Here is a 57,671-nt window from a genome sequence, read left to right as displayed (position 1 = left end):
TCGCGTCGACGCCGTCGGCGACGAGCCTCCACAGGTCCTCGGGGCTGCGGACGCCACCGGGGAAGCGGCAGCTCATGCCGATGATGGCGAGGGGTTCGTCGGTGGCTCCGCCGCCGGTGACGGGGGCGGGCAGGGCGGTCGCGGTCTCGTCGCCGAGCAGCTCGGTCCGCAGGTGGGCGGCGAGCGCGGCGGGCGTGGGGTAGTCGAAGACCAGCGTGGTGGGCAGCTTGAGGCCGGTGGCCGCGCCGATGAGGTTGCGCAGCTCGACCGCCGTGAGGGAGTCGAAGCCCAGCTCGCGGAAGGCACGGTTGACCTGGATGTCGTCGACGCCCGGATAGCCGAGGACGTCGGCGGCCCGCCGGCGCACCAGGTCGAGGACGGCGGCTTCGCGGTCCTCGGGGGCGAGGACGGCGAGGTGGTCGGCGAGCGCGTTCGCGGGGGCGGCGCCGGTCGCCGCGCCCGGGGCGCCGGTGGGCTCGGCGGGCGGCGTGAGGGCCGCGCGCGCCTCCGGGACGTCCGCGAAGAGACGGCTGGGCCGCGTGGCGGTGAAGCCGGGCGCGTACTGCGCCCAGTCGATGTCCACGACGGAGGTCAGCGTCTGGCCGTGGCTCAGCGCCTGGTGCAGCGCGGCGATGGCGAGGCCTGGGTCCATGGGCGGCATCACGCCGTGCTTGAGGCGTTCGGCGGCCGCGCCCTCGGCGGCCATGCCGGTGCCGCCCCAGGGGCCCCAGGCCACGGACGTCGCGGTGCGCCCGGCGGCGCGCCGGGTCTCGGCGAGGGCGTCCAGGGCGGCGTTGGCGGCGGCGTATGTGCCCTGGCCCGAGCCGCCGACGACACCGGCGAAGGACGCGAAGAGCACGAACGCCGACAGGTCGAGGCCGGACGTCAGCTCGTCCAGGTGGCGGGCCGACTCCACCTTCGCCCGGAAGACGCCCGCGACGCGGTCCTCGGTGAGGCCGTCGAGCACGCCGTCGTCGAGGACGCCCGCGGTGTGGAACACACCGGTCAGCGGCGTGCCCTCGGAGATCTCCGCGAGGAGCCGGGCCAGCGCGTCCCGGTCGGCGACGTCGCAGGCGGCGACGGTGACGGCCGCGCCCAAGTCCTCCAGCTCCGCCTTCAGTTCGGCGGCGCCGGGCGCGTCCGGGCCGCGGCGGCTGGTGAGCACGAGGTGCTCGACGCCCTCGCGGGCCAGCCAACGGGCCACGTGCGCGCCGAGCGCACCCGTACCACCGGTGATCAGAGCGGTGCCCCGCGGCGACCACTGCCCCGCCGGGGCCTCGCCGAGGGAGGCCCGCACGAGGCGGCGGACGAGCACGCCGGAGCCGCGCACGGCGACCTGGTCCTCGCCCTCCAGGGCACCGAGGGCCTGGGTGAGTCCGGTGACGGCACCGGCGTCGGCGGTCTCGGGCAGGTCGACGAGGCCGCCCCAGGTCTGCGGGTATTCGAGGGCGGCGACGCGGCCGAGCCCCCACATGGCGGCCTGCGCCGGGTCGGCGGGGGCCTCGGCTGGTGTGGTCGACACCGCGCCGCGGGTCGCGGCCCAGACGGTGGCGGTGCTGCCCGCGTCGCCGAGGGCCTGGAGGAGCACGGCCGTGCGCAGCGCGGCGAGCGGCGTCTCCCCGCCGGTGTCGGGCCGCTCGGGCCCGGTCAGGGCGAGGAGCGACAGGACGCCGTTCCACTCCGCCGCCTCATGCTGCCGCAGCAGTTCGGTGGCGGCGGCGCGGTCGGTGCTCGCGCCCTGCGGTACGCGCACCACGACGACGCGGGTGCCGCCCGCGGCGAGGGCGCGCTCGGCGGCGGCGCTCCAGGGCTGGTCGGCGGGGCTGTCGGGGACGAGCAGCGCCCAGGTGCCGGTCAGCGCGGGGCCGTACGTCGAGGCCTGCGGCGGCAGCGGGTTCCAGGTGACGCGGTAGCGCCAGGAGTCGAGCGCGGAGGTGGTGCGCTGCTTGCGCCGCCAGGCCGTCAGGGCGGGCAGGACGTCGCTGAGCGGGGCGTCGCCGGGTACGTCGAGGGCGCCGGTGAGCTCGCCGAGGTCCTCGTGCTCCACGGCCTCCCAGAAGCGCGCCTCGGCGCTGTCGGCGGGGGCCGCGCCCACGGCCTGCCCCGGCGTGGCGGGGGCGGCCGTGTCCAGCCAGTAACTCTGGTGCTGGAAGGCGTACGTGGGCAGCGCGACGCGGCGGCGCGCGCCGAGGGGCGCGTACCGCGGGGTCCAGTCGACGGTGGCGCCGCGCACGTGCAGGCGGGCGAGCGCGGTCAGGAAGGTGTCGGGCTCGGGCCGGTCGCGGCGCAGCGCCGGGACGAGTCCGGCCTGCGCCTCGGGGCCGGTGAGGGTGTCGTGGGCCATCGCGGTGAGGATCGCGTCGGGGCCCAGTTCGAGGAGGGTGGTCGCACCGAAGCCGGTGAGGGCGCCGAGGCCGTCGTGGAAGCGGACCGCCTCGCGCACGTGCCGCACCCAGTACTCGGGGTCCTTCAGCTCGTCGGCGGCGGCGAGGCGTCCGGTGACGTTGGAGACGACGGGCAGCGTCGGGTCCTGGTACGTCAGTCCCTGCGCGACCTGCCGGAACTCGTCGAGCATGGGCGCCATCAGGGGCGAGTGGAAGGCGTGGCTGACCTTGAGCCAGCGGGTCTTGCGGCCGTCGGCGCGCAGCTGTACCGCGAGGTCCTCCAGGACGCCGCGGTCGCCGGAGAGCACCACCTGGGCGGGGCCGTTGACGGCGGCGAGGCCCGCCCACTCGGCGACCTCCTCCAGGAGCGGGGCGACGTCGGCCTCCGCGGCCTGGACGGCGAGCATGGCGCCGCCGCGGGGCAGGGCCTGCATCAGCCGGCCGCGTGCGGCGACCAGTCGGGCCGCGTCCTCCAGCGACCAGAGCCCCGCCACGTGGGCGGCGGCCAGCTCGCCGATCGAGTGGCCGCCGACGACCTCGGGGCGCACGCCGAAGGACTCGGCGAGCCGGAAGAGGGCGACCTCGACGGCGAAGAGGGCGGGCTGGGTGTAGCCGGTCTGCTCAAGGAGCTCGGCGTCCGTACCGAACATGACGCTCTGGAGCGAACGTTCTATCCACGGATCTATATGAGCACACACCTCGTCGAGCGCGGCTGCGAAGACCGGGAAGGCCTCGTACAACTCACGGCCCATCCCGGTCCGTTGGCTGCCCTGGCCGGTGAAGACGATGCCCAGGCGGCCCTCGGCGACCGAGCCGGTCACCGTGCCGGGGGCGGCGGGCCCTTCGGCGGTGAGGGACTCCAGGGCGGCCAGGAGCCGGTCGCGGTCCTCGCCGATGAGCAGGGCCCGGTGCTCGAAGGCGGAGCGGCCGGTGGCGAGGGACCAGCCGAGGTCGGCGCGCGCGTCGGCGTCGGCGGCGAGGGCGGGGTCGTCGAGGAGCCGCTCGCGCAGCCGGGCGGCCTGGGCGCGCAGGGCCTTCGCGGTGCGGCCGGACAGCGGCCAGACCGTGGGGCCGACGGCAGGGCGCGCGTCCGGGGCGGCGTCGGCCGGGGCGGGGCCTTCGTCCGGCTGGCCCTGCGGCTCGGCGGCGGGGGCCTCCTCGATGATCACGTGGGCGTTGGTGCCGCTGACGCCGAAGGAGGAGACGCCCGCGCGGCGCGGCGCGTCCTCCTGCTCCGGCCACGCACGGCGCTCGGTGAGCAGTTCGACGGCGCCCGCGGACCAGTCCACGTGCGTGCTCGGCCGGTCCACGTGCAGCGTCTGCGGCAGGACCCCGTCGCGCATCGCCATGACCATCTTGATGACGCCCGCCGCGCCCGCGGCGGCCTGGGTGTGCCCGATGTTCGACTTCACGGAGCCGAGCCACAGCGGCCGGGTGCGGGGCCGTCCCTGCCCGTACGTGGCGAGCAGGGCCTGCGCTTCGATGGGGTCGCCGAGGGTGGTGCCGGTGCCGTGGGCCTCGACGGCGTCGACGTCGGCGGCCGTCAGGCGGGCGTTGGCGAGGGCGGCACGGATGACGCGCTGCTGCGCGGGACCGTTCGGGGCGGTCAGGCCGTTGCTCGCGCCGTCCTGGTTGACGGCGGAGCCCCGGAGCACCGCGAGGACCTCGTGGCCGTTGCGCCGCGCGTCCGAGAGGCGCTCGAGCAGGAGCAGGCCGACGCCCTCGCCCCAGCCGGTGCCGTCCGCCGCCTCCGCGAAGGCCTTGCAGCGGCCGTCCTCGGCCATGCCGCGCTGGCGGCTGAACTCCACGAACGCGGTGGGCGTCGACATCAGGGACACGCCGCCCGCGAGGGCGAGGCCGCACTCGCCCTGCCGCAGCGCCTGCGCCGCCAGGTGCAGCGCGACGAGCGAGGACGAGCAGGCCGTGTCGACGGTCACCGCCGGGCCCTCCAGGCCCAGGGTGTAGGAGAGGCGGCCGGAGACGACAGCCGCGGTGTTGCCCGTGCCGGAGTATCCCTCGACGCTGTCGGCGGCCTCGGCGACGACGGCCGTGTAGTCCTGGCCGTTGGTGCCGGTGAACACGCCGGTGCGGCTGCCGCGCAGGCCCTGCGGGTCGATGCCCGCGCGCTCGACGGCCTCCCACGCGGTCTCCAGGAGCAGCCGCTGCTGCGGGTCCATGGCGCGCGCCTCACGCGGCGAGATCCCGAAGAAGCCCGCGTCGAACGCGTCGGCGTCGTACACGAACCCGCCCTCGCGGGTGTACGTGGTGCCCTGGTGGTCGGGGTCGGGGTGGTAGAGCCCGGCCACGTCCCAGCCGCGGTTGCCGGGGAACGCGGACACGGTGTCCACGCCGTCCCGCACCAGCTCCCACAGCGCTTCGGGAGTGCTCGCGCCGCCGGGGAAGCGGCAGCTCATCGCGATGATCGCGACCGGCTCCGCGTCTTTCGACTCGAGTTCGCGCACTCTCCGACGAGTCGTGTGCAGATCCGCCGTCACCTGCTTGAGAAGGCGGCGGATTTTGTCGTCGTTCACCATCTGGCCTAGCTCCTAGAGACAAGGGGGGAGAGTGCGGTGCGCCGCCCCCGCGCCGGGGCGGGGGCGGGGGCGGCACATCAGGGGATTGCGGGGTGCCGCGTCAGGGGAAGGCGGGGCGGCACATCAGGAGATCCCGAACTCCTTGCTGATGAAGTCGAACATCTCGTCGTCCGTCGCGGACTCCAGCTCCTCCGCGACCTGCGCGTCCTCGTCGTCGTCCGCGCCACGGGTGCACCGGTCGAGCAGCACCCGCAGCCGCTCGGCGATCGTGGCCAGCTCGTCGTCCGACGGCGCGCTCTCGGTGAGCCCCAGCTCCAGCGTGTCGAGCTGGGACAGGAGCGCCGCCGACTCGCCGTCGCCCGGGGCCAGTTCGTCCTTGAGGTAGGCGGCGAGCGCCACGGGCGTGGGGTGGTCGAAGACGAGGGTGGTGGGCAGGGGCAGGCCGGTGGCCGCGCCGAGCGCGTTGCGCAGTTCGACGGCGGTGAGGGAGTCGAAGCCCAGCTCCCGGAAGGCACGGCCGGGTTCGACCCGCTCGGGCCCCGGGTAGCCGAGGACGTCCGCCGCGTGCGTGCGGACCAGGTCCTCCAGGAACCGGTCCCGCTCGGGCCCGGAGAGCGCCGCGAGCTGCCGCGCGAGGTCGGGTTCCGTGCCGCCCGCCGCCCCGCCGTCCGTGCGGGCCGTGCGCTCCTGGAGGGCACGGGCCTCGGGCAGGTCGGCGAAGAGCGGGTTGGGCGCGAGCGCCGGGCCGCCTGCCAGGTACTGCTCCCAGTCGACGTCGGCGATGACCGTGACGGCCAGGTCCTGGCCGAGGGCCCCGCCGAGCGCGGCGACCGCGAGCCCCGGCTCCATGGGCGGCACGGCGCCGCCCCGCGCCCGGTCGGCGGCCATGCCGCCACCGCCCCACGCGCCCCAGGCGACGGAGGTCGCCGTGAGGCCGCGCGCCCTGCGGTGCTCGGCGAGCGCGTCGAGCGCGGCGTTGGCGGCGGCGTAACTCCCCTGTCCGGGACCGCCGGAGAGCCCGGCGAAGGACGAGAAGAGCACGAACGCCGACAGGTCGAGGCCGGACGTCAGCTCGTCCAGGTGGCGAGCCGACTCCACCTTCGCCCGGAAGACGGTGGCGATCCGCTCCGCCGTCACTCCGTCGAGCACGCCGTCGTCCAGGACGCCCGCCGTGTGGAAGACGGCGGTCAGCGGGGCGGTGTCGGGCATCGCGTCGAGCAGCTCCGCCAGCGCGTCGCGGTCGGCCACGTCACAAGCGGCGATCGTGACCCGGGCACCCAACTCCTCAAGCTCCGCCCGGAGTTCGGCGGCACCCGGCGCGTCCGCGCCCCGGCGGCTCGTCAGGACGAGGTGCCGGGCGCCCCGCTCCGCGAGCCAGTGGGCGACGTGTCCGCCGATGGCGCCCGTGCCGCCGGTCACCAGGACGGTGCCGTCCGGCGTCCACTCCCCCACCGCGGCGGGGTCGAGCGGTGCCCGCTCCAAGCGGCGCGCGAACACCCCGGAGCCTCGTACGGCCACGTGGTCCTCACCGGCCCACGCGCCGCCGACGACACCGGCGAGCCCGGCGGTGGCCCGCCCGTCGACGGTCTCCGGCAGGTCGACCAGGCCGCCCCACATCCGCGGGTACTCCACGGCCACCACGCGGCCCAGGCCCCACAGGGCCGCCTGGGCGTGCCGGGGCGCGGGGTCCGCGCCGCCGATGGCCGACGCGGACCGGCTGGCAAGCCAGAGCGGGGCGCCCAGGTCCGCGGTGTGCAGGGCCCGCACCAGGGTCACGGTCGCGGCGAGCCCGCGGCTCACCCCGCCGCGCACGGCGTGCGGCTCCTCGTCCGCGGCCAGCAGCGAGAGCACGCCGGTCAGCGCGCCGTCGCCGGCCGCCGCCTCCTTACGCAGCCGCTCCGCGAGTTCGTCGCGGTCGGCGCCTTCGGCGTCCGGTACGACGACCGTGCGCACCTCGGCGCCGAGTCCGCCGAGCGCGTGCCCGACCGAGGCCGCCCAGTCGGCGACGTCCGCGCCGCCGTCCGGCACGACGAGCAGCCACGTGCCGTCGAGCCGCGCGGCGGGCGCGTGGCCCAGCGGCTTCCAGGCCACGCGATAGCGCAGGGCGTCCAGCGTCGAGGCCGTACGCCGCTGCCGCCGCCACGACGACAGGACCGGAAGCACCTCGCCCAGCGCCCCACCGTCGGCACCGCCGCCCAGCTCGGCACTCAGCGACTCCAGGTCCTCCCGCTCCACGGCCTCCCAGAACCGCGCCTCCACCTCGTCGGCGGCGACCCCGCCCGTACGCGTGGCGGCCGGTCCCGACGTCAGCCAGTAGCGGTCGTGCTGGAAGGCGTACGTGGGCAGATCGACGCGGCGCCGGGACTCGACCGGGGCGTACAGCGGCGCCCAGTCGACCTCGACTCCGCGTACGTGCAGCTGGGCGAGGGCCGCGAGGAACGCGTCGGCCTCGGGGCGGTCCTTGCGAACGGCCGCGACCAGGCCCGCCTGGGCGGCGGGCTCGGTGAGCGTGTCGTGCGCCATCGCGGTGAGCACCGCGTCGGGGCCCAACTCCAGGAAGGTCGAAACGCCGTGCCCTGCCAGTGCCTTCAGACCGTCGTGGAAGCGGACCGACTCTCGGATGTGACGGACCCAGTACTCCGGGTCCTTCAGCTCGGCAGGATCCGCCAGCTCACCGGTGAGGTTGGAGACCACCGGCAACGTCGGGTCCTGGTACGTCAGCTTGGCCGCGACCTTACGGAAATCGTCCAGCGCCGGGTCCATCAACGGCGAGTGGAAGGCGTGGCTGACCTTCAGCCACTTCACCTTCCGGCCCTGGCCGCGCAGGGTCTGCTCCAGGCCTTCGAGAGCCGCCCGGTCACCGGAGAGCACCAGCTGCGCCGGGCCGTTGACGGCGGCCACTCCCACACGCTCCGACAGGAGCGGCAGCACATCAGCTTCCGTGGCCTGCACCGCCAGCATCGCCCCGCCCTCGGGCAGGGCCTGCATCAACCGGCCACGCGCAGCGACCAGTTGAGCCGCATCCTCCAGCGACCACAATCCAGCCACGTACGCGGCGGCCAGCTCACCGATCGAGTGACCGCCCACGATCTCGGGGCGTACGCCGAAGGACTCCGCCAGACGGAACAGGGCAACCTCGACAGCAAACAGGGCGGGCTGCGCGTAACCGGTCTGCTCAAGCAGGTCCGCGTCCGCACCGAACATCACGCTCTGGAGCGAACGTTCTATCCACGGATCTATATGAGCACACACCTCGTCCAACGCATCCGCGAACACCGGGAACGTCTCGTACAACTCACGGCCCATGCCCAGGCGCTGGCTGCCCTGGCCGGTGAAGACCACGCCGAGGCGGCCCTCGACCACCGAGCCCGTGACGGCCCCGCGCCCGCCGGACGCCAGCGACTCCAGGCCCGTCAGGAGTTCGTCCCTGCCCTCGCCCAGGACCACGGCCCGGTGCTCCAGCGGCGAACGGCCCGACAGGAGCGACCAGCCCAGGTCCACGGCGTCCAGGGCGGTGTCGGCCGCGATGTGGCCCAGGAGCCGCTCGGCCTGCGCCCGGAGCGCGTCCGCGCTGCGCGCCGACACCAGCCACGGCACGGCCGTCACCGGCGCGACCGGCACCACGGCCTCCACCGGCTCCTCGACCGGCGCCTGCTCCACGATCACGTGCGCGTTGGTGCCGCTCACGCCGAACGACGAGACACCGGCGCGGCGCGGCGCGTCCCCGCGCTCGGCCCACTCCCGGGCCTCCGTCAGAAGCTCGACGGCACCTTCCGACCAGTCCACGTGCGTGCTCGGCCGGTCCACGTGCAGCGTCTGCGGCAGGACGCCCTCGCGCATGGCGAGGACCATCTTGATGACACCGGCGACGCCCGAAGCGGCCTGGGTGTGACCGATGTTGGACTTCACCGAACCCAGCCACAGCGGCTGGTCCTCCGGCCGGTCCTGGCCGTACGTGGCGAGCAGGGCCTGGGCCTCGATCGGATCGCCCAAGGTGGTGCCGGTGCCGTGGGCCTCGACCGCGTCCACGTCACCGGCGGACAGCCCGGCGTTGGCGAGGGCGGCACGGATCACGCGCTGCTGAGAAGGCCCGTTCGGGGCGGTCAGGCCGTTGCTCGCGCCGTCCTGGTTCACGGCGGAGCCCTTGACCACCGCGAGGACTTCGTGTCCGTTGCGGCGGGCATCGGACAGGCGCTCCAGGAGGAGCAGGCCGACGCCCTCGCCCCAGCCCGTGCCGTCCGCCGCCTCCGCGAACGGCTTGCACCGGCCGTCGGCGGCGAGGCCCTGCTGCTTGCTGAACTCGTCGAAGGCGGTGGGCGTCGACATCACGGTGACGCCGCCCGCGAGGGCCATGTCGCACTCGCCCTGCCGCAGGGCCTGCGCCGCGAGGTGCAGGGCCACGAGCGAGGACGAGCAGGCCGTGTCGACCGTGACCGCCGGGCCTTCGAGCCCGAACGCGTACGAGAGACGGCCGGAGACCACGGCTCCGGCGCTGCCGGTGAGCAGGTAGCCCTCGACGCCCTCGGGCAGGTCCTGGACGCCCTCGCCGTAGCCCTGGTAGCCGGAGCCGATGAAGACGCCGGTCTGGTGGCCGCGTACGGAGGCGGGGGCGATGCCCGCGCGCTCGAACAGCTCCCACGACGCCTCCAGGAGGAGGCGCTGCTGGGGGTCGATGGAGAGGGCCTCGCGCGGCGAGATGCCGAAGAACGCGGCGTCGAACCCGGCGGCGTCGTAGAGGAACCCGCCCTCCGCGCGGTACGCCGCCGCGCCGGTGGTCTCCCAGCCCCGGTCGGCGGGGAACGCCGAGATCGCGTCCGTGCCCTCGGACACGAGCCGCCACAGGGCGTCCGGGCTGGTGGCGCCGCCCGGGTAGCGGCAGCTCATCGACACGATGGCGATCGGGTCGTCGGCGGGCGCGGGCGCGACGGCCCGCGTCTCCGTGGTGCCCGGCACGTCGCCGAGCGCCTCGCGGCGCAGATGGGCGGCGAGCAGACGGGCGTTGGGGTAGTCGAAGACGAGGGTCGTGGGCAGCTTCAGGCCGGTCGCGGCCGTGAGCCGGTTGCGGACCTCTACCGCCGTCAGGGAGTCGAAGCCCAGCTCGCGGAAGGCGCGGTCGGGCTCGACGGCCTCCGCACCCGCGTAGCCGAGCACGGCCGCGGCGTGCGCCCGTACCAGGTCGAGGGCCACCCGCTCACGCTCCGGCACCGGCAGGGCGGCGAGCCGCTCGGCCCACTCGGAACCCGCCGCCGCGTGCGCTGCGGTGGGCGCGGCGGCCGTCTCCGGCCCTTCGAGGGCACGCCGCACCTCGGGCAGTTCGCCGATGAACGGGCTGGGCCGCACCGACGTGAAGGCGGGCGCGAACCGCTCCCAGTCCACGTCCGCGACGGCCACGAACGTCTCGTCGTACGCCACCGCCCGGGCGAGCGCGGCGACCGCGAGCCCCGGCTCCATGGCCGTGACGCCGACGCGCCGCAGCGCTTCCTCGGCCTCGGCACCGGCCATGCCGCTGCCGCCGCCCCACAGGCCCCACGCGACGGAGGTCGCGGTCAGGCCGCGGGCGCGGCGCCACTCGGCGAGGGCGTCGAGGTGGGCGTTGGCGGCCGCGTAGGCGCCCTGGCTGCCGCTGCCCCACACTCCGGCGTTGGAGGAGAACAGCACGAACGCGTCGAGCGAACCGGTGTCGAGGAGTTCGTCGAGGTGCGTGGCGCCCGCGACCTTCGCCTCCAGGACGGCGGCGATGTCCGCCGTGGTCATCGTGTGCAGCGGCTGCTCCTGACCGGCGCCCGCCGCGTGGAAGACGGAGCGCAGGGTGCGCCCGTCCGCCGCCAGCTCGTCGAGGAGCCCCGCGACGGCGTCCCAGTCGGCGACGTCGCAGGCGGCGACGGTGACCTCGGCGCCCAGCTCCTCCAGTTCGGCCTTCAGTTCGGCCGCGCCCGGGGCCTCGGGGCCGCGGCGGCTGGTGAGGACGAGGTGCTCGGCGCCCTCGCGGGCCAGCCAGCGCGCCACGTGCCCCCCGATCGCGCCCGTACCGCCGGTGATGAGGGCGGTGCCGCGCGGCGACCACTGGGGCTCCGCGCCCCGGTCCTCGGGCAGCGGGGCGTGGGCGAAGCGGCGCACGAAGACGCCCGTGTCCCGCACCGCGAGCTGGTCCTCGCCGCCGGGCCCCGCGAGGGCGGCGGCGAAGCGCGCGCCGGAGCGGGTGTCGTACGACGGCGGCAGGTCGACCAGACCGCCCCAGCGGTCAGGGTGTTCCAGGGCCACGACCCGGCCGAGGCCCCACAGCTGGGCCTGGTCGGGGCTGACGGCCCGGTCGCCGCGGCCGGTGACCACGGCGCCGTGCGATGCCGTCCACAGGCGCGCGCCGATCCCGGCGTCACCGAGGGCCTGCACCAGCGCGACGGTCCCCGCGAGCCCGGCGAACACGGCCTCGTGCCCGTCGACGGCGGTCTCGTCGAGACCGAGGAGCGAGACCACACCGGCGAGCTCCCCGCCGGGGAGGTCTCGCAGCCGCCCGGCCAGCGCCTCACGCGTCAACTCGTCCGAGGTGATCCGCAGTTCGGCCACCTCCGCACCGGCCCGCGCCAGGGCCGCGACGGAGCCCGTGGCCCACGGGTGCTTCGCGGCGTTCTCGGGCAGCACCACCAGCCACCGGCCGGTGGGCCCGGACGTCGGCAGGGCGCTGTTCGCCAGCGGCTTCCAGGTCACGCGGTAGCGCAAGGCGTCCAGCGCCGACCGCTCGCGCCGCTGCCGCCGCCACGACGACAGGGCGGGCAGGACGGATCCGAGGCCCGCGGCCGAGTCCTCCGCGATCTCCAGCTCCGCCGTCAGCCCCGCCAGGTCCTCGCGCTCCACGGCCTCCCAGAAGCGCGCCTCGACCTCGTCCACGGCGAGTACGGGCTCCGCGCCCGGCGCCTCGTCCTCGGTCAGCCAGTAGTGCTGGCGCTGGAAGGCGTACGTGGGCAGGTCGACGACGGTTCCGGCGCCCGGGTAGAACGCCTTCCAGTCCAGCTCGGCGCCGCGCGCGTGCGCCTCGGCGACCGAGGCGAGCAGCCGCGCTGCCCCGCCTTCGTCACGGCGCAGCGAACCCAGGGCGACGGCCGCCCCTTCGCGCCCGACGGCCTCGATGGTGGCCTGAACCGGGACGGTGAGCACCGGGTGCGGGCTCATCTCCAGGAACAGACCGTGCCCCTCGGCCAGCAGGCCACGGGTGGCGTGCTCGAACAGGACGGTCTGGCGCAGGTTGCGATACCAGTAACCCGCGTCCATCAGGGTGCCGTCGGACAACCAGGAGCCCGTCAGCGTCGAATACAGCGGGACCTCGGCAGCCTGGGGGCTGACACCCTCCAGCGCCTCCAGGATCTGGGCCTCGATCTGCTCCACGTACGAGGAGTGCGAGGCGTAGTCCACCGGGATCGTACGAGCGCGGACGTCCTGGCCGACGCACTGCGCGACCAGCTCCTCCAGAGCCTCCGGCTCACCAGAGACCACCACCTGGGCGGGGCCGTTGACGGCCGCGACCTCGATCCGGCCCTCCCAACCCACGATCAGCCCGCGGACCTCGGCCTCGGGCAACGGCACCGACACCATGCCGCCCTTACCGGACAGCTCACGAATCGCCAGGCTCCGCAGCGCGACGACACGAGCCGCATCCCGCAGCGAGAGCGCGCCTGCCACGCACGCGGCGGCGATCTCGCCCTGGCTGTGACCGACGACGGCGGCGGGCTTCACCCCGGCCGCCTGCCAGACGGCAGCCAGCGACACCATCACGGCGAAGAGCACCGGCTGGACCACGTCGACCTGGTCGAACCGGTCGCCGCCCAACTCCTCAAGGAGGTCCCAGTCCACGAACTCGGCGAGCGCGTCCGCGCACTCCCGCATCCGCTCCGCGAACACCGGCGACCCGTCGAGCAGTTCGCGAGCCATCCCGGCCCACTGCGAACCCTGACCCGGAAACACGAACACCGCACGACCCGCACCGCTCACCGCACGGCCCGTGACCACACCGCCCGCCGTGGCATCACCCTCGGCAAGGCGCTCAAGAGCCGCGAGGAGGTCCTCGCGGTCGCGGCCGAGGACGACGCCCCGGTGCTCGAACCGGGAGCGGGTCATCGTCAGGGACCAGCCCAGGTCCGTCAGGCCGATCTTCTCGGTGTCGTCGTGGTCCGCTTCGGCGAGCAAGCGCTCCCGGAGCCGGTCCGCTTGTGCGCGCAGCGCGTTCTCGCTCTTCGCCGACAGGGCCAGCGGGACGAGGCCGGGGACCACCGACGGTGCGGGGGTCGGTGCGGGCCCGTCGCCGGCGTCGGCGGGAAGGGCTTCCTCCACCGGTGCCTGCTCCACGATCACGTGCGCGTTGGTGCCGCTCATGCCGAAGGAGGAGACGCCCGCGCGCCGCGGCCGTCCCGTCTCCGGCGCGGTCCACTCGCGCTCCTCGGTCAACAGCTCGACGGCCCCTTCGGACCAGTCGACCTCGGTCGTCGGCGTCTCGGCGTGCAGCGTCTTCGGCAGGACGCCGTGCCGCATCGCCATGACCATCTTGATGACGCCCGCGACGCCCGCGGCCGCCTGGGCGTGCCCGATGTTGGACTTGACGGAGCCGAGCCACAGGGGCTCCCGGTCGCCGGGCCGGTCCTTTCCGTACGTGGCCATGAGGGCCTGGGCCTCGATGGGGTCACCGAGCGACGTGCCCGTGCCGTGCGCCTCGACCGCGTCCACGTCGGCCGCGCCGAGGCGGGCGTTGGTGAGGGCGGCGCGGATGACGCGCTGCTGGGAGGGCCCGTTCGGGGCGGTGAGGCCGTTGCTCGCGCCGTCCTGGTTGACGGCGGAGCCACGGACGACCGCGAGGACCTTGTGGCCGTTGCGCCGGGCGTCGGAGAGCCGCTCTAGGACGAGCATGCCGATGCCCTCGCCGACGCCGAAGCCGTCGGCGCCCTCGGCGAACGGCTTGCAGCGGCCGTCCGCAGCCAGGCCGCGCTGGCGGCTGAACGCGACGAGGGTGTCGGGCGTCGACATGACCGTGGCGCCGCCCGCGAGGGCCAGGGAGCACTCGCCCTGGCGCAGCGCCTGCGCCGCGAGGTGCAGGGCGACGAGCGAGGACGAGCAGGCCGTGTCGACGGTCACGGCCGGGCCTTCGAGGCCGAAGGAGTAGGCGAGCCGGCCGGAGATGACGCTGGTGGAGTTGCCGGTCATCAGGTGGCCTTCGAGGCCGTCGGGGACCTCCCGCAGGCTTTCGCCGTATCCCTGCGACGAGGCGCCGACGAAGACGCCGCCCGCGCTGCCGCGCAGTGTCGCCGGGTCGATCCCGGCGCGCTCGAAGGCCTCCCACGCCGTCTCCAGGAGCAGCCGCTGCTGCGGGTCCATCGCCAGGGCCTCGCGCGGCGAGATCCCGAAGAACGAGGCGTCGAACTCGCCCGCCTCGTGCAGGAAGCCGCCGCCGCGCGAGTACGTGGTGCCCTGGTGGTCGGGGTCGGGGTCGTACAGGTTGGCGGTGTCCCAGCCGCGGCCCTCGGGCAGTCCGGAGGTGGCGTCGGCGCCCGCGCCGACGAGCCGCCACAGGTCCTCGGGGTTCGCCACGCCGCCGGGGAAGCGGCAGCTCATGGCGACGATGGCGACCGGTTCGTCGGTGTGCCCGTGGGCGGGCGCGGCGAACGCGCCGCCCGGCGTCGTGCCCGCCGTCGCCTCGCTGTCGCTGTCGCCGTCGGTCAGTTCGGAGGCGAGGTGGCGGGCGAGGGCGAGGGGGGTGGCGTAGTCGAAGACGAGGGTCGCGGGCAGCCGCAGGCCGCTCGTCTCCTTCAGACGGTTGCGCAGCTCGACGGCCGTCAGGGAGTCGAAGCCCAGGTCGCGGAAGGCGCGCTCGGCGTCCACGTCGTCGCCGGTGGCGTAGCCGAGGACGGCGGCGGCCTGGCCGCGCACGTGGTCGAGGAGCGCACGCCCGCGCTCGTCGGCAGCGAGGCCGCGCAGGCCACGGACCAGTGCGGGCGTGTCGCCGTCCGCGCCACCCCGGTCGGCGACGGCGCGCCGGGCGGGGCCGTGGACGAGGCCGCCGAGCAGCGGCGGCAGGTGCGGGCCGTGCGCGGTGCGCAGCGCGGCGGTGTCGAGGCGCACCGGCACGAGGGCGGCGGCGCGGAGCCCGAGCGCGGCGTCGAGCAGGCCGAGGCCCTGCTCGGTGGCGAGCGGGGCGACGCCGGAGCGGGTCATCCGGTCCAGGTCGTCGGCGCTGATCTGCCCGGCCATGCCGCCGCGTTCGGCCCACAGGCCCCAGGCGAGGGAGGTCGCGGGCACGCCCTGGCCGCGCAGGGCGTGCGCGTAGGCGTCGAGGAAGGTGTTGCCCGCCGCGTAGTTGCCTTGTCCGGCGCCGCCGAGGACGCCCGCGACGGAGGAGAAGAGGACGAACGCGTCGAGGTCGGCGGCCGCGGTGAGCGCGCGCAGGTTGACGGCGGCGTCGGCCTTGGGCCGCAGGACGCGGTCCAGCTGCTCGGCGGTGAGCGAGGAGGTGATGCCGTCGTCGAAGACGCCCGCGGTGTGGACGACCGCGGTGAGCGGGTGCTCGTCGGGTACGCGGGCCAGGGCCGCGGCGAGGGCGTCCCGGTCCGCGGCGTCGCAGGCGACGATGTCGATGCCGACACCCAACTCCGCCATGTGCGAGGCGAGTTCGGTGGCGCCGGGCGCTTCGGGGCCGCGGCGTCCGAGGAACAGCAGATGCCGTACGCCGTGCGCGGTGGCGAGGTGCCGGGCGACGAGGCCGCCGAGACCGCCGGGGGCGCCGGTCACCAGGGCGGTGCCGGACGCGTTCAGGGCGGCGGGGGCCTCGGCGGGTTCGCCGAGGTCGCGGGTGAGCCGGGGGACGAGCACGGCACCGGCGCGCACGGCGCACTCCGGCTCGCCGTGCGCGTACGCGGCGGGCAGCGCCCGCAGCGACTCGGGCGCGTCGTCCACGTCGGCGAGGACGAACCTGCCGGGCTCCTCGGACTGCGCGGAGCGCAGCAGACCGAGCACGGCGGTGTGGGCGAGTCCAGGCACCGGCTCGTCGGGGGTGACGGCGGCGGCGCCACGCGTCAGGACGACCAGGCGCGCGTCGGCGAGGTGTTCGTCGGCGAGCCACGCCTGGACGAGGGCGAGCGCGTCACGGGTGGTGGCGTGCACGGCGGCCGCGAGGCCGTCGGCAGCCGTGGCCGTGGGGCCCGGGGCCGCCGTGAGGTCCGGGGCCGCGACCACGACGCCGGGCGCGGGCGTGCTGCCGTCGGCGACCGCCGCGGTCAGGTCGGCGAGGGCGGGGTACGCGGTGACGTCGACGCCGTCCTCGCCCAGGGCGCGGGCCACACGCTCGGCGCCCGCGCCGAAGACGGCCCACGAGTCGGCCCGGACCGTGCCGTCGGCCTGCGCCGCCGCCACCCAGTTCACGCGGTACAGGTGCGGGACGCGGGTGCGCTGCGCGGCGAGACTCCGGCGCGCGTCGACGGTGCGGGACACCAGCGCGCCGATCGACGCGACGGGCGCGCCCGATTCGTCGGCCAGCAGCACGGAGAGGGTGTCCCCACCGCTTCCGGACCGGGTCAGGCGTACGCGCAGGGACTTCGCCCCGGTCGCGTACAGGGAGACGTCGCTCCAGGAGAACGGCAGCCGGGGCGCACCGCCTTCGTCGCCGTCCGAGCCGTCCGGCCCGTCCGCACCGTCCTGTGCCAGGTGCGCCGCCTGGAGCGCCGCGTCGAGGAGCACGGGGTGCAGGCCGAAGCGGCCCGCCTCGTCGCGCCGGTCCTCGGGGACGCTCACCTCGGCGAACACCTCGTCGCCGCGCCGCCAGGCGCCGCGCAGCCCCTGGAAGGCGGGGCCGTACTGGACGTCCGCCGCCGCGAACTCCTCGTAGAGGCCCTCGACGCCGACGGGCTCCGCGCCGCGCGGCGGCCACTGGGCCAGGTCGGATGTGCCGGGCGTGGTGTCCGCCGTGCTCAGGGCCAGTACGCCGGTGGCGTGCCGGGCCCACGGCTCGGCCTCCGCGCCGCCCGCGTCGGGCCCGGCCTCGGGCCGGGAGTGGAAGGCCAGCGACCGCCGCCCGGAGGCGTCGGCGGAGCCCACGATCAACTGGAGCTGTACGCCGCCCGTTTCGGGGACGACGAGCGGTATCTCCATGGTGAGTTCTTCGACCAGGTCGCAGCCGACCTGGTCGCCCGCGCGCGTCGCCAGCTCCACGAACGCCGTCGCGGGCAGCAGCACGGCCCCCGCCACGGCGTGGTCGGCCAGCCAGGGGTGTGTGCGCAGCGAGAGCCGCCCGGTGAGCAGGTGCCCGTCGCCGTCGGCCAGCGGCACCGCCGCGCCCAGCAGCGGGTGCCCCGCGTCATCGAGCCCGGCCGCGGTGACGTCACCGGCACCGGAGTCGGCACGCAGCCAGTAGTGCTGCCGCTGGAAGGGGTACGTGGGCAGGTCGACGGTCGCGCGCGTGCCGGGGAGGAGGGCCTGCCAGTCGAGTTCGGCACCGTACGCGTGGGCTTCGGCGAGAGAGGCCGCGAGGCGGTCGGCGCCGCCCTCGTCGCGCCGGAGGGAACCGAGAGTGGCGGCGGGGCTGTCGGTCGCGTCGATGGTGGCCTGCACCGGGACCGTCAGGACCGGGTGGGGGCTCATCTCCAGGAACAGACCGTGGCCCTCGGCCAGCAGGCCACGGGTGGCGTGCTCGAAGAGAACCGTCTGGCGCAGGTTGCGATACCAGTAACCCGCGTCCATCAGGGTGCCGTCGGACAGCCACGCGCCGGTCAGCGTCGAATACAGCGGGACCTCAGCGGCCTGCGGGCTGACACCCTCCAGCGCCTGGCCGATCTGGGCCTCGATCTCCTCCACGTACGAGGAGTGCGAGGCGTAGTCCACCGGGATCGTACGAGCACGGACATCGCGGGCCACGCACTGCGCGACCAGCTCCTCCAAAGCCTCCGGCTCACCAGACACCACCACCTGAGCGGGTCCATTGACGGCCGCGACCTCAATACGGCCCTCCCAACCCACGATCAGCTCACGCACCTCGGCCTCGGGCAACGGCACCGACACCATGCCGCCCTTGCCCGACAGCTCACGAATCGCCAGGCTCCGCAGAGCCACCACCCGAGCGGCATCCCGCAGCGAGAGCGCGCCCGCCACACACGCGGCCGCGATCTCACCCTGACTGTGGCCCACCACAGCGGCGGGCTTCACCCCGGCCGCCTGCCAGACGGCAGCCAGCGACACCATCACCGCGAACAACACCGGCTGGACCACGTCGACCTGGTCGAACCGGTCGCCACCCAGCTCCTCCAGCAAGTCCCAGTCCACGAACTCGGCGAGCGCGTCCGCGCACTCCCGCATCCGCTCCGCGAACACCGGGCTGGACTCCAGCAGCTCCACGGCCATCCCGGCCCACTGCGAACCCTGACCCGGAAACACGAACACCGGGCGGACCGTCCCGCCCAGCGCGCGCCCGGTGACCACGCCCTGGGCGGCGCCCTCGCCCTCGGCAAGGCGCTCAAGCCCCGCGAGGAGTTCGTCCCGGTCACGCCCGAGGACGACGCCCCGCTGCTCGAACCGCGAACGGGCCGAGGCGAGCGTCCAGGCCACGTCGTCCGCGTCCGCCTCGGCGTTAGCCAGCAGGTGCACGTGCAGTCGGGCGGCCTGGGCCGCCAGTGCGTCGGACGTCTTCCCGGACAGGGCAAGGGGCACCACGCCCGGGATCACGGGGGCCGCGGAGGCCTCCTCGGCCGTCGGCTCCTCGGCGGGTGGGGCCTGCTCCACGATGACGTGGGCGTTGGTGCCGCTCATGCCGAAGGAGGAGACGCCCGCGCGGCGGGGCTGTCCGGCCTCGCGCTCGGTCCACTCGCGGGCCTCGGTCAAGAGCTCGACCGCGCCCGCCGACCAGTCCACTTCGGAGGTCGGCGCGTCCACGTGCAGCGTCTTGGGCAGGACGCCGTGGCGCAGCGCCATGACCGTCTTGATGACGCCCGCGACTCCGGCGGCGGCCTGGGTGTGGCCGATGTTGGACTTCAGCGAGCCCAGCCACAGCGGACGGTCCGCCGAGTGCTCCTTGCCGTACGTGGCGAGCAGCGCCTGCGCCTCGATCGGGTCGCCGAGGGTGGTGCCGGTGCCGTGGGCCTCCACGACGTCCACGTCGGCGGCGGTCACGCCCGCGTTGGCGAGGGCCGCGCGGATGACGCGGCGCTGGGACGGGCCGTTGGGGGCGGTCAGGCCGTTCGACGCGCCATCCTGGTTGACGGCGGAGCCGCGTACGACGGCGAGGACCTTGTGGCCGTTGCGGCGCGCGTCGGACAGGCGCTCGACGAGGAGCATGCCGACGCCCTCGCCCCAGCCGGTGCCGTCCGCGCCCTCGGCGAACGCCTTGCAGCGGCCGTCCACCGCGAGGCCGCGCTGACGGCTGAACTCCACGAACGTCTCGGGGGACGACATGACGGTCACGCCGCCCGCCAGGGCCATGGTGCACTCGCCCTGGCGCAGTGCCTGCGCCGCGAGGTGGAGGGCCACGAGCGAGGACGAGCAGGCCGTGTCGACCGTGACCGCCGGGCCCTGGAGGCCGAGGACGTAGGACAGGCGACCGGACATGACGCTGGTGGTGTTGCCGGTCAGCAGGTGGCCCTCGACGCCTTCGGGGGCCTGCCGGACACCTTCGCCGTAGCCCTGGTAGCCGGAGCCGACGAAGACCCCGGCGCGGGTGCCGCGCAGCGCGGCCGGGTCGATCCCGGCGCGCTCGAAGGCCTCCCACGCGGTCTCCAGGAGGAGCCGCTGCTGCGGGTCCATCGCCAGGGCCTCGCGCGGCGAGATCCCGAAGAACGCGGCGTCGAACTCCCCCGCCTCGTGCAGGAAGCCGCCCTGGCGGGCGTAGAAGGTGCCGCGCTTGTCGGGGTCGGGGTCGTAGAGCGCGTCGACGTCCCAGCCCCGGTCGTCGGGCAGGTCGCCGATGGCGTCGGCGCCGTCGGCGACGAGCCGCCACAGGTCCTCGGGGCTCGCCACGCCGCCGGGGAAGCGGCAGCTCATGCCGACGATCGCGATCGGCTCCCGGGAAGCCGCCGCCAGCTGCTGGTTCTGCCGTCGCAGCCGCTCGGTCTCCTTCAGAGACGCGCGCAGCGCATCGACGACCGTGTCCGAAGGCCTCGTCATGTCCGGCTCCACATTTCGTGCTGCGTCAGGAATCGCTGCATCAGGAATCACTGTTGTCCAAGGCCATCTGGATCAGGTTGGCCACGTCCATGGCGTCGATCGAGGCGTCCGCGTCGTCGTCATCCGGCGCGGCGGTGGCCGGGGCCGCCGCCGGGTCCGGTGCGGCGAGCCGCAGCAGGGCGTCGAGCAGGCCCGCCTCGCGGATGCGGGCGACCGGGACGGCCGCCAGGGCCCTGCGGACTTCGGCGTCCGCGGGGTGGTCCGCCGCGCCGTCGGCGGCGTGGACGGCGTAGGCGTCGTCCGCGTCGCCGGGTGCGGCGTCCGGCAGGAGTTCGGCGAGGAGTTCGCGGGCGAGCTCCCCGGGGGTCGGGTGGTCGAAGACGAGCGTGCTGGGCAGGCTCAGACCGGTCGCGGCATTCAGCCGGGTGCGCAGCTCGACGGCGGTCAGCGAGTCGAAGCCGAACTCCTTGAACGCGCGGTCCTCGCGCACCGCCGCCGTGCCGGCGTGTCCGAGGACGGCGGCGACCTCGGTGCGCACCAGCTCCAGGACGATCCGCTCGCGGTCGGCGGGTGACGCGGCGTCGAGCCGGTCGCGCAGCGCGGTCGCGGCGTCGCCCTCGGCGGCCCCGCCGCCGGTGGCGTCCGGCGCGGCGGTGAGCGCGCGGCGCACCTCCGGCAGGCCGTCGAGCAGTGGGCTCGGGCGGCGCACGGTGAAGGCCGGGGCGAACCGCTCCCAGTCGACGTCGGCGACGGTCACCAGCGGCCCCGGCCCGTCGAGCGCGCGCCGCAGGGCCGCGACGGCCACGTCGGGCCGCATGACGGGCAGGCCCCGCTTGCGCAGGTGCGCGGCCGCCTCGTCGTCCCCGGCCATGCCGGAGCCCGCCCACGGGCCCCAGGCGATCGACGTCACGGCCCGCCCGCGGGCCGCGCGCCGCTCGGCGAGGCCGTCGAGGAAGGCGTTGGCGGCGGCGTAGGCGGCCTGGCCGCCGCTGCCCCACACTCCGGCGATGGACGAGAAGAGCACGAAGGCGTCCAGCGGCGTGTCGCCGAGCAGGTCGTCCAGGTGTGCGGCGCCCGCGGTCTTGGCCGTCACGATGGCGGCGAAGTCCCGGGGCCCGGTCTCGGCGACCATCAGGTCCTGTCCCACGCCCGCCGCGTGCACGACGGCGCTCAGCGGCGCGTCCGCGGGGATCGCGCCGAGGAGCCGTGCGACCGCGTCCCGGTCGGCCACGTCACAGGCGGCGACGGTGACCTCGGCCCCCAACTCCTCCAGTTCTGCGCGGAGTTCGGCGGCGCCGGGCGCGTCGGGGCCGCGTCGGCTCGTCAGGACGAGGTGGGCGGCGCCGTGGCCCGCGAGCCACCGGGCCACGTGTGCGCCGAGGGCGCCGGTGCCGCCGGTGACGAGCACGGTGCCGCGCGGCTGCCAGCCCTCGCCGGCCGCGGGGCCGCCGGGGGCCCGCGTGAGGCGGCGTACGAGGACGCCGGACGCGCGGAGGGCGAGCTGGTCCTCGGTGAAGTCCTCGGCACCGGCGCGGGAGAGGAGCGCGGCGAGCCGGGTCCGCACGGAATCCGGGCCGCTGGTGTCCCGGTCGGCCTCGGTGGCCTCCGGCAGGTCGATGAGGCCGCCCCACACCTCCGGGTGCTCCAGGCCCACGACCCGGCCGAAGCCCCACACCTGCGACTGTGCCGCGGCGCGCACCGGGTCGGTGGCCCCGACGGACACCGCGCCGGACGTCGCGACCCACAGCCGCCCGCCGGCCCCGGCGTCCACGACGGCCTGCGTGAGCGCGAGGGTCGCGGCCATGCCCCGGGTCAGAGCGGGGTCAGGGGTGTCGGTCTCCGGGTGGCGGTACGGGCGCTCGTCCAGGGCGAGGAGCGACAGCACGCCCGCGACGGCGGTCGGCTCGCCGATCTCCCGCAGGATCCGCGTCATCGCCGTACGGTCGGCCGCCTCGTCGCCGACTACGACGGACCGGACCCGCGCACCGGCCTCCGCGAGGGCCTCCTCGGCGGCCGCGCACCAGGGGTGGCCGGCCGCGTCGGCCGGGACGAGGAGCGCCCACGTGCCGTTCAGGCCCGTACCGGCGCCCGGCCCGGCCGCACCGGCGAGCGGCGTCCACGTGACGCCGTACCGCAGGGCGTCCACCTCGTGCCGCTCCTGCTGCCGCCGGTGCCAGGTGACCAGGGCCGGGAGCACCGACTTCAGCGGGGCCTCCTGGTCGAGGTCCAGCGCCCCGGCGAGCCCGTCCAGGTCCTCCCGCCGTACAACGGCCCAGAACTCGGCGTCCACGGCCCCGGCCTCCGCGTCCGGCACACCGGACTCCGTCGGCCGCGGCCAGTACGTCCGGCGCTGGAAGGCGTACGTCGGCAGGCCGACGCGGCGCCGGGACTCCACGGGGGCGTACAGCGGCGTCCAGTCGACCTCGACGCCGCGTACGTGCAGCTGCGCGAGGGCGGCGAGGAAGGCGTCGGCCTCGGGGCGGTCCTTGCGAACGGCCGCGATCAAGCCCGTCTGCGCGGCGGGCTCGGTGAGCGTGTCGTGCGCCATCGCGGTGAGCACCGCGTCGGGGCCCAGCTCCAGGAAGGTCGAGACGCCCTGCCCTGCCAGCGCCTTCAGACCGTCGTGGAAACGCACCGCCTCACGGACGTGCCGCACCCAGTACTCCGGGTCCCGCAGCTCGGCAGGATCCGCCAGTGCACCGGTGAGGTTGGAGACGACCGGCAGGTTCGGCTCCCTGTACTCCAGTCCCTCGGCGACCTTGCGGAAGTCCGCGAGGGCGGGCTCCATCAGGGGCGAGTGGAAGGCGTGGCTGACCTTCAGCCACTTCACCTTCCGGCCCTGGTCGCGCAGGGTCTGCTCCAGGCCTTCGAGAGCCGCGCGGTCACCAGAGAGCACCAGCTGCGCCGGGCCATTGACGGCGGCCACACCCACACGCTCCGACAGGAGCGGCAGCACGTCCGCTTCCGTGGCCTGCACCGCCAGCATGGCGCCGCCCTCCGGCAGGGCCTGCATCAACCGACCGCGGGCGGTGACCAGTTGAGCCGCGTCCTCCAGGGACCACAGCCCGGCCACGTACGCGGCGGCCAGCTCGCCGATCGAGTGGCCGCCGACGACGTCCGGACGCAGGCCGAAGGACTCGGCCAGCCGGTACAGGGCGACTTCCATCGCGAACAGCGCGGGCTGCGCGTAGCCCGTCTGCTCAAGGAGATCGGCGTCGGTACCGAACATCACGCTCTGGAGCGAACGTTCTATCCACGGATCTATATGAGCACACACCTCGTCCAACGCATCCGCGAAGACGGGGAAGTCCTCATACAGCTCCTTGCCCATCCCGATCCGCTGACTGCCCTGGCCGGTGAAGACGACACCGAGGCGGCCGCCCGTCGCGGCACCGGACACCACGCCCGGACCGCCGGAGACCAGCGAGTCGAGGCCGGTCAGGAACTCGTCCCGGTCCCGGCCGAAGAGCACCGCCCGGTGCTCGTGGACGGCACGGCCCGACAGGAGCGACCAGCCCACGTCGACCGGGTCGAGCTCGTCACGGTCGGCCGCGTGCGCGCGCAGGCGCTCGGCCTGGGCACGCAGGGCCTCCGGGCTCCGGGCCGACACGAGCCACGGCACAGCCGTGATCGGCGCGACCGGATCCGCCGTCACCGCGGGCTCCTCAGGGTCCGTCAGCGGGGGCTGCTCGACGATCACGTGGGCGTTGGTGCCGCTGATGCCGAACGAGGACACGCCTCCCCGGCGCGGCGCCTCGTCCCGCTCGGGCCACGCGCGCGCCGCCGTGAGCAGTTCGACGGCGCCCGAAGCCCAGTCGACATGTGTACTCGGCCGGTCCACGTGCAGCGTCGGCGGCAGGACGCCCTCCCGCAGGGCCATCACCATCTTGATGACGCCCGCGACACCCGCGGCCGCCTGGGTGTGGCCGATGTTGGACTTGATGGAGCCCAGCCACAGCGGCCGCTCGGCCGGGCGCTCCTGACCGTAGGTGGCGAGCAGGGCCTGCGCCTCGATGGGGTCGCCGAGGGCCGTGCCGGTGCCGTGGGCCTCGACGGCGTCCACGTCGCCCGGCTTGAGGCCCGCGTTCGCCAGGGCCGCGCGGATGACGCGCTGCTGGGCGGGGCCGTTGGGGGCGGTGAGGCCGTTGCTCGCGCCGTCCTGGTTGACGGCGGAACCGCTGACGACGGCGAGGACTTCGTGGCCGTTGCGCCGGGCGTCCGAGAGCCGCTCCAGGAGCAGCAGGCCGACGCCTTCGCCCCAGCCGGTGCCGTCCGCCGCCTCCGCGAACGCCTTGCAGCGGCCGTCGGTCGCCAGGCCGCGCTGACGGCTGAACTCGATGAAGGCGCTCGGCGTGGACATCACCGTGACACCGCCCGCCAGAGCCAGGTCGCACTCGCCCTGGCGCAGCGCCTGCGCCGCCAGGTGCAGGGCGACCAGGGCCGAGGAGCAGGCCGTGTCGACGGTCATGGCGGGGCCTTCGAAGCCGAAGGCGTACGACAGACGGCCGGAGACGACGCTCGCGGCGTTGCCCGTGCCGATGTAACCCTCGGCGCCGTCGGGCGCGTCCTTGAGGAGGTCGAGGTAGTCCTGGCCGTTGGTGCCCGCGAAGACGCCGGTGCGGCTGCCGCGCAGGGCCGCCGAGTCGATGCCCGCCCGCTCGAACAGCTCCCAGGAGGTCTCCAGGAGCAGCCGCTGCTGCGGGTCCATCGCCAGGGCCTCGCGCGGCGAGATCCCGAAGAAGTCCGCGTCGAACTCGCCCGCGTCGGAGAGGAATCCGCCCTGCCGGGCGTAGGTGGAGCCGGGGGTGGCCGGATCCGGGTCGTACAGGGACCGCGTGTCCCAGCCGCGGCCCGCCGGGAACTCGCCCAGCGCGTCGACGCCGTCGGCGACGAGCCGCCACAGGTCCTCCGGACCGCGTACGCCGCCGGGGAAGCGGCAGCTCATCGACACGATGGCGATGGGCTCGTCGTCCGCGCGGACGGACGGAACGGGCTCCGTGGCGGTGGCGTCGGTGGCCTCGCCGCCGATGAGGAGGCCGGACAGGTGGTCGGCGACGGCGTGCGGCGAGGGGTGGTCGAAGACGAGGGTCGCCGGGAGCGTCAGACCGGTCGCGGCGCCCAGGCGGTTGCGGAACTCCACGGAGGTGAGCGAGTCGAACCCGAGCCCCTTGAACGCGCCGTCCGAGGGCACCGCGTCCACCCCGCCGTGCCCGAGCACCGTGGCGGCGTGGGCCCGTACGAGGTCGAGCAGCGCCCGCTCGGCGTCAGGGCGCGACAGGGCGGCCAACTGGCGCTTCAAGTCCGGCTGTTCCGCCTCGGCAGGCCCGGTGGGACGGGCCGTGCGCAGGGCGGCCACCTCCGGCAGGTCGTCGAAGAGCGTGCTGTGCCGGGTGGCCGTGAACCCGTCGAGGAACCGGTCCCACACCACGTCGGCCACGACGAGCGCGGCCTGTCCGCCGTGGGCGGCCGCCAGACGCAGGGCCTCGGTGGCCCGAGCCGGGTCCATGACGGGCAGGCCCGCCTGGCGCATGCGCTCCTCGGAGCCGTCGTCGGCGGCCATGCCGCTGCCTGCCCACGGCCCCCAGGAGAGTGACACCGCGGGCAGCCCCGCCGCACGGCGCCGTTCGGCGAGCGCGTCGAGGAAGGCGTTCGCGGCGGCGTAGTTGCCCTGGCCGGGCGCGCCCACCGTGCCGGTGAGGGAGGCGAACAGGACGAAGGCCGTGAGGTGTTCGCTGTCCCGCGTCAGCTCGTGCAGGTTCAGGGCCGCCTGGACCTTCGGCCGGAAGACGGTAGCGAACCGCTCCGCCGTCAGGCCGTCCAGGACACCGTCATCAAGTACCCCTGCCGTGTGGAACACACCGGTCAGCGGCGCATCCTCCGGGATCTCCTCGAGAAGCCGCGCCAGCGCGTCACGATCGGCCACATCACAGGCAGAGATCGTGACCTCGGCACCCAAACCCTCCAGCTCCGCACGGAGTTCCAAGGCGCCCGGCGCGTCCGCGCCCCGGCGGCTCGTCAGGACGAGGTGCCGGGCGCCCTGGGAGACGAGCCAGCGCGCCACGTGACCGCCGATGGCACCCGTGCCACCGGTCACCAGAACGCTGCCCTCGGGTGTCCACTCCCCCGCCGTGACGGCGTCGAGCGATGCCCGCTCCAGACGGCGCGCGAACACCCCGGAGCCGCGCACGGCCACCTGGTCCTCGGCCGCCGGGGCCGCGAGGACCTGGGCGAGGCGAGCCACGGCACGCGTGTCCGCGGCCTCGGGGAGGTCGACGAGGCCGCCCCAGCGCTCAGGGAGTTCGAGGGCCGCGACCCGGCCGAGGCCCCAGACCGCCGCGGCGTCGGCGTCGGCCGTGCGGTCGGAGGCGCCCACGGAGACCGCGTCCCGCGTCGCCACCCACAGCGGCGCGTCCACGCGCTCGTCGCCCAGTGCCTGGACGAGGGCGAGCGTCAGGAGGACACCGGCCGGGACGTCCCCGGCCGTCGGTGCCTCGGCCGCCGCGGGCGCGCAGGCCAGCAGGGACAGCACCCCGGCGACCGGCTCGCTCTGCTCCTCGCCGGGGCCTGTGAGGGCATGGCTGAGCAGTTCGCACAGGGTGCCGCGGTCGGCGTCCCGTGCCCCCACGCGCAGCACGCGGGCACGCGCCCCGCCCTGTTCCAGGGCCCGTACGGCCCCGTCGACCCACGCCTCCTCGGGTGTTCCGGCACTGGCGACGACGAGCCACGTGCCCGTCAGACGGCCCGGTGCCGTCCTGCCGAGCGGCTTCCACGCGGTCCGGTAGCGCCACCGTTCCAGCTCGGACCGCTCCTGCCGCTGCCGCCGCCACGCCGTGAGCGCGGGCAGCACTGACCGGAACGGCGCCTCCTCGTCGACCTCCAGCGCGCCCGTCAGCGCCCGCAGGTCCTCGGCCTCCACGGCCTCCCAGAAACCGGCGTCCACAGGGTCGGCCGCTTCGGCGGGGCCCTCCGCCAGCGGGTTGAGCCAGAGCGTCTGGTGCTGGAAGGCGTACGTCGGCAGGTCGACGCGGCGCCGCGACTCGACCGGCGCGTACAGCGGCGCCCAGTCGACGGCGATGCCGCGCACGTGCAGCTGCGCGAGCGCGGCCAGGAACGCGTCCGGCTCCGCGCGGTCCTTGCGCAGGGCGGCGACCAGGCCCGCCTGCGCGGCGGGGTCGGTGAGGGTGTCGTGGGCCATCGCGGTCAGGACGGAGTCCGGGCCGAGTTCGAGAACCGTGGCGGCGCCGAAGCCGGTCAGGGCGTTCAGGCCGTCGTGGAAGCGAACCGCTTCGCGGATGTGGCGGACCCAGTACTCCGGGTCCTTGAGGTCGGCGGCCTGAGCGAGCGAGCCCGTGAGGTTGGAGACGACGGGCAGGACGGTGTCCTGGTACGTCAGCTTGGCCGCGACCTCGCGGAAGTCGTCCAGCGCCGGGTCCATCAGGGGCGAGTGGAAGGCGTGGCTGACCTTCAGCCACTTCACCTTCCGGCCCTGGTCGCGCAGCGTCTGCTCCAGGCCTTCGAGAGCCGCCCGGTCACCGGACAGCACCAGCTGGGACGGGCCATTGACGGCGGCCACACCCACACGCTCCGACAGGAGCGGCAACACATCCGCTTCCGTGGCCTGCACCGCCAGCATCGCCCCGCCCTCCGGCAGGGCCTGCATCAACCGACCACGCGCAGCCACCAGTTGAGCCGCATCCTCCAGCGACCACAACCCAGCAACATACGCGGCAGCCAGCTCACCGATCGAGTGCCCACCGACGATCTCCGGGCGTACGCCGAAAGACTCCGCCAGACGGAACAGAGCCACCTCGACAGCGAACAGGGCGGGCTGGGCGTAACCGGTCTGCTCCAGCAGGTCCGCGTCCGCACCGAACATCACGCTCTGGAGCGAACGTTCTATCCACAGATCTATATGAGCACACACCTCGTCCAACGCATCCGCGAACACCGGGAAGGTCTCGTACAGCTCCTTGCCCATCCCGATCCGCTGACTGCCCTGGCCGGTGAAGAGCACGCCGAGGCGGCCCTCGACCACCGCGCCCGTCACGGCGGCCGGGGCGCCGGTGGCCAGCGACTCCAGGCCCGCGAGGAACTGCGAACGGTCCCGGCCGAACAGGACGGCCCGGTGTTCGTGCGCGGTACGGCTCGACAGGAGGGACCAGCCGACGTCGGCGTGGTCGAGTTCGCCGCGCGCAGTCATGTACGCGTGCAGCTGCTCGGCCTGCGCCCGCAGGGCCTCCTCGCTGCGGGCGGACACCAGCCACGGCACGGCTGTGAGCGGCGCGACCGGCTCCGCGGTCTCGGCGGGCTCCTCGACCGGCGCCTGCTCCACGATCACATGGGCGTTGGTGCCGCTCACGCCGAAGGACGAGACGCCCGCGCGGCGCAGCCGGTCGGCCTCGGGCCAGGTCCGCTCGTCGGTGAGCAGTTCGACGGCTCCGGCTTCCCAGTCGACGAGGGAGTTCGGCTGGTCGACGTGCAGCGTGCGCGGGAGGGTCCCCTCGCGCATCGCCATGACCATCTTGATGACGCCCGCGACACCGGCGGCGGCCTGGGTGTGGCCGATGTTCGACTTCACGGAGCCCAGCCACAGCGGCCGGCCCTCCGGCCGGTCCTGGCCGTAGGTGGCGAGCAGGGCCTGCGCCTCGATCGGGTCGCCCAGGGTGGTGCCCGTACCGTGCGCCTCGACCGCGTCCACGTCGGCGGCCGCGAGACCGGCGTTGGCGAGGGCGGCACGGATGACGCGCTGCTGCGCGGGACCGTTCGGGGCGGTCAGGCCGCTGCTCGCGCCGTCCTGGTTGACGGCGGAGCCGCGTACGACGGCAAGGATCTTGTGGCCGTTGCGCTGGGCGTCCGACAGGCGCTCAAGGAGGAGCAGGCCGACGCCTTCGCCCCAGCCGGTGCCGTCCGCCGCCTCCGCGAACGCCTTGCACCGGCCGTCGGCGGCCAGGCCGCGCTGGCGGCTGAACTCCACGAAGGTGTCCGGCGTCGACATGACGGTCACGCCGCCCGCGAGCGCGAGGGAGCACTCGCCCTGGCGCAGGGCCTGCGCCGCGAGGTGCAGGGCGACGAGCGAGGAGGAGCACGCTGTGTCGATGGTGACGGCGGGGCCTTCGAGGCCGAAGGTGTAGGAGACGCGGCCGGAGGCGATGCTGCCCGCGCTGCCGTTGCCGAGGTAGCCCTCGAACTCTTCGAGGCCCCGCGAGTTGCTGAGGATGCGGTTGCCGTAGTCGCCGTACATGACGCCCACGAAGACGCCGGTGCGGGAGCCGCGCACCGACAGCGGGTCGACGCCCGCCCGCTCGAACGCCTCCCACGTCGCTTCGAGGAGGAGCCGCTGCTGCGGATCGATGGCGAGCGCCTCGCGCGGGGAGATGCCGAAGAACGCCGGGTCGAACTCGGCGGCCTCGTGGAGGAACCCGCCTTCGCGCGCGTAGCTCTTGCCGGGGCGGCCGGGGTCGGGGTCGTGCAGGTCCGCGTCCCAGCCCCGGTCGTCGGGGAAGGGGGAGATCGCGTCCCCGCCCTCGGCGACGAGCTGCCACAGGTCTTCCGGGCCGGCGACGCCGCCGGGGTAGCGGCAGCTCATCGCCACGATGGCGATGGGCTCCCGGCTCACGGACTCGGCGTCCTGTAGACGCTGCCGGGTCTGGTGCAGATCCGCGGTAACTCGCTTGAGGTACTCGCGGAGTTTCTGCTCGTTCGCCATTTCGGTGCGACTCCTTCAACGCAGAGGGCCGCACCCATCACATCCGGGGGAGGGTGGGGCAACAACCCCTACCCTCCCCCTACGGGCCCCTTTACGAATTTCCGCGCATTACCGCGAAGCTCGCTCAGGAAACGCCGAGTTCATTGTCGATGAAGTCGAACATGTCATCGTCGTCGGCGTCCTCCAGCTTCTCCGCGATACCGGCCGCGTCGGCCTCGCCCGGCTCCCCGGCGTCCAGCTTGCCGAGCAGGGCCCGCAGCCTGCCGCGCACCTCCGTCCGCTGGTCGTCCGCCAGCGGGCCCGCTGCCAGGGCCGCTTCCAGGCCCGCGAGCTCGGCGGTGAGCCCGCCGGCACGCGGCCCCTCGGCCCCGTCCGCCGTGCCGCCGTCGCGGGGCAGGGTCTCGTCCAGGTGGGCGGCGAGCGCGGCGGGCGACGGGTAGTCGAAGATGAGCGTCGCCGGGAGCCGCAGTCCGGAAAGGGAGTTCAGCCTATTCCGGAGTTCCACCGCAGTGAGCGAGTCGACCCCCAGTTCAAGGAATCCACGGGTGGCGCCTATTGCCTCGGGGCCGGAATGCCCGAGCACCGTCGCCACATTACCGCGTACCGCGTCGAGGAGGGCCCGCTCCCGGTCCGCTCCGGAAAGCCCCGCCAATTCCCGGAGGAGCGCGGGCCCGGTGCCGTTGGCCTCCGCCGCGCCGCCGGAGCGGGCGAGCGCCCTGCCGACCCGGCGGGCCGGGGTGCGGACGAGGTCGGAGAACACGGGCTGTACGCCGTCGGGTCCGGCGGAGGCGCGCAGGGACGCAGTGTCCAGGTGCAGCGGCACGAGCACGGCGGGCGCGTCGGGCCCGGTCAGGGCGACGGCGGTGTCCAGGAGCGCCAGGCCCTCGCGCGTGGACAGCGGGGCGACGCCGCCGCGCGCCATGCGCCGGAGGTCCGCGTCGCCGAGGGCCTCCGTCATCTCGCTCTCCTGCGCCCATACGCCCCAGGCGAGCGAGGCCGCCGGGAGGCCCTGAGCGCGGCGTACGGCGGCCAGGGCGTCGAGGAAGCAGTTGGCGGCCGCGTAGTTGGCCTGTCCCGGGCTGCCGAGGACTCCGGCGGCGGAGGAGAACAGGACGAAGGCCGACAGGTCAAGGCCCGCGGTCAGCTCGTGCAGGTGCAGCGCCGCGTCCACCTTCGGCCGCAGCACGGCGTCCACGCGCTCGGGCGTCAGGGCGGTGACCACGCCGTCGTCCAGGATGCCCGCCACGTGCACGACGGCCGACAGGTCCGCGCCGCGCTCGTCGAGCAGCGCGGCCACGGCGTCCCGGTCGGCCACGTCGCACGCGGCGACCGTGACCTTCGTGCCGAGGGCCTGGAGTTCGTCGCGCAGTTCACCGGCTCCGGCCGCCGTCTCTCCCCTGCGGGAGACGAGGAGCAGGTCACGCACGCCGTGGTGCTCGGCCAGGTGCCGTGCCACCAGGCGTCCGAGGCCGCCGAAGGCGCCCGTCACGAGGACGGACCCCTCGCCCCAGGGCTCGGCGTCGGTACCGGCCGGGGCGGCGGCGGTCTTCGTCAGCCGGGGCACCCGTACCGAGCCGCCCCTGACCGCTGCCTCCGGCTCGCCCGACGCCAGTACGGCACCGAGCGTGGCCGCGTCGACGTCGGCGTTGGGGTCGACTTCGGTGTCGACTTCGGTGTCCACGTCGGTGTCCACCAGGACGAAGCGCCCCGGGTGTTCGACCTGCGCGGACCGCACGAGACCCCACACGGCCGCGCCCGAGGGGTCGAGGACCTCTTCGGTGCCGTCGGCGGGGACCGCGCCCCGCGTCACGACGACGAGCCGCGCGGACGCGTACCGCTCGTCGGCCAGCCAGTCCTGCACCACGCCCAGCGCCTCGGCCAGCCGCGCCGACACCGCCTCGGGCCGCAGCTCACCAGCGGGGACACCGCCGTGCCACACCACGGCCTCCGGCACGTCACCACCGGCGGCCGCTGCCTCGTACGAGACGTACGAAAGCGGCTCACCGGGCGGCGTCAGGGCCTGCGGCCGCCATTCCACGTGGAACATCGAGTCGCTCACCGCCCCGCCGCCGAGCTGCTCGGCCGAGACCGGGCGCGACACCAGCGAGCCGACGGTGGCGACCACCTGGCCGCTCTGGTCCGCGAGGGTCAGGGACACGGCGTCCGTGCCCGCCGCGGCCAGCCGGACGCGGACCGTCGCGGCACCCGCCCGGTACAGCCGGACCCCGCTCCAGGCGAACGGCAGGCCGAGGCCCTGGCGCTCCTCGCCGAGCAGCAGGGTGGAGTGCAGGGCGGCGTCGAGGACGGCGGGGTGGAGGCCGAACGCCGTGGCGTCCGCCGCCTGCTCCTCCGGGAGCGCGACCTCGGCGAACACCTCGTCGCCGCGCCGCCAGGCGGCACGCAGCCCCTGGAACACCGGGCCGTAGCCGTACCCCGTCCCGGCGAGCCGGTCGTAGAGCGAGGCCGCGTCGTGGATCGGCTCCGCGTCGCGCGGCGGCCAGACGGTGAGGCCCTCGGGCTCCGCCTCGCCGTCCACGGCGGCCAGGAAGCCGGACGCGTGCCGGGTCCAGGGCCCTTCGGGGTCCTGCTCGTCGCGCGAGTGCACGCTCACCGGGAAGCGCCCGTCCGCGTCCTCGGCGCCGACGCCGACCTGGAGCTGTACGGCACCACGTTCCGGCAGCACCAGCGGGGCCGCCAGTGTCAGTTCCTCAAGGACGCCGCAGCCGACCTCGTCACCGGCCCGCACGGCCAGCTCCACGAACGCCGTGCCGGGCAGCAACACCCGGCCCGCCACCGCGTGATCCGCCAGCCACGGATGCGTCGCCAGCGAAAGCCGCCCGGCCAGCAGGTACCCGTCACCACCGGCCAGCGGTACCGCCGCGCCCAGGAGCGGGTGCCCCGCCGCGACCAGCCCGGTCGCGGCCATGTCCCCCGGCACGCCGACGGCCGCACGCGGCCAGTACGTCCGGCGCTGGAAGGCGTACGTCGGCAGGTCGACCCGGCGACGCGCCCCGGCCGGGGCGTACAGCGGCGTCCAGTCGACCTCGACGCCGCGTACGTGCAGCTGTGCCAGGGCGGCCAGGAAGGTGTCCGGCTCCGCGCGGCCCTTGCGAACGGCCGCGACGAGCCCTGCCTGGTCCTCCGGCTCGGTGACGGTGTCGTGCGCCATGGCCGTGAGCACCGCGTCGGGGCCCAGCTCCAGGAAGGTGGAGACGCCCTGCCCTGCGAGTGCCTTCAGACCGTCGTGGAAACGGACCGCCTCGCGGACGTGCCGCACCCAGTACTCCGGGTCCCGCAGCCCGGCAGGATCCGCCAGCTCACCGGTGAGGTTGGAGACCACCGGCAGGACCAGCTCCTGATACGTCAACTGCTGCGCCACACGCCGGAAGTCATCCAGGACGGGCTCCATCAACGGCGAGTGGAAAGCGTGGCTGACCTTCAGCCACTTCACCTTCCGGGCCTGGCCGCGCAGGGTCTGCTCCAGGCCTTCGAGAGCCGCCCGGTCACCGGACAGCACCAGCTGGGACGGGCCATTGACGGCGGCCACACCCACACGCTCCGACAGGAGCGGCAACACGTCCGCTTCCGTGGCCTGCACCGCCAGCATGGCGCCGCCCTCCGGGAGGGCCTGCATCAACCGGCCGCGAGCAGCCACCAGTTGAGCCGCATCCTCCAGGGACCACAACCCGGCCACGTACGCGGCAGCCAGCTCACCGATCGAGTGCCCGCCCACGATTTCCGGGCGTACGCCGAAGGACTCCGCCAGACGGAACAGGGCAACCTCGACGGCGAACAGGGCGGGCTGCGCGTAACCGGTCTGCTCCAGCAGGTCCGCGTCCGCACCGAACATCACGCTCTGGAGCGAACGTTCTATCCACGGATCTATATGAGCACACACCTCGTCCAACGCATCCGCGAAGACGGGGAAGCTCTCGTACAGCTCCTTGCCCATCCCGATCCGCTGACTGCCCTGGCCGGTGAAGACCACACCGAGGCGGCCCTCGACCACCGACCCGGGCACGAGTGCTTCAAGGCCGGTCAGGAACTCGTCCCGCTCCCGACCGAAGACCACAGCCCGGTGTTCGTGCACGGCACGCCCCGACAGGAGCGACCAGCCGACGTCGACCGGATCGAGGCCTTCGTCGCCCGTGACGTGGCCCCGGAGGCGTTCCGCCTGCGCCCGCAGGGCCTCCGCGCTGCGGCCCGAGACCAGCCACGGCACGGCCGTGATCGGCGCGACCGGCTCCACGATCTCTGCGGACTCCTCGACCGGCGCCTGCTCCACGATCACGTGGGCGTTCGTGCCGCTCACGCCGAACGACGAGACGCCCGCGCGGCGCGGTGCGTCCTCGCGCTCGGCCCACTCCCGGGCCTCCGTCAGAAGCTCGACCGCGCCCGCCGACCAGTCCACGTGCGAGCTGGGGCGGTCGACGTGCAGCGTCTGCGGCAGGACGCCCTCGCGCAGGGCGAGGACCATCTTGATGACGCCCGCGACACCGGCGGCGGCCTGGGTGTGGCCGATGTTCGACTTGATGGAGCCCAGCCACAGCGGCCGCTCGGCCGAACGCTCCTGGCCGTACGTCGCGAGGAGGGCCTGGGCCTCGATGGGGTCACCGAGGGTGGTGCCCGTGCCGTGGGCCTCGACCGCGTCCACGTCACCGGCGGACAGCCCGGCGTTGGCGAGGGCCGCACGGATCACCCGCTGCTGGGACGGCCCGTTCGGGGCGGTGAGGCCGTTGCTCGCGCCGTCCTGGTTCACGGCGGAACCACGGAAGACCGCGAGGACCGTGTGGCCCTTGCGGCGGGCGTCCGAAAGCCGCTCCAGGAGCAGCAGGCCAACACCCTCGCCCCAGCCGGTGCCATCCGCAGCCTCCGCGAACGCCTTGCACCGGCCGTCCGTCGCCAGGCCGCGCTGACGGCTGAACTCGATGAACGTGTCCGGCGTGGACATCACCGTGACACCGCCCGCCAGAGCCAGGTCGCACTCGCCCTGGCGCAGCGCCTGCGCCGCCAGGTGCATGGCGACCAGCGAGGACGAGCAGGCCGTGTCGACCGTCACCGCCGGGCCTTCGAGCCCGAACGCGTACGACACGCGGCCGGAGACGACGCTCGCCGCGTTGCCGGTGCCGAGGTGGCCCTCGCCGCCGTCGGGGGCGGCGCGCAGGACGTGCTCGTAGTCCTGGCCGTTGGTGCCGGAGAAGACGCCGGTGCGGCTGCCGCGCAGGGTCGCCGGGTCGATGCCCGCCCGTTCGAATGCCTCCCAAGCGGTCTCCAGGAGGAGCCGCTGCTGCGGATCCATGGTGAGCGCCTCGCGCGGGGAGATGCCGAAGAAGTCCGCGTCGAATGCGGCCATGTCGTGGAGGAAGCCGCCCTCGCGGACGTAGCTGGTTCCGGGGTGGTCGGGGTCGGGGTGGTAGAGCTCCGCCACGTTCCAGCCGCGGTCGTCGGGCATGTCGCCCATGGCGTCCCTGCCGTCGCGCAGCAGCCGCCACAGTTCCTCGGGCGAACGGACGCCGCCGGGGAAGCGGCAGCTCATCGACACGATCACGATCGGGTCGCCGTCGTCCGGGGCGCCCGCTCCCGCCGGGGCTGCGGCCGGGGCCTCGGCGCCTGCGGGCGCGAGACCGCCGAGGAGTTCGCCGCGCAGGTACTGGGCGAGGGCGGCCGGGGTCGGGTGGTCGAAGATGAGGGTCGCCGGGAGGTGGAGGCCGCTGACGGCGCCGACGAGGTTGCGCAGCTCGACCGCCGTGAGCGAGTCGAAGCCCAGGTCCTTGAAGGGGCGGGCGGCGTCCACGGTCTTGCCCGCCGGGTAGCCGAGGACGGTGGCCACGCGGTCGCGCACCACGTCGAGGACCGCCCGCTCCCGCTCCGCCGCGGGAAGGGCCGCGAGCCGCTCCGCGAGCGAGGCCGTGGAGGGATCACCGGCCCGCTCCGGCCCCCGCTTTCCGGACGGTTCAGCCGGTGCGGCCGGGAGGAGCTGGTCGAACAGGTGGCAGGGGCGCGCCGTCGCGTAGCCGGGCGCGTACTCCTCCCAGACGACGTCGGCGAGGGTGACCGCCGCAGCGCCGCCCGGCGCCGCCGTGGTCGCGAGTGCGGCGGCCATGGCGGCGACGGCGAGGTCCGGCTCCATCGCGGGCATGCCGCTGTCGCGTACGCGCTGCTCCACCACACCGCCGTCGGCAGCCATGCCACCGCCGGCCCACGGGCCCCAGGCCAGGGACAGGGCGGGCAGGCCGAGCTCGCGGCGGTGCGCGGCGAAGGCGTCCAGGAACGCGTTGGCCGCCGCGTAGTTGCCCTGTCCGCCGATGCCCATCGAGCCCGCGACGGAGGCGAACAGGACGAAGGCCGTGAGGTGTTCGCTGTCGCGCGTCAGCTCGTGCAGGTTCAGGGCCGCCTGGACCTTCGGCCGGAAGACGGTAGCGAACCGCTCCGCCGTCAGGCCGTCCAGGACACCGTCATCAAGTACCCCTGCCGTGTGGAACACACCGGTCAGCGGCGCATCCTGCGGGATCTCCGCGAGAAGCCGCGCCAGCGCGTCACGATCGGCCACATCACAGGCAGCGATCGTGACCTCGGCACCCAAACCCTCCAGCTCCGCACGGAGTTCCGAGGCGCCCGGCGCGTCCGCGCCCCGGCGGCTCGTCAGGACGAGGTGTGCGGCGCCCGCGCGCGCCAGCCAGCGCGCCACGTGACCGCCGAGGGCGCCCGTGCCACCCGTGACGAGGGCCGTGCCGCTCGGCGTCCACTCCCCCGCCGGGACGTCACCGGCCACCGTGCGCACGAGGCGGCGTACGAACACTCCCGAGCCGCGCACCGCGAGCTGGTCCTCGCCCGTAGCCGCGCCGACGGCGTCGGCGAGCCGCAGCCGCGCCCGCTCGTCGGGGAGCGGCGGCAGGTCGACGAGACCGCCCCAGCGCTGCGGCTGCTCAAGGGCGGCGACCCGGCCCATGCCCCACACGGGCGCCTGGCGCGGCGCCGTCAGCCGGTCCGAGCGGCCGGTGGCCACCGCGCCGCACGTGGCGGCCCACAGTGGTGCCGCCACGTCGGCGTCACCCAGGGCCTGGAGCAGGGCGAGCACTCCTTCGAGCCCGACGGGCACGGTCGGGTGTGCGGAACCCTCGCTGTCGTCGAGCGCGAGCAGCGACAGGACGCCCAGCGGCTGCGCCGACTCGCCCTGTCCGTCGATGTGTTCACGCAGCCTGTGACCCAGCGTCTCGCGGTCGGCCTCGTCCGGGGCGACCGCGATCCGGGTCACGCGTGCGCCGCGCTCCTCCAGACCGGCGACCGCCGCCGCCACCCAGGGGTACGCGTCCTCGTCGGCGGGTACGACCACCCACCAGGTGCCGCCGAAGGCCGCCGGGGCGAGGCCCGTCAGCGGCTTCCACGCCTCCTCGTACCGCCACCGTGCGACCGTGGAGGTCTCGCGGCGCTGCCGCCGCCACGACGACAGGACCGGAAGCACCTCGCCCAGCGCCCCACCGTCGGCACCGCCGCCCAGCTCGGCACTCAGCGACTCCAGGTCCTCCCGCTCCACGGCCTCCCAGAACCGCGCCTCCACCTCGTCGGCGGCGACCCCGCCCGCTCCGGCGCCGGTGACCGCGAACTCCGTGAGGTCCAGCCAGTAGTGGTCGCGCTGGAAGGCGTACGTGGGCAGCTCGACGCGGCGCCGGGACTCGACCGGGGCGTAGACCGGGTTCCAGTCGACGGCGATGCCGCGTACGTGCAGCTGGGCGAGGGCCGCGAGGAACGCGTCGGCCTCGGGGCGGTCCTTGCGCAGCGCACTGACCAGACCCGCCTGCGCGGCCGGATCCGTGAGCGTGTCATGAGCCATGGCCGTCAGAACGGCATCCGGACCCAACTCAAGGAGGGTCGAAACACCCTGCCCTGCCAGTGCCTTCACACCGTCATGGAAGCGGACCGCCTCACGAATATGACGGACCCAGTACTCCGGGTCCTTCAGCTCGGCAGGATCCGCCAGCTCACCGGTGAGGTTGGAGACCACCGGCAACGTCGGGTCCTGGTACGTCAGCTTGGCCGCGACCTTACGGAAGTCATCCAGCACCGGGTCCATCAACGGCGAGTGGAAAGCGTGGCTGACCTTCAGCCACTTCACCTTCCGGCCCTCATCACGCAGGGTCTGCTCCAGGCCTTCGAGAGCCGCGCGGTCACCGGACAGCACCAGCTGGGACGGGCCGTTCACCGCCGCCACACCCACACGATCGGTCATGCCGTCCAGCAGCGGCAGCACATCGGCTTCCGCGATCTGCACGGCCAGCATGGCGCCGCCCTCCGGGAGGGCCTGCATCAACCGGCCGCGAGCAGCCACCAGTTGAGCCGCATCCTCCAGCGACCACAACCCAGCAACATACGCGGCAGCCAGCTCACCGATCGAGTGCCCGCCCACGATCTCCGGACGCACGTCGAAGGACTCCGCCAGACGGAACAGGGCAACCTCGACGGCGAACAACGCGGGCTGGGCGTAACCGGTCTGCTCCAGCAGGTCCGCATCCGCACCGAACATCACGCTCTGGAGCGAACGTTCTATCCACGGATCTATATGAGCACACACCTCGTCCAACGCATCCGCGAACACCGGGAAGGTCTCGTACAGCTCCTTGCCCATCCCGATCCGCTGACTGCCCTGGCCAGTGAAGAGCACGCCAAGGCGGCCCTCGACGACCGAGCCCGTCACGGCCCCGCGCCCGCCGGACGTCACCGCCTCCAGGCCGGTGAGGAGCTCCTCCCTGCCGTGTCCCAGGACGACCGCCCGGTGTTCGTGCACGGCTCGGGCCGAGAGCAGCGACCAGCCGACGTCGGCCGGGTCGAGGTCTTCGTCGCCCGTGACGTGGTCCCAGAGGCGCTCTGCCTGCGCCCGCAGGGCCTCCTCGCTACGACCCGAGACCAGCCACGGCACAGCCGTGAGCGGCGCGACCGGCTCCACGATCTCTGCGGGCTCCTCGACCGGCGCCTGCTCCACGATCACGTGCGCGTTCGTGCCGCTCACGCCGAACGACGAGACGCCCGCGCGGCGCGGCGCGTCCCCGCGCTCGACCCAGTCCCGGGCCTCCGTCAGAAGCTCGACCGCGCCCGCCGACCAGTCCACGTGCGTGCTCGGCCGGTCCACGTGCAGGGTCGGCGGCAGGACGCCCTCGCGCATCGCCATGACCATCTTGATGACGCCAGCGACACCGGCGGCCGCCTGGGTGTGGCCGATGTTGGACTTCACCGAGCCGAGCCACAGCGGCCGGTCCTCGGGGCGCTCCCGCCCGTAGGTGGCGAGGAGGGCCTGGGCCTCTATGGGGTCACCGAGGGTGGTGCCCGTGCCGTGGGCCTCGACCGCGTCCACGTCACCGGCGGACAGCCCGGCGTTGGCGAGGGCGGCACGGATCACCCGCTGCTGGGACGGCCCGTTGGGGGCGGTCAGGCCGTTGCTCGCGCCGTCCTGGTTCACGGCGGAGCCCCGTACGACCGCGAGGACCTGGTGGCCCTTGCGGCGCGCGTCCGAAAGCCGCTCCAGGAGCAGCAGGCCAACACCCTCGCCCCAGCCGGTGCCGTCCGCAGCCTCCGCGAACGCCTTGCACCGGCCGTCGGCGGCCAGGCCGCGCTGGCGGCTGAACTGGACGAAGGTGTCCGGTGACGCCATCACCGTGACGCCGCCCGCCAGGGCCATGTCGCACTCGCCCTGGCGCAGCGCCTGCGCGGCCAGATGCAGGGCGACCAGGGAGGCCGAGCAGGCCGTGTCGACCGTGACCGCCGGGCCTTCGAGCCCGAACGCGTACGAAAGACGGCCCGACATGACGCTCACGGCGTTGCCGGTGAGGACGTGGCTCTCGATGTCCTGGGGGACGGCGGCCATGCGGGAGATGTAGTCGTCGCCGTTGGAGCCGACGAAGACGCCCGCGCGGGTGCCGCGCAGCGTCGTCGGGTCGATGCCCGCGCGCTCGAACAGCTCCCAGGAGGTCTCCATGAGCTGGCGCTGCTGCGGGTCCATGGCGAGGGCCTCGCGCGGGGAGATGCCGAAGAAGTCCGCGTCGAACTCGCCCGCGTCCGGCAGGAATCCGCCCTCACGGACGTAGCTCTTGCCCGCCCGGTCGGGGTCGGGGTCGTAGAGCTCCGCGAGGTCCCAGCCCCGGTCGGCGGGGAACTCGCCCATGGCGTCGCGGCCGTCGGCGACGAGCCGCCACAGGTCCTCGGGTGAGCGGACGTCGCCGGGGAAGCGGCAGCTCATCGAGACGATCGCGATGGGGTCGCCGTCCGTGTAGGCGGCGGTGGCCACCGGCGCGGGGGCGCCACCGTTCTCCGGTATGGCGCCGAAGGCCTCCTCGCCCAAGTACGCGGCGAGGGAGGTGGAGTTGGGGTAGTCGAAGACCAGCGAGGCGGGCAGGCGCAGGCCGGTGGCGGCCTGGAGGCGGTTGCGCAGCTCGACGGCGGTGAGCGAGTCGAAGCCGAGCTCGCGGAAGGCGCGTCCCGGGTCGACGGCCTCGGGCGAGGAGTGGCCGAGGACGGCGGCCGCCTGGGTGCGGACGAAGGCGAGGAGGGCGGTGCCGCGCTCGGCGCCGGGGAGCGGGGCGAGCCGCCGGATCCAGTCGGGGCCCGTGGCGGCGTGGCCCGCGGACACCTCGGCGGAAGCCGGGTCGGCGGACCGCTGCCGCACTTCGGGGAGGGTGTCGAAGAGCCGGTTGGGGCGGGCCGCGAGGAAGCCGGGCAGGAAGGTGTCCCAGTCGACGGCGGCGACGAGGACGGTGGCGTCGCCGCGTTCGACGGCGTCCCGCAGGGCGGCGACGGCCGGTGCGGGCGGCATCGGCGGCATGCCGTCGCGGCGCGAGCGGTCGGCGCGCACCGCCGTGTCGGCGAGCCCGGCGCCGTCCCAGGTGCCCCAGGCGACGGAGGTGGCGGGCAGGCCGTCGGCGCGGCGCTGTTCGGCGAGCGCGTCGAGGTAGGCGTTGGCTGCCGCGTAGTTGGCCTGGCCCGCGTTGCCGAGGGCGCCGGACGCCGAGGAGTAGAGGACGAACGCGTCCAGGTCGAGGTCGCGGGTGAGGTCGTGCAGGGCTGTGGCCGCCGGGGACTTGGGGCGCAGTACGCCGTCGAGGCGTTCGGGGGTGAGTGCGTCGACGACGCCGTCGTCGAGGACGCCCGCCGTGTGGATCACGGCTGTGAGGGGGGTGTCGGCGGGGATTCCGTCCAGGAGCCGGGCGAGCGCGTCGCGGTCGGCGACGTCGCAGGCCGCGACGGTGACGCGGACACCCAACTCCGCGATGTCGGCGCACAGTTCGGCGGCGCCGGGCGCGTCGGTGCCGCGGCGGCTGGTGAGGACGAGGTGCTCGGCGCCCTCGCGGGCCAGCCAGCGCGCCACGTGCCCGCCCAGGGCACCCGTGCCGCCGGTGACGAGGACGGTGCCGCACGGGGTCCAGCGGGTGTCGCGGGTGAGGTCGGCGCCGGTCGCCTCGCCCCGGACGAGGCGGCGCGCGAAGACCCCGGAGCCGCGCACGGCGAGCTGGTCCTCCTCGCCTCCGTCGCGGGCGGCGGCGAGGATCGCGGCGAGCCGGGTGCCCGCCCGCGCGTCGTGGTCGCGGGGCAGGTCGATGAGCCCGCCCCAGCGGTCGGGGTGTTCGAGGGCGACGACACGGCCGAGGCCCCACAGGTGGGCCTGGAGGGGGTGGTCGAGGCGGTCGCTGCGCCCCGTCGAGACGGCGCCCCTGGTCAGGGCCCACAGCCGGGCCGTGGCGCCGGTGTCGCCGAGGGCCTGCACCAAGGCGAGGGTGCCCGCGACACCGGCGGGTACGGCCTCGTGCCCGTCGAGGGGGGACTCGTCGAGGCCGAGCAACGAGACGACGCCGACGGGTTCGGCCGCGCCGCCGTCCGTCGCCCGGCGCAGCCGCTCCGCCAGGTGTGCGCGCGTCGCCTCGCCGGTGTCCAGGCTCAGGACGAGGGGTTCGGCTCCGGCCGCCGTCAGCGCCTCGGTGACGCCGGTCGCCCACGGGTGCGCGCGGGCGCTGTCGGGCAGGACGACGAGCCAGGGTCCGGTCAGTCGGGCGGGTGGCAGGGTGACGCCCGGCAGGGGCTGCCAGGTGGCGCGGTAGCGCCAGGCGTCGATGGCGGACCGTTCGCGGCGCCGGCGCCGCCATGCGGAGAGGCCGGGCAGGACCTCGCTGAGGGCGCCCTGCGCCACGTCGCCGAGGGTGGAGGACAGTTCGTCGACGTCCTCGCGCTCGACGGCCTCCCAGAAGAGGGCCTCGGCCTCGTCCGTGGCGGCGGCGAGCGGCGTGCCGCCGTCGGTCCGCTCCTCGGTCAGCCAGTAGTGGCGGCGCTGGAAGGGGTAGGTGGGCAGGTCCACGACGGTGCGCTCGCCGGGCAGGAGGGCCTGCCAGTCGAGTTCGGCGCCGTGGGCGTGGGCTTCGGCGAGCGAGGCCGCGAGGCGGTCGGCGCCGCCCTCGTCACGCCGGAGGGAGCCGAGGGTGGCGGCCGGGCTGTCGGTCGCGTCGATGGTGGCCTGCACCGGGACGGTGAGCACCGGGTGCGGGCTCATCTCCAGGAACAGACCGTGCCCCTCGGCCAGCAGGCCACGGGTGGCGTGCTCGAACAGGACGGTCTGGCGCAGGTTGCGATACCAGTAACCCGCGTCCATCAGGGTGTCGTCGGACAACCAGGCGCCGGTCAGGGTCGAGTACAGCGGCACGTCGGGCGTGCGGGGCGCGACCGGCGCGAGCACCCGCTCCAGGTGCTCCTCGATGGCTTCGACGTGCGCGGAGTGCGAGGCGTAGTCCACGGGGATGGTGCGGGCGCGGATGTCGCGGGCCACGCACTGCGCGACCAGCTCCTCCAGGGCCGCCGCGGCGCCGGAGACCACGACGTGCGCGGGGCCGTTGACCGCCGCCACGGACAGGTCGTCGCCCCACTGGGCGAGGATCTCGCGCACCTGCCGCTCGGGCAGCGGTACAGAGACCATGCCGCCGAGGCCGGAGAGTTCGATGATGGCCTGGCTGCGCAGGGCCACCACCCAGGCCGCGTCCTCCAGGGACAGAGCGCCCGCGACGCACGCGGCGGCGATCTCGCCCTGGCTGTGGCCGACCACGGCGGCGGGCTCGACCCCCGCGGCGCGCCACACGGCGGCGAGGGAGACCATCACGGCGAACAGGACGGGCTGGACGACGTCGACGCGGTCGAAGTTGCCGCCGTCCAGCTCGTCGAACAGGTCCCAGTCCACGAACGGGCCCAGGGCGTCGGCGCACTCCCGCATGCGCGCGGCGAACACCGGGGACTCGTCGAGGAGTTCACGGGCCATACCGGCCCACTGCGAGCCCTGGCCGGGGAAGACGAACACCGGACGGGGCGCCCCGGGGACGGCGCGGCCGGTGACCGCGCCTCCGGCCACGAGGTCGCCGTCCGCGAGGCGTTCGAGCCCCGCGAGGACCTCGTCGCGGTCGCGCCCGAGGACGACGCCGCGGCGTTCGAAGCGCGAGCGGGTGACGGCGAGGGACCAGGCCACGTCGAGCGGTTCGAGGCCGGGCCGGGCGAACAGGTGCGCGTGCAGCCGGGCCGCCTGGGCCCGCAGCGCGTCCTCGGACTTCGCCGACAGGGCCAGCGGCACACGGCCGGAGATCACCGAGGGCGCACCGGAGCCACCGGTCGGACCGCTCCCGTCCGACCGGCCGACACCGTCCGGCAGACCGAACCCGTCCAGCGGGCCGTCCAGTCGGCCGAACGCGTCCGGTTGACCGATCCCGCCCGACGGGCCGAACGCTCCCGGCTCACCGACCGCATCCGAGCGCCCCGCCTCCTCCGGGCGACCGGACACCTCCCCCGGGGCGGTCGCGTCCGACAGGACGGTCGCATCCGGCCCGCCGCCCCCGTCCGGCTCGGCGACGTTCTCGGCGGGCGACGGCGCCTGCTCCAGGATCAGGTGCGCGTTGGTGCCGCTCATGCCGAACGACGAGACGCCCGCGCGCCGCGGCCCGTCCGCGCGCTCGGGCCACTCCCGGGCCTCCGTGAGGAGTTCGACGGCGCCCGCCGACCAGTCCACGTGGCTGCTCGGCTCGTCGACGTGCAGGGTCTTCGGCAGGACGCCCCGGTGCATGGCCTGCACCATCTTGATGACTCCGGCGACACCGGCGGCGGCCTGCGTGTGGCCCACGTTGGACTTCAGCGAGCCGAGCCACAGCGGCCGGTCCTCCGGCCGGTCCTTGCCGTACGTGGCGATGAGCGCCTGGGCCTCGATGGGGTCGCCCAGGGTGGTGCCGGTGCCGTGGGCCTCGACCGCGTCCACGTCGGCGGCCGCGAGGCCCGCGTCGGCGAGGGCGGCGCGGATCACGCGCTGCTGCGCGGGCCCGTTGGGGGCGGTCAGACCGTTGCTGGCGCCGTCCTGGTTCACGGCGGAGCCGCGCACGACGGCGAGGACCTTGTGGCCGTTGCGCCGCGCGTCCGAGAGGCGCTCCAGGACGAGCATGCCGACGCCCTCGCCCCACGCCGTGCCGTCCGCGCCCTGCGCGAACGGCTTGCAGCGGCCATCGGGCGCGAGGCCGCGCTGGCGGCTGAAGGCCAGGAAGGAGCCGGGCGACGCCATGACCACGACGCCGCCCGCGAGGGCGAGCGCGCACTCGCCCTGGCGCAGCGCCTGAACGGCCAGGTGCAGCGCGACCAGGGAGGAGGAGCAGGCGGTGTCGACCGTCATGGTCGGGCCCTGGAGGCCGAGGGTGTAGGCGATGCGGCCGGAGGCGACGCTGGCGGCGGTCCCGGTGACGAGGTAGCCCTCCAGGCCGTCACCGGCGTCGCTGAGGCGGGGCCCGTACTCCTGGGTCTCGGCGCCGACGAACACGCCGGTGCCGGAGTCGCGCAGGGACGCGGGGTCGATGCCCGCGCGCTCCAGGGCCTCCCAGGACGCTTCGAGGAGCAGGCGCTGCTGCGGGTCCGTGGCGAGGGCCTCGCGGGGCGAGAGGCCGAAGAAGTCGGCGTCGAACTCGCCCGCGTCGTGCAGGAAGCCGCCCTCGCGGACGTACGACGTGCCGGGCCGGTCGGGGTCGGTGTCGTACAGGGCGGAGAGGTCCCAGCCGCGGTCGGCGGGGAAGCCGCTGATGGCGTCCACCTCGTCGGCGACGAGCTGCCAGAGCTCTTCGGGGGTCTCGACGCCGCCGGGCAGGCGGCAGCTCATGGCGACGATGGCGATGGGCTCGTCGTCGGCGCGACGGATCGCGGGAACGTAGCCGTCGTCGGCGCTGTCGAACAGCTCGGCGCGCAGATGGCGGGCGAGCGCGTCCGCGGTGGGGTAGTCGAAGACGGCGGTGACGGGCAGCTTGAGGCCGGTGGCCCGCTGGAGGCGGCGATGCAGCTCCACCGCGGTGAGCGAGTCGAGGCCCAGGTCGAGGAAGGGGCGGGACAGATCGCCGGAGGGGCGCTCGCCGTCGGCGCCGCCGAGGACCGCCAGGACCTCCCCGGTGACGACGGCGCGCAGACGCCGCTCCTGTTCAGCGCGCGGGCGGCCTTCGAGGGCGGCGCGCAGTTCCTCCGCCGCGGCGGAGGCGGCCAGGCGGGGGGCGTCGTCCGCGGCGGGGTCCGGCGCGCGGGAAGCGTCTTCCGGGTGCGGCCGGGCCTCCGGGTGAGAATGGGCTGCGATTTCCTCGAAGTCGCTCATTGTTCCACTCCGTAGCACCGGCCGTGATGGCTTTCAGAATTGCCTGACTGTCGGTCGGGGGATGACCTCGACCGTGTACGCGGGGAAAATTCGCAGGAGTGCGTTCCGGAAATCAATCTCCGTATTCCTGACCGCACTTCAGATAAATTTGCCCACAATACCGTTGCACGGTAACAGTGCGCCTCCGCGAGCCCCACCCCTAATAACCCCCTACGGGGTCGTGGGGCCGGGCAGATACAGGGGTGTTCGGGATTCCCGCCCGCCTCTAGGGTCAGCAGCGTGGAATACGCTGTCCGGGTTGAGAATCTGGTGAAACAGTACGCGGCCAACGCACGCCGCGTGGTCGACGGTCTGAGCTTCGAGGTGCACCGGGGTGAGGTCTTCGGCCTGCTCGGTCCCAACGGCGCGGGCAAGAGCACGACGGTGGGCATGATGACCACCCGGGTGCGGCCCACGTCGGGCGAGGTCCTGATCGACGGCGTGGACGTCGTCGCACGGCCGAGAGAGGCGAAGCGGGTGCTCGCGGTGGTACCGCAGCGCAACAACCTCGACCGCTCGCTCTCGGTACGGCAGAACCTGCTCTTCCACGCCACCTACCACGGCATCCCGCGTGCCGAGCGGCGGCGCAGGGCCGATGAGCTCCTGGAGCAGATGGGCCTCGCCGACTACCGCAAGTCGAAGGTCGACGACATGTCCGGCGGGCAGGTGCAGCGCGTGATGATCGCGCGGGCGCTGATCCACCGGCCGAGCGTGCTGTTCCTCGACGAACCCGCGACCGGACTCGACCCGCAGGCACGCCTGTTCGTGCACGAGCGGGTCGCGGAACTCGCCGAGCGCGGCGTGACGGTGGTCGTCACCACCCACGACATGGACGAGGCCGCCAAGCTCTGCGACCGCGTCGGCATCGTGGACCGGGGCACGCTGCTCGCCCTCGACACCCCCGAGGGCCTGGGCACGCTGCTGCCCGCACACTCGACGCTCGCCCTGACGGTGCGCTCGACGCAGGGCCCGGCGCCGGTGGCCAAGCTGCTCGCCGATCTGCCGGGGGTGCGTCAGGTCGACGAGGTCGACCCGGAGGCGCCGCCCGCGGACGCCTGCCGGTTCCGCATCTACACGGACACCGAGCCGGTCGAGGCGCTGCAGCCGGCGCTGGCCGCGCTCACCGAACGGGACTACCGGGTCACCGATGTCGGCATCGGAAAGGTCTCCCTGGAAGACGTTTTCCTTCACCTCACCGGAAAGAATCTGCGATGACTGCGACGACTGCGACAGCTTCGACGACTCAGGCTTCGCGGCCCTCGCGCCAGATACACACCTTCCGCGCCATCATGTGGCGGGACGTGTTCGTCGCCCTGCGCCAGTTCCCCACGTTCATCGGCCAGGCCATCATCCAGCCGTTCTTCACGCTGTTCGTGTTCGGCGTGCTGCTGAGCGACGCGGGCTATGTGGACGGCGACTACAGCTCCGTGCTGCTGCCCGGTGTGCTCGCCCTGAACGGATTCCTCGGCGGCATGCAGAACACGGCGCTGCCGCTCGTCGTGGACTTCTCGTACACGCGTGAGATCGAGGACCGGCTCCTTTCGCCCATCTCGCTGCGTCTGGTGGCCGTGGAGAAGATCCTTTTCGGTGCGCTGTACGGATTCGTGGCGTCGCTGATGATGACGCCGGTCGGCATGGTGCTCCTGGATCTGTCGTGGCCGATCAGCCGGACGGTGCCCGCTCTCGGGATCGCCGCGCTCGGCGCGCTCGCGGGGGCGTCGATCGGCCTGTGCCTGGGGACGTCCGTGAACAGCGACAAGGTGGACGTGATGTTCACGCTCGTCCTGATGCCGCTGCTGTTCACGGGCTCGACGCAGTTCCCGCTCGTGGCGCTCGACGAGGTCCGCTGGTTCCAGGTCATCTGCGGCGCCAACCCGCTGTCGTACGCCAGTGAGGGCATGCGGGCCGTGACGTCGCCGAACGTGGAGCACGTACCGCTGCCGATCACGCTGATCGTGCTCGTCGGCTCGATCGCGCTGTTCGCGGCGATCGGCATCCGCGGCTTCCTGCGGCGCGCGCAGTCGTAGCCGGAGCGCCCCGAGCACACACGGAAGAGCCGCAGCGCCCCGAGCGCACACGGAAGAAGGGCCCCGGAGCTGATGCTCCGGGGCCCTTCCCGTGCCGTGGCGGCCGCGTCCGTCAGTCCTCGGGCAGGTCGATCGGCGCGAGCGAGGCGAACAGGTCGCCGGGGCCGGGGTTCAGCGGCTGGGTGGCGCCGCCGAGGTGGCGAAGGACGCCCCAGTAGGCGTTGAGGCCGGTCGTGACGGCGCCCTCGGCGAAGCCCGCGGTCCAGGAGACGTCGTCGCCCGCGAGGAAGAAGCCGCGCTGGTCCCGGGCGAGGCCGTCTTGCATGAAGTGGGTGAACAGGCGCCGCTGGTAGCGGTAGTGGCCCGGCAGGTTCGCCTTGAAGGCGCCCTGGAAGTGGGGGTCGGTCTCCCAGGTCACCGTGCGGGGCGGCGCGATGACGCGGGAGCGGATGTCGACGTCCGGGTAGATGGCGGCGAGGGCGTCGAGGACGCCCTCCAGGCGCTCCTCGGCGGTCAGCGGGGCCATCTTCAGGGAGTCGTCGTTCCAGGTGTACGACAGGCACATGACGCCGGGGCGCTCGGGCCCCTCGTCGAAGAGGTAGACGCCCCGGGGCATGCGGTCGGTGAGGGTCGTGCTCATCACCTCGCGGCCGGTGCGCGGGTCGCGCTCGCGCCAGAAGGGGCGGTCCACGAGGACGAAGAGCTTGGACGAGCCCATGTAGTGGCTGCGCTCCACGGCCGTCCACACGGGGGTGGGCAGCAGCGCGGGGTCGCAGCGGACGTTGGTGACCAGGGTCCGCTTCTGCGGGGTGAAGACGGCCACCGGGTAGGTGTGGGCGGCGCCGTCGTGCTCGTGGACGGTGATGCCGCGCGGGCCGCGCTCCAAGCGGGCGACGCCGCCGCGGGGGCCGCCGCGGTGCAGCGACTCCAGGGAGGTTCCGGCCGGCCAGTGCGCGAGGTCGTCGGGGGCGTGCGACCACAGGCGCAGCGGCAGCTGCTGAGAGCCGCCGACGACGAGCTGGTGGTCGTCCTCCGCGCCGGTGTAGACGACGCGCAGGATCTCCAGGATGGAGTTGGGGAAGTCGGTGTCCCAGCCGCCCGCGCCGAAGCCGACCTGACCGAATATCTCGCGGTACTTGAAGGACTGGAAAGCGGGCGAGCGAGCGATGAAGCCGTAGAAGGACTGGTCGTCCAGGGCGCGTACCAGCGGGTTCCAGATGGCTTTGATGGCGGCGGTGTCGCGGCGGCGGATCGCGTCGTCCATGGCGAACAGCTCGGCGTGCTCCTGCAGGGCCTTGTCCCAGGCCATGCCGACTTCCTGGTAGACGTCGGGGAGTTCGCCCGCGTGCCGGGCGTAGTGCCGGTCGTCGCCGAGGGCGACGACGGTGGAGCCACTGGCCTCGGTGAGCGGGTTGGGGAAGGGCCGGGTGCGCAGGCCGACGAGGTCCATGTAGTGGCGCAGGGCCGTCGCCGACGCGGGGAAGCGCATGGCGCCGAGTTCGGCCACGGCGTCCGGGCGGCTTTCGAAGGCGGCGGAGCGCATGCGCCCGCCGACCGGGCCCGCCTCGTGGACGACGGGCCGCAGCCCGAGACGCATCAGCTCGTACGCGGTGACGAGGCCCGATATCCCCGCCCCGATCACGGCGACGGGCGTGCCGAACTCCGCTGCCGGAATTTCGCCGAGGCCGTGCGGACTCGCCAGCCATTCGTCGTACGCGAAGGGAAAGTCCGGGCCCAGCATGGTTATGGAATCTGCTGTTCCGAGACGCGAACTACCGTTGAGGGCAACCAACGGATACTCCTCTGACCGTGGTGGAGGCCGGCCCGGCGGACGTTCCAGACGGCCGCGGGGGGAGCCGGGCTGCGGCAGCAGGAGGAAGGTCCGCGATCAGCACGGCCCGTGACCCTGCCCCACGGGGGCCGGCCGGGCCCGCGAATCGCCTCCGATACACGGCACGTCTGACGGTGCCCTTGATTATCTCGGTGCCTTCGGGGGACGGAGAAACCCCTCAACATCCCCTTACGGCTCCTAGATGTACATGGTCGGCACACCCGGAACCGCGCGCGGTCACTGTTGCGTTCACGCTCGGAGCACAGTAACGCGCTCCCGAACGAGGGTTCTCAAGGGGCACGAAATGTTGCACGGGACGCAATGAGTACTTTAGTAGCGCGGCTTCGATCCTGAAGACTGTACGAAACTCAGTGGCTGCCTTGAAATGATCTATGGTGGCCGCACCACACGCCCGGATCAGTTCCCGCGTGCCGAATTGTTCAACAATCACTATCCAGAGGAGGCCTCATGCATCCAGGGCCGGACAGCCGAAGGTTCGCGGTGCACGACCACCGTCCGGGCGCCGCGCCCGACGGAGCCCGGCTGGAGCCGATGGCCCTGGAGGTGCGGCGCGCGGACGGCGCCGGGACGGCGCCGCACGAAGGGGCGCCCGGCCACGAGCGCCTGCTGCGGGTCGAGCGCCACGCGTGCCTCGCGGTCGTCTCGGACGACGACTCGGCGGACCGCTTCCTGGACCGGCTGCTCGACGACGGCGGTGCGGACCGCCGCGTGACCGTGCACGGCGTGGACGCCCGGACCGATCCCGATGCCCTGCGACGCCTCGTCGGGGTGGTCCCCGCGGGCATGCCGTTGCCCGAAGTGCCCGTCCACGATGCCCTGATGGCCGCCGGTCTGCGCCAAGGTCTGCCCCCGGAGACCGCCGCCGGGCGCGCGACGGACTTAGCGGAAGCCCTGGGCCTGCGGGCCGTGGAGCACACGTCCGTGGCCCGGCTCACACCGGGCCAGCGCTCGCGCACCGCTGTCGGCTGCGCGTTGTTGCACGTGCCGAAGCTGCTGTTGCTGTGCCGCCCCCTGGACGACGTGGACGAGGTGTCGGAGACGATTCTCCACCGGGTCCTGAGCCGTTACGCGGCGTCGACCGGGACCGTGGTGTTCTCCTCTTCCTCCAGGGAGGTGGCACGGCGCATGACGGACCGTCTGTTCATGGTCTGTGACGGACAGGTGCGCTGCGGCTGTCTGCCGACCGCCCGCTGACGGAGCTCCGCACCCTCGCGCCCGCAGGGGCGCCGACCGCGGCCGCCACCCCCCACTGGTGGTCATCAGCGGTCAGCACAACGTTGTCAGAACGCCACGGGCGGCTCAGCACGCCGTGTCCGCCAGCAGATCGTGCGGGAGATCCTTGCGGCGGGAGACGTTCAACTTCCGGTAGACCCGCGTCAGATGCTGTTCGACCGTACTGACGGTGATGAACAGCTTGCGCGCGATCTCGCGGTTGCTGTGCCCGAACGACGCCAGGGACGCCACGCGCCGCTCCGCGTCGGTCAGTTCCTCCGCCGGGCAGGCCTCGTCGCCCCGCGCCGGGCGCTCCGCCGCGCCCGCCTCGCCGTCGCCGTACGGCAGCAGCTGTTCGCACAGCGCCTCCGCCCGCGCGTCCCGCGCGATGCGCCACGCCCGCCGCGCCATCATCCGCGCCTGGCCCAGATCGCCCAGGGCGTGATGGGAACGGCTCAGCGCCCCCAGGGCCCTGACCAGCTCAAGCCGGTCCTCGCACTTCTCCAGTTCCTCGATCGCCTCGTGCAGCGCGTGGTGGTGCCGCCGCAGGCCGGACACCTCGGCGAGCACGCGCAGCGTCTGGGCGCGGGTGCGGGACTGCCCGGGACCGCACTTGGCCAGCTGCTCCCTGACGAGCCGGTCGGCCTCGGCCTCGCCGCCGGTGCGCAGATGCATCTCCGCGGCCGCCGACCGCCACGGCACCAGCGCCGGCTGGTCGATGCCCCAGCGGGTCATCAGCTCGCCGCAGGTGAGGAAGTCGTCGAGGGCCGGACGCACCCGCCCCATGGCGGCGTACAGCTGACCGCGCGCGTAGCTGAGCTCCAGGCCGTAGCGGGTCTCCGGGAGGCCCTCCGGGATGTGGTGGTCCAGATAGGCCATGGCCTGCTCGTACTGGCCCATCGCGGTGTGCGCCGAGACCAGGGTGGCCAGGATCGAGCCGATGCCGACGCCCCAGCCCTGGGGCGAGATCCACGACAGGGCGGTGAGCGCGTACCGCACGGCGTCCGGCGCGTTGCCCTGGCGCAGGGCGATGGTCGCCCTGACCGCGGACAGCGGCGCCTGCCAGCCAGGCCCGCCGAGCCGGGTGGCCTCGCGAAGGAGCGCGTCGCACCAGTGCGCGGCCCGGCCGAGGCGGTCGCAGTAGATGAGGACCGACAGGGCGGCGGTGAGCGTCTCCAGGGTGGCGTCGCTCAGCCGGGTGCCCTGCAGGACGGTCTCGGCGAGGTCGGCGGCGTGCGGGTCCACGCCGCGGGACAGGACGGCGTTCAGGGCGGCGCCGACCCGGCCGCGGGCGTCGCAGCCCGGTGTCGTCAGGACGTCCCAGGTGCTGTGCGGCGCGGGCCAGTTGTCGGCGCCGATGCGCTCGCGCAGCGTGGGGTAGGTGGTGCGCACCGCGCCGGACGCCAGGTAGCCGCTGACGGCGGAGGCGCCCTCGTAGGCGACCTGGCCCTTGCGGGCGACCTCGGCGGCCTCGTCGAACCTGCCCTGCCACAGCAGGCCCGAGATCAGCACGGGCACGGCCTGCTCGGCGAGCCAGCCCTCGTCGAAGGCGGCGCGCAGCGCGCCGAGGTGCGGCCCGAGGGTCGAGGGGCGCACTCGCCAGGCGAGGCGGGCCAGTTCGGCGAGGATCTCGCTGCGCCGCTCCCCGCGCGGGCAGCTCTCGTCGGCCAGGTGCAGGCAGGCGATGGCGAGCGAGACGTCCTCGTCGCGCCGGGCGCGGGTGGCCGTCTCCCACAGCACGTCGAGGGACTCGACGCCCTCGACCTCGCCGGTGGCGACGATGTGCCGGGCCACGACGGGCGGTTCGGCGCCGTGGCGGCGCAGCAGCACGGCCGCGCGCCGGTGCAGCCCGATGCGGTGCTCGCGCGTCAGGTCGTCGAGCACGGCGGTCCGCGCCAGGGGGTGGCGGAAGGCGCCCTCGTCGGTGAGACCGGCCGCCGCGAGCGTGCGCAGGCCGCGCGCGACGGTCTCGCGGTCGAGGTCCAGCAGGTCGGCGAGCGTCGCCTCGGAGGCGGCGTCGTCCAGGACCGCGATGCCGCGGGCGACGGCCAGGACGGCGTCCTCGCCCCGGTGCAGGCAGCTGAGCACGGACTGCCGGTAGGCGTCGCCCGCGGGCACGGTGCGCCCGGTGGGCAGGGCGTTGTCGGCGCCGGTCCCGGTGGCCCGCTGGTCGTGGTCGAGCGGCCCGTGCGCGAGCAGGTCGTGGATCAGGGCCCGCACCAGCAGGGGGTTGCCGCCGCTGAGCCGGTGGACGTCGGGCGCGAGGCCGTGCGCCGCGGCCTCGTCGAGGTGCGCGCGCAGCAGCTCCGCGGTGCCGGACTCGCCGAGGGTGGTGAGCCGCAGCTGGGTCAGGCGGGGGTGGCGCAGCAGTTCCGCGCTGAACATGGGCCGTTCGGCGTGCGGACCGGTCCGCAGGCCGAGGACGAACACGACGGGCTTGGCCCGCAGCTCCCGCATGGCGTACTGCAGGCACTGGAGGGACGGGATGTCGGCGTACTGGACGTCGTCCACGAGGACGGCGAGCGGTCCGCCGCGGGCCAGGGCCCGCAGGGCCATGGTCAGGGACCGCATCACATGGGCGCGTACGTGCTCCTCGCGCTCGCTCTCGGGGTCGCGGAGCATGGCGGTGAACTTGGCGTCGTCGAGCAGACGCGCCACGCGCGCGGTCGCTCCGGCGTCCTGCTCCGCCACCTGGTCGGCGTGGAGGAGCAGTTGCCCGAAGACCGCCATGGGCGTGGTGCGCTCGGCTCGTAAACCCGTCGCCTTGAGCACGGTCAGGCCTCGCGCCTCCGCCTCGTCGGCGACGCTGTTCAACAACTCGCTCTTGCCGGTGGCCACCGGGCCTCTTATCAACACAACACGGGAAGGCCGCTCCGCGCTGTTCGCCAGAACGTCCTCCAAGAGAGCCCACTCATCGACTCGCTCGACCAGGCTCATAGTGCGGTTTCCTCCCCGTAAGAAATTATCGCAAACTGCACTGGGCGCCTTATTCGCATATCGCACTCATCAAGTTGCCTCAGGAGCCTGAAGCAGGATACCAGGGCATATTCCAAATATCTCCGCCGGGGCTCTTGGGGCACTCAGTCAACAACACAACTATGACTGAAACTTGACGGCGAGGTAGCCCCGAAAGAAGCGAGCCCACCCCCCAAATCCACGATGACTCGCAACGTTCAGCCCTCCCCACTCCGGCCATGTCTGTGATATAGGCCCGGGCGACCGGCCGGAGGCATACGGAACCTTAAACTCCAATTGTGAGAAAGGAGAAGACTCAACTGGCCACGGCGCCGCGACCTGGCACCCATCGCGCCACACTGTCCGGAAACATGCCTGGCCACAGCCCATATGAGCGCTCGATCCCGACAAGCCCGGCACACCCGGCACTACCCCCCGGGGGCTTCGCCCCACAGGTCTCCGCCCCGTGATCCCCCGCCGTCCCGGCTACCCAAAGCGCGGCGGCACACACCGATTTGACGGCCCATCGACGGTCGGCCATCCACGACTCCACCGCGGCAGGCGTTAAGAACGCGTTAGGCAAACGTGTCCGCGGGCACGCCAACGGGGCCTCTCCCGAACGGAAACCAAAAACAATCCAGCGGTAATCCGACGGCAAAATTCCCTGTGAAAATTCCCGGGACGCGACCGGTCCGCCCGGCGTCCCGGCCGAGTTACCGGCGGAAGCCCCGCCGCACGGCCGGGAGCGGCGGGGCGGCGGCATGCCGACCGCACCCCATTGTTACGGCCACGTTTCCGGGCCGCCGCGCGCTTTGGCGGCGCGAACCGAAGGGGCAACTCGCCCCGGGCACATGCGAACTCGGCCGAACGCCCCGGCCGCCGCCACAAAGCATTCTTTGTGCGGTGGGCCACACTCCCGGGTTCACCGCCGCGCGCGCCGGGCCCGCCGCCCGGACAGGCCCTAGGGGACGGATAGGGGTGGAGGGCACCACGGGCCACGGCTAGCCTCCGGCGGGAGGAATCACCGGTACGACGGTGACGCCAGCGGTCGTCGGCGACCCCGCCTCCCCGGGCCCGACGCGCCCCGCGGTGCCACGACCCCACGGGCGGTCACCCGTGATCCTCCCGGAAACGCCTGCCGGCCAGGGCACGCCGATGTGACGCGCTCGCGTGGGACGCACGCGCGCAGACCCGTAGAGGACGACGATGGCGAAGAAGCAGACACCGAGCGCGCTCCGACCCGGGAGCGTGCCCCGATGACCGCGCCCGGCGCCTGCCCCGGCTCCGACGCCGAACGAGCCGCCGACGCGGCGGTGTCCGAAGGCCTCGGTCCCCTCGCCCCGGACGGGACGCGGACCACCGTCACCGTGATCATCCCGACGTTCAACGAGGCGGACAACGTCGAGGAGCTGCTCACGCGGCTCGCGGCGGCCCTGCCCGGGCACCTGGACTGCGAGGCCCTGTTCGTCGACGACAGCACCGACGACACCCCGGCCGCGATCGAGCGCGCCGCCCTCACCTGCCCGTTCCCCGTGAACGTCATCCACAGGGACACCCCGACGGGCGGCCTGAGCGGAGCCGTGGTCGAGGGCATGAAGGCCGCCGCTTCGGAGTGGCTCGTCGTCATGGACGCCGACCTCCAGCACCCGCCGTCACTGATGCCCGAACTCGTCGAGACGGGGCGCCGCACGGGGGCCGAACTCGTCGTCGCCAGCCGGTACGCGGGCGGCGGCAGCCACGCCGGGCTCTCCGGCCGCTACCGCGTCGCGGTCTCGCGCACCTCGACCCTGGTGACCAAGTCCCTCTTCCCCTCCGCGCTGCGCGGCATCAGCGACCCGATGAGCGGGTTCTTCGCGATCCGCCGCGCCACCGTGCACGCCCAGGCCGGCATCCTCAAGCCGCTGGGCTACAAGATCCTGCTCGAACTGGCCATCCGCTGCCGCCCGCGCACGGTCGCCGAGGTGCCGTTCTCCTTCCAGGAGCGGTACGCGGGCGAGTCGAAGTCGACCGTGCGCGAGGGCCTGCGCTTCCTGAACCACCTGGTGTCCCTGCGCACCGCGACCCCCGTGGCCCGCATCGTCGCCTTCGGCGTCATCGGCCTGACCGGTTTCGTGCCCAACCTCCTCGGCCTGGCCGGGCTCACGGCGATGGGGCTGCACTACCTCCCGGCCGAGATCGTGGCCAACCAGTTCGGCGTGCTGTGGAACTTCGTCCTCATCGACCTGCTGCTCTTCCGCGGCCGGCGCGAGCACCGCCACTGGGCCGACCGCCTCGGTCGCTTCGCGCTGCTCGCCAACGCCGATCTGCTGCTGCGCATCCCCCTCATCGCGCTGCTCGTCGACGGCGCGGACATGGCGGTCCTGCCCGCCACCGCGATCGCCCTCCTGACGACGTTCGTCGTGCGCTTCGTCGCCACCGAACTGCTCGTCTACCTGCCCGCACGCGGCCGGACCAAGGACGCGGACACCGCGCTCGCCCACGAGGAGAGGGAGGACCGGGAGGACCAGGACCGCGAGAAGGAGGGCACGCCGTGAACGCCGGCGCACCGCGGGGCGGTACGGGCCACGGCCACGCGGCGGACACCGGTGTGCGCGGGGCGCCGCCGTCGCTCCTCGCGCGGATCGTCCCCGAGGACGTGGTCTGCCGCGAGTGCACCCACGACCCGGAGGGCGTCGTCCTGCACCCCGACGAAGAGGCCCTGATCGCCCGGTCGGTGGAGGCGCGGCGGCGCGAGTTCACCACGGGCCGCCACTGCGCGCACCGCGCGCTCCAGGACCTGGGGCGGCCCGCCGCGGCCATCCTGCCCGACGTCAAGGGCTCACCGCGCTGGCCCGCCGGTGTCGTCGGCAGCATCACGCACTGCGCGGGTTACCGTGCCGCCGCCGTCGCCCCGGCCGCGCGCGTCCGCTCGGTCGGCATCGACGCGACGCCCGGCGAACCGCTGCCGGAGGGGGTCCTTGAGGCCGTGGCGCTGCCCGCGGAACAGGTGCGCGTACGAGCACAGCTTGAGCGGTGGCCCGCGGTGCGCTGGGACCGGGTGCTGTTCAGCGCCAAGGAGAGCATCTACAAGACCTGGTATCCGCTCACGCGCAGGCCGCTGGGGTTCGAGGAGGCCGACGTCACCTTCCACCGGTCCGCGGACCCGGGGGCGGGCGGGTTCACCGCGCGGATCCTGCCGCCCGTACGGGACCTCGGGTTTCCCCAGGAACTCACGGGCCGCTGGCTGGCGTACAACGGCCTGGTCCTCACCGCGATCACGCTGCGCCCCGGGGGCTGAGCGGCGCAACGGCGGGCACACCGGCCCGGAGCGGCAGGTCCTTCCCTGGGGGAAAGGGAAGGAGTCGCCGCTCCGGAACCGGTCCTGGCCGAAGAGCCCCGCGGCACGGCAAGCGGCTCTTCCGCGTTCCACAGTAGGGCGGCGCACCGGCGCCCGAGTACCCCTAACCGCCCCTTACCAGGGCCCTTCGCGCACGGTCAGCGCAGCAGCCGCCGGGCCAGCTCCTCGATGAGCGTGTCGACGGAGAACGGCGTGAGCAGCTCGGGCACCGTCAGGTCGTCGACGATCAGGCCGAGCATGGCGAGGTAGAGCAGGACGACGCCGGTGCGGTCGCCGGGCAGGCCCGCGTCCAGGTGGAAGCCGATGTTGCCCTCCAGCTGATCGGCCATGAACCGGCTGAGCTCGGCGTGGAGTTCGGGGCGGCGGGTGGCCTCCAGGCGCATTTCGAGCAGGGCCAGATGGCTGCTGCGGTCGGCCCGCATCCGTTCGACGAGCTGCCCGAGCAGCGTGACCACCAGCTCCGTGGACGGCTTCTCGCGCATCGTGTCGGCGAGCGCGTCCTGCGCGGGCATCAGGCGTTCCTGGATGCGCCGCATGGCCTGGGCGAGCAGCTCCGCACGGTTGGCGAAGTAGTTGCTCGCGGTGCCCTTGGGGACCTCCGCCTCCGCGTCGAGCGCGCGCAGCGTGAGCCCGCGGGAGCCTTCGCGCGCGAGCACCTCGATCGCGGCGTCCAGGAGGGCGGTACGGCGGGCGGGGTTCTGCCTCATGACGACTTCTCGATTCCCTTGACACCACTTCAAGTGAAGTACTACGTTCTAACCACTGCACACAGAGTACATCACCCGATGTGCTCTGGGCGCATCGTGCGCGCTCCGTCGGGGCCCGTCCGCAGTCCGTCCGAGGTCGTGGCCAGCGACCCCTTCTCACCTCCGGAGCC

At 74.1% G+C, this 57,671-nt stretch carries 12 protein-coding genes (1 of these 12 only partly in view); 5 read left to right on the top strand and 7 right to left on the bottom strand.

Going from position 1 to position 57,671, the window contains the following annotated elements:
* From MQV74_RS34280 to MQV74_RS34240, 4 genes are all read right to left on the bottom strand, one after another.
* Nucleotides 1–4,915 carry the 5' portion of a type I polyketide synthase gene (locus MQV74_RS34280; protein ID WP_374120812.1) on the bottom strand. 9,203 nt of this gene lie to the left of the window's left edge, so the window shows 4,915 of its 14,118 coding nt (coding positions 1–4,915); its start codon is at nucleotides 4,913–4,915; the stop codon falls past the left edge of the window.
* Nucleotides 4,916–5,041: 126 nt separating this feature from the next.
* A complete protein-coding gene (locus tag MQV74_RS34265; protein WP_242726770.1) occupies nucleotides 5,042–20,041 on the bottom strand; it encodes a type I polyketide synthase in 15,000 nt (4,999 codons plus the stop codon).
* Between the two features lie 40 nt (nucleotides 20,042–20,081).
* Nucleotides 20,082–29,747 (bottom strand): type I polyketide synthase, encoded by a 9,666-nt coding sequence (locus MQV74_RS40935; RefSeq protein WP_278194277.1) that lies wholly within the window; start codon nucleotides 29,745–29,747, stop codon nucleotides 20,082–20,084.
* A 124-nt stretch (nucleotides 29,748–29,871) separates the two neighbouring features.
* Nucleotides 29,872–45,390 carry a type I polyketide synthase gene (locus MQV74_RS34240; protein ID WP_441349348.1) on the bottom strand — a complete coding sequence of 5,173 codons (15,519 nt, stop codon included), beginning with the start codon at nucleotides 45,388–45,390 and terminating at the stop codon, nucleotides 29,872–29,874.
* 261 nt (nucleotides 45,391–45,651) lie between these two features.
* On the opposite strand from MQV74_RS34240, the gene MQV74_RS34235 reads away from it, so the two are divergent.
* The gene (locus tag MQV74_RS34235) at nucleotides 45,652–46,626 is read left to right on the top strand and encodes an ABC transporter ATP-binding protein (protein ID WP_242726768.1); all 975 of its coding nucleotides are present in this window, start codon (nucleotides 45,652–45,654) and stop codon (nucleotides 46,624–46,626) included.
* Nucleotides 46,623–47,438, top strand: a complete 816-nt coding sequence (locus tag MQV74_RS34230) for an ABC transporter permease (RefSeq protein ID WP_242726766.1) — start codon at nucleotides 46,623–46,625, stop codon at nucleotides 47,436–47,438. The genes MQV74_RS34235 and MQV74_RS34230 overlap by 4 nt, the downstream gene beginning before the upstream one ends.
* Nucleotides 47,439–47,550: 112 nt before the next feature.
* On the opposite strand, the gene MQV74_RS34225 is transcribed toward MQV74_RS34230, so the two are convergent.
* Nucleotides 47,551–49,179, bottom strand: coding sequence for a flavin monoamine oxidase family protein (locus MQV74_RS34225; RefSeq protein ID WP_242726763.1), 1,629 nt, complete (start codon nucleotides 49,177–49,179; stop codon nucleotides 47,551–47,553).
* A 558-nt stretch (nucleotides 49,180–49,737) separates the two neighbouring features.
* On the opposite strand from MQV74_RS34225, the gene MQV74_RS34220 reads away from it, so the two are divergent.
* Nucleotides 49,738–50,484, top strand: a complete 747-nt coding sequence (locus MQV74_RS34220; protein WP_242726762.1) for a hypothetical protein — start codon at nucleotides 49,738–49,740, stop codon at nucleotides 50,482–50,484.
* A 105-nt stretch (nucleotides 50,485–50,589) separates the two neighbouring features.
* Here MQV74_RS34220 and MQV74_RS34215 read toward each other — a convergent pair whose 3' ends face one another.
* Nucleotides 50,590–53,439, bottom strand: coding sequence for a helix-turn-helix transcriptional regulator (locus tag MQV74_RS34215; protein WP_242726759.1), 2,850 nt, complete (start codon nucleotides 53,437–53,439; stop codon nucleotides 50,590–50,592).
* A 1,274-nt stretch (nucleotides 53,440–54,713) separates the two neighbouring features.
* On the opposite strand from MQV74_RS34215, the gene MQV74_RS34210 reads away from it, so the two are divergent.
* Both MQV74_RS34210 and MQV74_RS34205 read left to right on the top strand, forming a co-directional pair.
* On the top strand, nucleotides 54,714–55,991 hold the full coding sequence (locus MQV74_RS34210; RefSeq protein WP_242726757.1) for a glycosyltransferase: 1,278 nt from the start codon (nucleotides 54,714–54,716) through the stop codon (nucleotides 55,989–55,991).
* Entirely contained in the window at nucleotides 55,988–56,734 is a 747-nt protein-coding gene (locus tag MQV74_RS34205; RefSeq protein ID WP_242726755.1) for a 4'-phosphopantetheinyl transferase family protein, read from the top strand. The genes MQV74_RS34210 and MQV74_RS34205 overlap by 4 nt, the downstream gene beginning before the upstream one ends.
* A gap of 197 nt (nucleotides 56,735–56,931) precedes the next feature.
* On the opposite strand, the gene MQV74_RS34200 is transcribed toward MQV74_RS34205, so the two are convergent.
* Entirely contained in the window at nucleotides 56,932–57,501 is a 570-nt protein-coding gene (locus MQV74_RS34200) for a TetR/AcrR family transcriptional regulator (RefSeq protein ID WP_242726753.1), read from the bottom strand.
* Nucleotides 57,502–57,671 lie beyond the last annotated feature (170 nt).

The organism is Streptomyces sp. AN091965, assembly GCF_022698285.1.
Classification (GTDB): Bacteria; Actinomycetota; Actinomycetes; order Streptomycetales; family Streptomycetaceae; genus Streptomyces.
Note: the sequence above shows the minus strand (reverse complement) of the source record. Positions and strands in the feature narration are given on the sequence as shown.

Excerpts from the sequence above, each read along its gene's own strand:
- MQV74_RS34220 (WP_242726762.1), top strand. The coding sequence starts at position 49,738 with ATGCATCCAGGGCCGGACAGCCGAAGGTTCGCGGTGCACGACCACCGT.
- MQV74_RS34210 (WP_242726757.1), top strand. The coding sequence starts at position 54,714 with ATGACCGCGCCCGGCGCCTGCCCCGGCTCCGACGCCGAACGAGCCGCC.
- MQV74_RS34265 (WP_242726770.1), bottom strand. The coding sequence starts at position 20,041 with ATGACGAGGCCTTCGGACACGGTCGTCGATGCGCTGCGCGCGTCTCTG.
- MQV74_RS34215 (WP_242726759.1), bottom strand. The coding sequence starts at position 53,439 with ATGAGCCTGGTCGAGCGAGTCGATGAGTGGGCTCTCTTGGAGGACGTT.
- MQV74_RS34230 (WP_242726766.1), top strand. The coding sequence starts at position 46,623 with ATGACTGCGACGACTGCGACAGCTTCGACGACTCAGGCTTCGCGGCCC.
- MQV74_RS40935 (WP_278194277.1), bottom strand. The coding sequence starts at position 29,747 with ATGGCGAACGAGCAGAAACTCCGCGAGTACCTCAAGCGAGTTACCGCG.
- MQV74_RS34200 (WP_242726753.1), bottom strand. The coding sequence starts at position 57,501 with ATGAGGCAGAACCCCGCCCGCCGTACCGCCCTCCTGGACGCCGCGATC.
- MQV74_RS34225 (WP_242726763.1), bottom strand. The coding sequence starts at position 49,179 with ATGCTGGGCCCGGACTTTCCCTTCGCGTACGACGAATGGCTGGCGAGT.